Origin of the sequence: Streptomyces sp. NPDC048291 (assembly GCF_043201715.1) — a bacterium.
Lineage (GTDB): Bacteria > Actinomycetota > Actinomycetes > Streptomycetales > Streptomycetaceae > Streptomyces.
Map to the genome: position 1 here is coordinate 230,687 of NZ_JBICZC010000008.1, position 57,259 is coordinate 287,945.

General features: G+C 71.5%; 47 protein-coding genes and 2 pseudogenes (2 of these 49 cut by a window edge). 34 read left to right on the top strand and 15 right to left on the bottom strand.

From position 1 onward, the window contains the following. Window positions 1-168, top strand: partial view of an ArsR/SmtB family transcription factor gene (locus ACGF5O_RS22975; protein ID WP_393811730.1) — the final stretch only. Its footprint begins 243 nt before the window's first position; the window shows 168 of its 411 coding nt (coding positions 244-411); its start codon lies off the left edge, out of view; its stop codon occupies window positions 166-168. Between the two features lie 3 nt (window positions 169-171). Here the strand turns inward: ACGF5O_RS22975 and ACGF5O_RS22980 are convergent, their stop codons facing one another. Both ACGF5O_RS22980 and ACGF5O_RS22985 read right to left on the bottom strand, forming a co-directional pair. After that, window positions 172-1,545 carry a nitrate/sulfonate/bicarbonate ABC transporter ATP-binding protein gene (locus ACGF5O_RS22980; protein WP_393811731.1) on the bottom strand — a complete coding sequence of 458 codons (1,374 nt, stop codon included), beginning with the start codon at window positions 1,543-1,545 and terminating at the stop codon, window positions 172-174. Window positions 1,546-1,581: 36 nt separating this feature from the next. After that, window positions 1,582-3,264 (bottom strand): ABC transporter permease, encoded by a 1,683-nt coding sequence (locus ACGF5O_RS22985; protein WP_393811732.1) that lies wholly within the window; start codon window positions 3,262-3,264, stop codon window positions 1,582-1,584. A 115-nt stretch (window positions 3,265-3,379) separates the two neighbouring features. Here ACGF5O_RS22985 and ACGF5O_RS22990 point away from each other — a divergent pair. Together ACGF5O_RS22990 and ACGF5O_RS22995 are read left to right on the top strand one after the other, a co-directional pair. Further along, window positions 3,380-3,877, top strand: a pseudogene (locus ACGF5O_RS22990) (STAS domain-containing protein); the annotation flags it as partial. Window positions 3,878-4,227: 350 nt separating this feature from the next. Next, complete coding sequence (locus tag ACGF5O_RS22995; protein WP_393811733.1) at window positions 4,228-4,599, top strand: hypothetical protein; 372 nt, start codon at window positions 4,228-4,230, stop codon at window positions 4,597-4,599. Between the two features lie 78 nt (window positions 4,600-4,677). On the opposite strand, the gene ACGF5O_RS23000 is transcribed toward ACGF5O_RS22995, so the two are convergent. Both ACGF5O_RS23000 and ACGF5O_RS23005 read right to left on the bottom strand, forming a co-directional pair. After that, entirely contained in the window at window positions 4,678-6,141 is a 1,464-nt protein-coding gene (locus ACGF5O_RS23000) for a sensor histidine kinase (RefSeq protein WP_393811734.1), read from the bottom strand. Next, window positions 6,138-6,899: a response regulator transcription factor gene (locus ACGF5O_RS23005; protein WP_393811735.1), complete on the bottom strand. Its 762-nt coding sequence runs from the start codon at window positions 6,897-6,899 to the stop codon at window positions 6,138-6,140. The genes ACGF5O_RS23000 and ACGF5O_RS23005 overlap by 4 nt, the downstream gene beginning before the upstream one ends. A 399-nt stretch (window positions 6,900-7,298) precedes the next feature. On the opposite strand from ACGF5O_RS23005, the gene ACGF5O_RS23010 reads away from it, so the two are divergent. The 10 genes from ACGF5O_RS23010 (at window position 7,299) to ACGF5O_RS23055 (ending at window position 20,315) form a co-directional block, all read left to right on the top strand. Beyond that, complete coding sequence (locus ACGF5O_RS23010; protein WP_393811736.1) at window positions 7,299-8,873, top strand: IucA/IucC family protein; 1,575 nt, start codon at window positions 7,299-7,301, stop codon at window positions 8,871-8,873. 37 nt (window positions 8,874-8,910) lie between these two features. Further along, window positions 8,911-10,620, top strand: a complete 1,710-nt coding sequence (locus ACGF5O_RS23015) for an IucA/IucC family protein (protein WP_393811737.1) — start codon at window positions 8,911-8,913, stop codon at window positions 10,618-10,620. Window positions 10,621-10,628: 8 nt separating this feature from the next. Continuing rightward, window positions 10,629-11,894 carry a type III PLP-dependent enzyme gene (locus tag ACGF5O_RS23020; protein WP_393811932.1) on the top strand — a complete coding sequence of 422 codons (1,266 nt, stop codon included), beginning with the start codon at window positions 10,629-10,631 and terminating at the stop codon, window positions 11,892-11,894. After that, the gene (locus ACGF5O_RS23025) at window positions 11,891-13,216 is read left to right on the top strand and encodes an MFS transporter (protein WP_393811738.1); all 1,326 of its coding nucleotides are present in this window, start codon (window positions 11,891-11,893) and stop codon (window positions 13,214-13,216) included. The genes ACGF5O_RS23020 and ACGF5O_RS23025 overlap by 4 nt, the downstream gene beginning before the upstream one ends. Window positions 13,217-13,390: 174 nt before the next feature. Next, a complete protein-coding gene (locus ACGF5O_RS23030; protein ID WP_393811739.1) occupies window positions 13,391-14,044 on the top strand; it encodes a response regulator transcription factor in 654 nt (217 codons plus the stop codon). Then, on the top strand, window positions 14,035-15,312 hold the full coding sequence (locus tag ACGF5O_RS23035; RefSeq protein WP_393811740.1) for a sensor histidine kinase: 1,278 nt from the start codon (window positions 14,035-14,037) through the stop codon (window positions 15,310-15,312). The genes ACGF5O_RS23030 and ACGF5O_RS23035 overlap by 10 nt, the downstream gene beginning before the upstream one ends. Window positions 15,313-15,350: 38 nt before the next feature. Beyond that, on the top strand, window positions 15,351-16,625 hold the full coding sequence (locus ACGF5O_RS23040; protein ID WP_393811741.1) for a hypothetical protein: 1,275 nt from the start codon (window positions 15,351-15,353) through the stop codon (window positions 16,623-16,625). 144 nt (window positions 16,626-16,769) lie between these two features. Then, window positions 16,770-17,588 (top strand): hypothetical protein, encoded by an 819-nt coding sequence (locus tag ACGF5O_RS23045; RefSeq protein ID WP_393811742.1) that lies wholly within the window; start codon window positions 16,770-16,772, stop codon window positions 17,586-17,588. 286 nt (window positions 17,589-17,874) lie between these two features. Next, window positions 17,875-19,371, top strand: coding sequence for a hypothetical protein (locus ACGF5O_RS23050; RefSeq protein WP_393811743.1), 1,497 nt, complete (start codon window positions 17,875-17,877; stop codon window positions 19,369-19,371). Between the two features lie 5 nt (window positions 19,372-19,376). Then, window positions 19,377-20,315, top strand: coding sequence for a lysylphosphatidylglycerol synthase domain-containing protein (locus ACGF5O_RS23055; RefSeq protein ID WP_393811744.1), 939 nt, complete (start codon window positions 19,377-19,379; stop codon window positions 20,313-20,315). A 64-nt stretch (window positions 20,316-20,379) separates the two neighbouring features. On the opposite strand, the gene ACGF5O_RS23060 is transcribed toward ACGF5O_RS23055, so the two are convergent. The 5 genes from ACGF5O_RS23060 to ACGF5O_RS23080 all read right to left on the bottom strand — a co-directional run bounded on the left by ACGF5O_RS23060 (window position 20,380) and on the right by ACGF5O_RS23080 (window position 25,985). Further along, on the bottom strand, window positions 20,380-21,126 hold the full coding sequence (locus ACGF5O_RS23060; protein ID WP_393811745.1) for a response regulator transcription factor: 747 nt from the start codon (window positions 21,124-21,126) through the stop codon (window positions 20,380-20,382). A gap of 69 nt (window positions 21,127-21,195) precedes the next feature. Then, window positions 21,196-23,847 carry an FtsX-like permease family protein gene (locus ACGF5O_RS23065; RefSeq protein WP_393811746.1) on the bottom strand — a complete coding sequence of 884 codons (2,652 nt, stop codon included), beginning with the start codon at window positions 23,845-23,847 and terminating at the stop codon, window positions 21,196-21,198. Continuing rightward, the gene (locus ACGF5O_RS23070) at window positions 23,844-24,491 is read right to left on the bottom strand and encodes an ABC transporter ATP-binding protein (RefSeq protein ID WP_393811747.1); all 648 of its coding nucleotides are present in this window, start codon (window positions 24,489-24,491) and stop codon (window positions 23,844-23,846) included. The genes ACGF5O_RS23065 and ACGF5O_RS23070 overlap by 4 nt, the downstream gene beginning before the upstream one ends. 109 nt (window positions 24,492-24,600) lie before the next feature. Beyond that, window positions 24,601-25,326: an ABC transporter ATP-binding protein gene (locus tag ACGF5O_RS23075; protein WP_393811748.1), complete on the bottom strand. Its 726-nt coding sequence runs from the start codon at window positions 25,324-25,326 to the stop codon at window positions 24,601-24,603. 5 nt (window positions 25,327-25,331) lie between these two features. Next, window positions 25,332-25,985 carry a hypothetical protein gene (locus tag ACGF5O_RS23080; RefSeq protein ID WP_393811749.1) on the bottom strand — a complete coding sequence of 218 codons (654 nt, stop codon included), beginning with the start codon at window positions 25,983-25,985 and terminating at the stop codon, window positions 25,332-25,334. A 154-nt stretch (window positions 25,986-26,139) separates the two neighbouring features. On the opposite strand from ACGF5O_RS23080, the gene ACGF5O_RS23085 reads away from it, so the two are divergent. The 11 genes and pseudogenes from ACGF5O_RS23085 (at window position 26,140) to ACGF5O_RS23135 (ending at window position 36,740) form a co-directional block, all read left to right on the top strand. Further along, window positions 26,140-27,462 carry a histidine kinase dimerization/phospho-acceptor domain-containing protein gene (locus tag ACGF5O_RS23085; protein WP_393811750.1) on the top strand — a complete coding sequence of 441 codons (1,323 nt, stop codon included), beginning with the start codon at window positions 26,140-26,142 and terminating at the stop codon, window positions 27,460-27,462. Window positions 27,463-27,864: 402 nt separating this feature from the next. Next, window positions 27,865-29,508, top strand: coding sequence for a hypothetical protein (locus tag ACGF5O_RS23090; protein ID WP_393811751.1), 1,644 nt, complete (start codon window positions 27,865-27,867; stop codon window positions 29,506-29,508). Window positions 29,509-29,628: 120 nt separating this feature from the next. Next, window positions 29,629-29,802: pseudogene (locus ACGF5O_RS23095) on the top strand (transposase); the annotation flags it as partial. Window positions 29,803-29,934: 132 nt separating this feature from the next. Next, window positions 29,935-31,254 (top strand): 4-carboxymuconolactone decarboxylase, encoded by a 1,320-nt coding sequence (gene pcaC / locus ACGF5O_RS23100; RefSeq protein WP_393811933.1) that lies wholly within the window; start codon window positions 29,935-29,937, stop codon window positions 31,252-31,254. 174 nt (window positions 31,255-31,428) lie between these two features. After that, a complete protein-coding gene (locus ACGF5O_RS23105) occupies window positions 31,429-32,064 on the top strand; it encodes an MBL fold metallo-hydrolase (RefSeq protein WP_393811752.1) in 636 nt (211 codons plus the stop codon). A 123-nt stretch (window positions 32,065-32,187) separates the two neighbouring features. Further along, on the top strand, window positions 32,188-32,967 hold the full coding sequence (locus ACGF5O_RS23110; RefSeq protein ID WP_393811753.1) for an exodeoxyribonuclease III: 780 nt from the start codon (window positions 32,188-32,190) through the stop codon (window positions 32,965-32,967). A gap of 16 nt (window positions 32,968-32,983) precedes the next feature. After that, entirely contained in the window at window positions 32,984-33,391 is a 408-nt protein-coding gene (locus ACGF5O_RS23115; protein ID WP_393811754.1) for a DUF6278 family protein, read from the top strand. A gap of 167 nt (window positions 33,392-33,558) precedes the next feature. Beyond that, entirely contained in the window at window positions 33,559-34,302 is a 744-nt protein-coding gene (locus ACGF5O_RS23120) for an amino acid ABC transporter ATP-binding protein (protein WP_393811755.1), read from the top strand. A 16-nt stretch (window positions 34,303-34,318) separates the two neighbouring features. Next, on the top strand, window positions 34,319-35,239 hold the full coding sequence (locus ACGF5O_RS23125) for a glutamate ABC transporter substrate-binding protein (protein WP_393811756.1): 921 nt from the start codon (window positions 34,319-34,321) through the stop codon (window positions 35,237-35,239). An 11-nt stretch (window positions 35,240-35,250) separates the two neighbouring features. Further along, complete coding sequence (locus ACGF5O_RS23130; RefSeq protein WP_393811757.1) at window positions 35,251-35,895, top strand: amino acid ABC transporter permease; 645 nt, start codon at window positions 35,251-35,253, stop codon at window positions 35,893-35,895. After that, window positions 35,892-36,740 (top strand): amino acid ABC transporter permease, encoded by an 849-nt coding sequence (locus ACGF5O_RS23135; protein WP_393811758.1) that lies wholly within the window; start codon window positions 35,892-35,894, stop codon window positions 36,738-36,740. The genes ACGF5O_RS23130 and ACGF5O_RS23135 overlap by 4 nt, the downstream gene beginning before the upstream one ends. Window positions 36,741-36,785: 45 nt before the next feature. On the opposite strand, the gene ACGF5O_RS23140 is transcribed toward ACGF5O_RS23135, so the two are convergent. Together ACGF5O_RS23140 and ACGF5O_RS23145 are read right to left on the bottom strand one after the other, a co-directional pair. Next, window positions 36,786-38,354: an alpha/beta fold hydrolase gene (locus ACGF5O_RS23140; RefSeq protein WP_393811759.1), complete on the bottom strand. Its 1,569-nt coding sequence runs from the start codon at window positions 38,352-38,354 to the stop codon at window positions 36,786-36,788. 116 nt (window positions 38,355-38,470) lie between these two features. Beyond that, on the bottom strand, window positions 38,471-39,235 hold the full coding sequence (locus tag ACGF5O_RS23145; RefSeq protein ID WP_393811760.1) for a hypothetical protein: 765 nt from the start codon (window positions 39,233-39,235) through the stop codon (window positions 38,471-38,473). 143 nt (window positions 39,236-39,378) lie between these two features. On the opposite strand from ACGF5O_RS23145, the gene ggt reads away from it, so the two are divergent. Then, window positions 39,379-41,172: a gamma-glutamyltransferase gene (ggt, locus tag ACGF5O_RS23150; protein ID WP_393811761.1), complete on the top strand. Its 1,794-nt coding sequence runs from the start codon at window positions 39,379-39,381 to the stop codon at window positions 41,170-41,172. Window positions 41,173-41,246: 74 nt separating this feature from the next. Here ggt and ACGF5O_RS23155 read toward each other — a convergent pair whose 3' ends face one another. Beyond that, on the bottom strand, window positions 41,247-43,796 hold the full coding sequence (locus tag ACGF5O_RS23155; protein ID WP_393811762.1) for an ATP-dependent Clp protease ATP-binding subunit: 2,550 nt from the start codon (window positions 43,794-43,796) through the stop codon (window positions 41,247-41,249). A gap of 568 nt (window positions 43,797-44,364) precedes the next feature. Beyond that, complete coding sequence (gene map, locus ACGF5O_RS23160; RefSeq protein ID WP_393811763.1) at window positions 44,365-45,144, bottom strand: type I methionyl aminopeptidase; 780 nt, start codon at window positions 45,142-45,144, stop codon at window positions 44,365-44,367. Between the two features lie 44 nt (window positions 45,145-45,188). Here map and ACGF5O_RS23165 point away from each other — a divergent pair, with 44 nt between their 5' ends. From ACGF5O_RS23165 to ACGF5O_RS23205, 9 genes are all read left to right on the top strand, one after another. Continuing rightward, the gene (locus ACGF5O_RS23165) at window positions 45,189-45,440 is read left to right on the top strand and encodes a helix-turn-helix domain-containing protein (RefSeq protein ID WP_393811764.1); all 252 of its coding nucleotides are present in this window, start codon (window positions 45,189-45,191) and stop codon (window positions 45,438-45,440) included. Between the two features lie 143 nt (window positions 45,441-45,583). Beyond that, window positions 45,584-46,945 (top strand): hypothetical protein, encoded by a 1,362-nt coding sequence (locus ACGF5O_RS23170; protein ID WP_393811765.1) that lies wholly within the window; start codon window positions 45,584-45,586, stop codon window positions 46,943-46,945. A gap of 230 nt (window positions 46,946-47,175) precedes the next feature. Further along, on the top strand, window positions 47,176-48,018 hold the full coding sequence (locus ACGF5O_RS23175; RefSeq protein WP_393811766.1) for a nitrilase-related carbon-nitrogen hydrolase: 843 nt from the start codon (window positions 47,176-47,178) through the stop codon (window positions 48,016-48,018). After that, window positions 48,015-49,298, top strand: a complete 1,284-nt coding sequence (locus tag ACGF5O_RS23180) for an aspartate aminotransferase family protein (protein ID WP_393811767.1) — start codon at window positions 48,015-48,017, stop codon at window positions 49,296-49,298. Before ACGF5O_RS23175 ends, ACGF5O_RS23180 begins: the two co-directional genes overlap by 4 nt. A 154-nt stretch (window positions 49,299-49,452) precedes the next feature. Next, window positions 49,453-51,033, top strand: a complete 1,581-nt coding sequence (locus ACGF5O_RS23185) for a PucR family transcriptional regulator (RefSeq protein WP_393811768.1) — start codon at window positions 49,453-49,455, stop codon at window positions 51,031-51,033. Window positions 51,034-51,188: 155 nt separating this feature from the next. Continuing rightward, complete coding sequence (locus ACGF5O_RS23190) at window positions 51,189-52,031, top strand: nitrilase-related carbon-nitrogen hydrolase (protein ID WP_393811769.1); 843 nt, start codon at window positions 51,189-51,191, stop codon at window positions 52,029-52,031. Window positions 52,032-52,145: 114 nt separating this feature from the next. Further along, window positions 52,146-53,549 (top strand): dihydropyrimidinase, encoded by a 1,404-nt coding sequence (gene hydA, locus ACGF5O_RS23195; RefSeq protein WP_393811770.1) that lies wholly within the window; start codon window positions 52,146-52,148, stop codon window positions 53,547-53,549. 11 nt (window positions 53,550-53,560) lie between these two features. Further along, window positions 53,561-54,580: a TIGR03842 family LLM class F420-dependent oxidoreductase gene (locus tag ACGF5O_RS23200; RefSeq protein ID WP_393811771.1), complete on the top strand. Its 1,020-nt coding sequence runs from the start codon at window positions 53,561-53,563 to the stop codon at window positions 54,578-54,580. 129 nt (window positions 54,581-54,709) lie between these two features. Beyond that, complete coding sequence (locus tag ACGF5O_RS23205; protein WP_393811772.1) at window positions 54,710-56,239, top strand: NCS1 family nucleobase:cation symporter-1; 1,530 nt, start codon at window positions 54,710-54,712, stop codon at window positions 56,237-56,239. 22 nt (window positions 56,240-56,261) lie between these two features. On the opposite strand, the gene ACGF5O_RS23210 is transcribed toward ACGF5O_RS23205, so the two are convergent. Next, a complete protein-coding gene (locus tag ACGF5O_RS23210; RefSeq protein WP_393811773.1) occupies window positions 56,262-56,945 on the bottom strand; it encodes a hypothetical protein in 684 nt (227 codons plus the stop codon). Between the two features lie 260 nt (window positions 56,946-57,205). Beyond that, window positions 57,206-57,259, bottom strand: the final stretch of a protein-coding gene (locus ACGF5O_RS23215; RefSeq protein WP_393811774.1) for a GlsB/YeaQ/YmgE family stress response membrane protein. It continues 219 nt past the right edge of the window; only the last 54 of its 273 coding nucleotides appear in the window; the start codon falls outside the window, past its right edge; the stop codon is at window positions 57,206-57,208.

Consider the following 57,259-nt stretch of genomic DNA (forward strand, 5'->3'; position numbering starts at 1 on the left):
CGGGGGGCGGCCGTACGGGGTCTGCTGGAGGAGGTCCAGACGGTGGCCGACGCCGACGACGACGCCCCGGGATCCGGCGGCGGAGGCGAGGCGTCCGCCACGGCCGCGCAGGAGCAGCCCGCCGCGGTGCGCGGGGCACTGGGCGCGCGGCCGGCGGCGGCGCAGTGAGGACTACGGCCTGAACGCGGCCGCCGCCTCGTCGCTCTCGTCGAGCCGGTACTCCTGCGGCTCCGCGGCGTAGGAGTACAACTCCGCGTACCGCCCCCAGTCGGTCGCCGTCTCCAGCTGCGCGGCGACCTGTTCGCTGGTGAAGTGGTGGGCGAGGATGTCGCGGAAGAAGCCCGCCCGCAGGGCGCGCCCGGGGTTCTGGCGCAGGCTGCGCGCGATCAGCTGGACCAGAGGGGCGTGGCTGAGGACGGCCGCCGCGAAGATCTTCTTCGACTCCTGCACGTCAGCGCCCGCGAACCGGTCGCCGGTGTCGGTGAGCAGCAGGTCGTCGCCGGTCAGCGTGGTGAAGGCGAGCAGGTCGAGGGCGTCGACCTGAGGGAGGATGTCGTCGATCTCCAGGCCGAGGTCGTCGGCGAGGTCGGCCAGGTCGCACTGCCCGCCGCGGTGCAGCACCATCTCGGCGAGGCCGGACAGCCCGTCCACGCCGGCCCGGGGGAGCGGGGTGTTGGCGGGGGTGCGCTTGTCCAGCTCCACGGCCCCGGCACGACCGGGGGTGCGGCTCTCCTTCTGGCGGCCGGTCATGGTGCGGTAGACGCGGTCGATGAGATCCTCGAAGGCCGCCGCGTCACGGTCGCGGGGACGGTCCAGGTCCACCTCGAAGACCTCGCGGATCGTGCCGTACGGGCGGGCGCCGAGCACGACGATCCGGTCGGCCATCAGCACCGCCTCCTCGATGTTGTGTGTGACGAGGACGATGGCACGGGTGGGGAACTGCCCCGACTCCCACAGTTCCATCAGCTCGCCGCGCAGGTTCTCGGCGGTGAGGACATCGAGGGCGGAGAACGGCTCGTCCATCATCAGGACGTCCGGCTCCACCACCAACGCCCTTGCGAATCCCACGCGTTGGCGCATACCGCCGGACAGCTCCTTCGGGTACGCGGACTCGAAGCCGTCCAGGCCGATCAGGTCGATGGCCTGCCGGGCGGCCTCCGCGCGCTCGGCGGCGCCGACGCCCTTGGCCTCCAGACCGAGTTCGACGTTCTGCTGCACGGTGAGCCAGGGCAGCAGCGCGAAGGTCTGGAAGACCATCGCGGTGCCCGGGTTGGCGCCGGTGAGCGGGGCGTTCCGGTAGGTGACGGTGCCGGAGCTGGCGGGTACGAGTCCGGCCAGGCAGCGCAGCAGCGTGGACTTGCCGGAGCCGGACTTGCCGAGCAGGGCGACGACCTCGCCGGCGCGCACCTGGAGGTCGATGCCGGACAGGACCGGCAGTTCGCCGTCGGCGCCGGCGTAGGACTTGGTCAGGCCGACGGCCTCCAGCAGCGGTTCGCCGTCGGCGGGGCGGGCGTCCTGAGTGGTGGTGAGGGTGTTCGTCGCCATGGCCGGCTCCAAGCGCGTGTCGGCGGAAGGGGAGGTTCAGAGGGAGTAGCGGGTCTCGGCCAGCCGGTACAGGCGGCGCCAGAGGAGGCGGTTGAGGGAGACGACGTACAGGCTCATCACCGCGACGCCGGCGATCAGCCTGGGGAGGTTCCCGGACTCGGTGGCGTGCGCGATGTACGCGCCGAGGCCGGTCGCGGCCAGGGTCGTACCGCCGAAGCCGACGACCTCGGAGACGATCGAGGCGTTCCAGGCACCTCCGGAGGCGGTGATGCCGCCGGTGACGTAGGCCGGGAAGACACCCGGGATGATCAGCCGCCGCCAGCGCTGCCGGCCGGTGACGCCCAGGTCGTCCATGGCCTCGCGCAGGTCGGTGGGGATGGCCATGGCGCCGGCGATGGTGTTGAAGAGGATGTACCACTGGGCGCCGAGGGCCATCAGGAAGATGCCGCCGATGTCGATCGTCAGCCCTGTCCGGATGAAGAACCACACCGCCAGCGGGAAGAGGAAGTTGGCGGGGAAGGACGCCAGGACCTGGACGACGGGCTGGGCGATCCGGGTCAGTCTCGGTGAGAAGCCGATCTTCACTCCGATCGGTACCCACACCAGCGTGGCCACGGCCACCAGGACGACGACCCGGGCGAGGGTGGCCAGGCCCAGCAGCAGCGGTTCGCCGAAGACGCCCAGGCCGGTGCGGTCGTAGAGGTAGTGGCCGAGGTCGACCAGACCCCACAGGATCAGTGCGCCGGCGACCAGTGCGAAGGCGATGTCGCCGGTGCGCCGGCGGGTGCGGTCGACGGTGAGCGGCCGGTCGTCGATGCCGAAGACGCGGCCGGCGCGGCCGAGTGCCTGGCCGGCGGGGCGCAGGGCGCGGGCGAGGAGCCGCGGCCAGTGGGAGCGGCGCAGGAAGTTCAGTACGTAGGACTTCTGGACCTCGCCGGCCTCGGACTGCTCGTTCTTGAAACGCTCGGCCCAGGCGGTGAGCGGGCGCCAGAACAGGAAGTTCACGCCGATCACCATGATTGCCATGGTGAGGATGGCCCAGCCGACCTTGCCGAGGTCGCCGGCGGCGATCGCGGCCCCGGCGTAGGAACCGACGCCGGGCAGGGCGTAGTTCGCGTGGCCGAGGGTGACGGCCTCGGAGGCGACGAGGAAGAACCAGCCGCCGCCGAAGCTCATCATGCCGTTCCACACCAGGCCGATCATCCCGGAGGGCAGTTCCACCTTCCAGAACCGCATCCAGCGGGTGAATCCGAACGACCGTGACAGCTCGTCGAGTTCACGGGGCAGGGAGGTGAGGGAGTAGTAGAAGCTGAACGTCATGTTCCACGCCTGTGAGGTGAAGATCGCGAAGATCGAGGCGCATTCCAGGCCCAGCATCGAGCCGGGGAACAAGGCGACGAACCCGGTCACGGCCACCGTCAGGAAGGCGAGGACGGGGACGGACTGCAGGATGTCGAGTGCCGGGATGAGGATGCGCTCCAGGCGGCGGGACTTGGCGGCCGTACAGGCGTAGACGAAGGTGAAGACGGTGGACAGGGCGAGCGCGACGAACATGCGGAGCAGGGAGCGGGCCGCGTCGTAGGGCAACTCGCCGACGCTGGTGTCCACGTGCACGGACCGGCCGGTGGAGAAGGAGACCGTGGTCCCCTTCCCCACCCTGAGGGTGACGTAGAGCAGTACCAGCACGGCGGCCGCGACCACGATGTCCACCCAGGTCATCCGCGGGAGGCGGCCGGCGAAGCGGGCGGAGACGGACGACCGCGTGGCGGGCGTGGGCGTTGGCGTGGGTACGGGCGTATGTGTCCGGAACGGCATCACAGGGGACCTCCAACCACGCTCTGCCAAGCAGGCCCGCTTCGACCAGGTGCCCCTCGACCGGGGCGACCACAGCGCGGAGGAGCACGCGCTGCTGGCCGAGCACATCGTCGCCTACCGCATCGACGGACCGCTGTTCTTCGCTGCCGCTCACCGCTTTCTGCTGGAGCTGACCGAGGTCGCCGACGTCCGGGTCGTCATCCTGCGCATGTCCCGGGTGTCCACCCTGGACGCCACCGGTGCCCTCGTCCTCAAGGACGCCGTTCGGAAGCTGCACCGGCGCGGCATCGCCGTCATGACGTCCGGGATACGTCCCGGCCAGCGCCGGGTCCTCGACTCGGTGGGCGCGCTCGACCTCCTGCGCCTGGACGGCAGGGAGTACCCCAGCACCCCCGAGGCGATCCGGGCCGCGCGCGAACACCTGGAGCTGGCCGGCGTCCTGCCCGCCGCCCCTGTGCAGAAGACACCGGAGACGAGCCCGAAGACGACCGACGCCAGCGAGGAACCAGTCCGATGAGTGATCGCGCTGGGCCGGCCTCATCCGCACCGCCGAGGACCGCAACGGCTTTCTCCGGCCGGGGCGGTGGCATTCGGCAAACGGCTCTCTCCCGAGCCGAGGAGAATTCCGCGGCATTGCGAGGGTAACCGGCAGGCAATAATTTTGTCCGCATTATGGACTTCGCGGTGCTTCAGCGGCATCCGCAAGGCGTGGTTGATCGGTCTTCATACTCACCTCTTACATTGCGGCTGGACGGGTGGCCTGGCCCTGAGAGCCCGTCCTCGCCCGGGGACTAGTGTGGTTTTTGCATGAAATGCCCCGTGATGTCTTCTCTCTGCGGGGCGTCCTTCTCCTCCAAGGAGGCCGTCATGTACGCGCGTACACGCGCAATCGCGGCATCAGGGCTGGCTGCGGCCCTGCTGTCCGTGGGAGCCGGTGGAGCCATGGCGGCGACAACGGCGCCGCAACCGGCCTCGATCACGGTCAAGGCGAGCCCCACGACCGTGAAGGCCGGCCAAACGGTCCGGTTCGCCGGACACACCTCGGGCATTCGGCCCGGAGCGTCGGTCATGCTCCAGACGGACAAGAGTGGCAAGTGGATACCGGTCCACGTCAACTCCAAGGTGAAAAAGGGCGACACCTACGCCTTCGCCACCCGGGTCCACATGAAAGGCACCCAGGAATTCCGTGTTGCCTCCGGCCAGACCCACTCTCCCACCGTCAACGTGACAGTGCAGTAACTCCGCTCCTCGCCCCGGCACAACGCGTGGCCCGCCTCGGAAGTACGTGGCGGGCCACTCCACCGCGGATCGGCGCGCCTAGCGCGCGGGGGTGGACCGTGCCGCCGCGGCGACGTCCGCGATGGTGACGGGGCGATCCTGCTGCTCGCGGCACTCGACGTGCCACAGGCGGACGACCGCGTCGAGTCCGCCGCCGGGGGCCGCCTCCAGGGTGACCTCGCCTCCTCCTGCGCGGGCGAGATGCCGGACCAGTGGCAGACCCAGGCCGGTGCCGTCGTGGTCGGCGTGGGGGGCTCGCCAGAAGCGGTCGAAGGCCCTGTGCCGCTCGGCCTCGGTCATGCCGGGGCCCTGGTCGCTCACATGCAGCTCGGCCATGGACGGGGTGCGGGTGTCCTGGGCGGGGGTGGTGATGACGGCCAGCGTGACGGAGGTGCCCGGTGCGGACACACGGAGCGCGTTGGAGAGCAGGTTGTCGATGATCTGTTCCAGTGCGCCGGGGACTGCCAGCACCGGAACGGACGTGCCTCCGGACACGATGATGTCGACCTGCTGTTCGGCGGCGAAGGCCGTCCAGATGTCCGCGCGATCGGAGACGACCGCATCGAGATCGGCGGCTTCCGCCCGGATCTCCGTGTTCTCCAGCCGTGCGAGAGTGAGCAGCCCCTGCACCATGCGGCTGAGCCGCTCCAACTCCCCGAGTGCTTTGTCGAGGCTGTCCTGGGCGCAGGGGGCGAGGTGCGGCTCGAAGTTCTCCAGGCGCAGCCGCAGCGAGGTCAGGGGTGTCTTCAGCTGGTGTGACACGTCGGAGGCGAACGCCTGCTGAGCCTGGAGCAGGTGCTGAAGCCGGGTCGCGGTGCGCGTGAACGACGCGGCGAGCCTGCGCAGTTCCGGTGGCCCGTGGTCGGTGGCCGGGGGATCGGTGATCCGCCCTTCGGCGAGTTGCGCGGTGGCGCGTTCCAGGGCCTGCACGGGGCGGGTGATCGAGCGCGCGAGAGCGAACCCGATCAGGGAGGCCGCGGCGAGGACTCCCAGACCGACTGCGGCGAGGACCAGCCACGTGGTGCGCACCCTGGCCTTGAGCGGGCCCAGCGCGTACACCGTTCGCACCACACAGGCGACGGCGGGGTTGGACCCGCCCGGCACGGTGACGAAGAGGAACTCGCCGTCCGCGGGCGGGGCCCTGCGCGTGCCGACGGTGGGGCGGTCGCGCAGCGCTGTGGAGATGTCCTGCTCGGCGGAGAGGTCCTCGCCGACCACGGCGTGGGCGGCGGTGTCGGTGAGGACGACACCCCGTCGGTCGGCGACCAGCACGGTACCGCCGGTCCGCCGCCCGTACGCGAGGGCGAGGTCCGGCAGGTCGGTCGTCAGCCCGTGCTCCATCCTGTCCTCGCAGACCTCGGCGAGCGTCATCGCCCCTTGCTCCGCCGTGCGGGAGAAGCGGGCCACCTCGCTGCGGGCGTAGAAGACGCCGAAGGGCACTTCGAGGGCGAGCAGGACGAGCAGTATCAGGCCCAGGTGGCTGAGCAGGAGGCGACGGGTCACCGGATCTCTCCGCCGCGCGCCCGCACCGCGGCGGACGTGGCGTCGAGATGCGCCGGGGCGACGAGGCGGAAGCCGATGCCGCGGATGTTCTCGATCCAGGACGCGTCGCCGAGTTTGCGGCGCAGCGCGGCGATGTGGACGTCCAGGGTCTTGGTGGGTCCGAAGAAGTTCGGTTCCCACACCGTGTCGAGGATCTGCCGGCGCGAGCAGACGGCGCCGGGGTCCTCGGCGAGGCAGGTGAGCAGGTCGAACTCCTTGGGCGCGAGGGCGACGGACGACTGGTGGAGGCGTACCTGCCGGGTGCGGCGGTCGATGGTCAGCGGGCCGACCCGCTGGATGTCGGACGTCCCGGGATGACCGAGGCCGTCAGAGGGCTTCGAGGACCCACACCGTGGGTCCGCGACCGCCGGGCGGGCGCGGCGGGTGACGGCCCGGATCCGGGCGACGAGTTCCCGTACGCCGAACGGCTTGGAGACGTAGTCGTCCGCGCCCAGTTCGAGCCCCAGCACCCGGTCCACCTCGTCGTCCCTGGCCGTGATCATGATGATCGGTACGGACGAGCGGGACCTCAGCGCCCGGCAGACGTCGATGCCGTCCATGTCGGGCAGCCCCAGATCCAGCAGGACCATCGCCGCCTCCGGTGCGGCGAGGCCCTCGGCCCCCGTTCTGGCGTGTTCCACGGTGAACCCGAAACGGCGCAGTCCCTCCGCCAGCGGCCCGGCCACCCGGTCGTCGTCCTCGATCAGCAAGACACGCATGCCGAAAGGCTCACAGACGCCGGCCACGGCGCGTGGCGCAAACGCCGCAAGCTCCCCCGAGCCAGTGATCTTCCACGGTCGGCTCATCCGCCGTGGCGCGGCTCCTTGACGACGTCAAGGGCCTGGCCAGCGTTGCGTAAGCCGAGAGTTAAGACATCGGACGCCGGCACTCGGTCTCCCAGGTGACGGTCGGGATCTGATCCAAGGTCAGTCCGCGGGCCCCGGAGTCCTCCTCGGCCGGAACCGTGTAGGGCGAAGCGTTTTCCCGGGGTGTCCGCGACCTCTCGTTGTATTTGCTCTGGCAATTCCCTTGATCGCCTTCCCGTAGCGTCGGTCGGGCGGTCGGTGCCACCGGAGCACCACCGGACAACCCGCCACCGCGAGAACCAGGAACACCGCATGCCCATGGACGAACTGCGCCGCATCCGCCCGGACCTGGTGGAGCCCTTCACGACCGCCCTCCCGGGCGCACGTGCCACCGTGCTGTCCCGCCTGTGGGGCGCCTTCGTACGAGAACCCCTGCCCGGCGTGACCACGCGTCGCCGCGAGTCCGAATCCCAGGTTGTCGAACTGCAACGGGGCGGTTCGCTCTCGGCGGCCGAGGCCGGCGCACGGCCGTTCGCCGACGTTCCGCGGGACTTCGCCGTGTCGGGTCCTGAGGGGCCGATCAGCGACCCGGCCCGGCTGCTGGCACAGCTGGGCCTGCGAACCGTTGCGGCGGAGCGGCTGGCGGCCGAACTCGACAACAGCGTCGTCAACCTGGCCCTCGCCAGAGCCGCGAACGCGGGTCGGAAGGTGTCCTGGGCCGACTCGGCGGATGCCGAGCAGGCGGTCGTCGACGGCCACCCGCAGCACCCCTGCTGCCGGACGCGCACCGGCATGTCCGTCGCCGACGTGCTCGCCTACGCGCCCGAGCACCACCCGGTCGTCCGGCTGGCGCTGCTCCGGGTCCCTGCCGACCGCTGGCAGGGCGCCGGCGACTGGCCGCGGACACTGCGCGACGGCGACGCCTACCTGCTGCCGGTGCACCCCTGGCAGCGGGACCACGTGCTCGGCCACCACCGTGACCTGGCCGTCGTGGAGGAGACGATCCCGGCCCGCCCGCTGCTGTCCCTGCGTACCCTCGCACCGCTGGGCGCCCTGCCCGGCTGCCACGTCAAGACCGCGCTCGACGTCCAGGTCACCAACTACCGGCGCACCATCTCCCCGGCCGAGGTCGCCGACGGGCCCCTGCTGTCCGAGCTGGTCGCGGCCGTCCTCGACAAGGCCGGGCACAGCGGCAGCCTGCGCGTCCTGCGGGAGCTGGGCGGCGGCTCGGTACGCGTCGACGGACAGCCTTCGGCGAGCCTGACGGCCATGATCCGGGAATCGACCGAGCGCCACCTCGACGCCGGGGAGATCGCGGTACCGCTCACGGCCGTGCACGCGACCGGAGCCGCCGTGGTGTCGGGGGACCCGGTGCGCTGGCTGGCGGACCTCGCCGGCCTCGTCCTGCCGCCGGCCCTGACGCTGCTGTCCATGGGGGTGGCGCTGGAGGCGCACGGCCAGAACACGCTGGTCGTCCTGCGGAACGGGCGGCCGGTGCGGATGCTGTACCGGGACCTGGACGGCGTACGGGTCAGCCCGCGCCGCCTGGCCCGGTACGGTTTCACGCTTCCGCCGCTGCTCGGCACCCGCGCCGGCGACGACATCGGGGCGTTGCGCACCAAGCTCTTCGGCGGCCTGGTCAGCGGGGTCTTCAGCGAACTGGTCGACGTCCTCGGCCGGACCCGGGCGGCTGAGCCACGGGCGCTGTGGGGCACGGTCGCCGAGGCCGGACGCCGCGCTTTTGCCGCCCTGCCGGATCAGGAGGACGCGGCCGCGTTCTTCGCGGACACGATGCCGCTGAAGGCGACCATCGCCATGCGTCTGTCCGAGAACCCGGGTGCCGCGCAATGGGCGTCCGTCCCCAACCCCCTGGCGCTCTGCCGTTGACCTCCCACACCGACCGCTGTCCCACTGGAGCGACCACATGACCACCGGCACGGCCCCCCACACCGATAGCGCCACCACCGTCCCTTCCCCGACCGCGGAGCCGTCGCGGACGGCCGACCTCGTCACGACCCACACACTGCTCAACTGCCTGATCCGCGAGGTGTCCGCCCCCGAGCACCAGGTGACGGTCGTCGACGAACACCTCCTGCTACGACTGCCCCGCCGGGGCCTTCTGCTCCGCGCCGCACTGCGTCGGACCTCGCTGATCGGAGCGCACCGCTTCCAGGGCTCGGTGCAGCGGCTCGACGGCGATGCCTGGGTGACCGTGGACTGGCGCGAGCTGGCCGGCTGCATCCAGGACGAACTGGAACAGCGCACGGGTCTGGTCAACGAGGAGTTCCTGGGCCAGGTGGCGGACAGCCGGGAGACGATCCGCGTCGTACTGGAGGAGCGAGCGGGCGTCCGGGCGCCCGGGGACCCGTACGTCGCCTCGGAGCAGTCCCTGGTGTTCGGCCACCGCTTCCACCCCACGCCCAAGGCCCGTACCGGCGACCCGGCGGACTGGCTGGCGTACGGCCCGGAGACCGGCACCCGGCTCCGCCTGCGCTACCTGGCCGTGCGCCGCCACCTGGTGCGGGAGGAGGGCGAGCCGCATGTGCTGGACACCCTGCACCCGGTGGCCGACCCGGAGTTCGCCGTACTCCCCGTGCACCCCTGGCAGCACCGGCTGCTGAAGGACCACGACCGGCTGCGCGAGGCGGTCGCCGCCGGGGACGTCGTGGACATCGGCACGGGCGGCCCGGAGCTGGTGCCGACCGCATCCGTGCGGACCCTCTACGCCCCCGAGACCGACGCGTTCCTGAAGTTCAGCCTGAACGTCCGCCTCACCAACTGTGTCCGCAAGCACGCGAGTTACGAGCTGTCCGGGGCCGTCGCACTCAACCGGCTGCTCCAGCCCGTCTTCGCCGGGCTCACCGACCGCTACCCGGGGTGCGCGCTCCTGGCCGAGCCCGGCTACCGTACCCTCGACACGGCAGGCGACACCGCCCTCCTGGAGGGCTTCGGCGTCATCGTCCGCTCCGGCCTGCGCCACCATCTGCGTCCCGGGGTCACACCCCTGCTCGCCGCCGCGGTGGCGGACGAGTACCCGACCGGCGCGGCCCATGTCTCCCACCTGCTCGCCCGCGGCGACGGTGACATCCTCGCCTGGTGGGACGCCTACCTCGGGCTGCTGCTGCCGCCGGTACTGGCCGCCTACTTCGAACACGGCGTCGTGCTCGAACCCCACCTGCAGAACGTCGTCGTCGGCGTCGGGGCCGACGGCACGCCCGCGCAGATGTTCTTCCGCGACCTGGAGGGCACCAAGCTCCTCCCCGGCCGCCACCGGCAGGCCCTCGACGAGCTCCCTGACGACGTGCGCGAACCCCTCACCTACGACCCCGAACACGGCTGGAACCGGGTCGCGTACTGCCTCCTGGTCAACCACACCGCCGAAGTGCTCAGCGCACTGGCCGACCTCGACCCGGCGCTGGAACCCGCCCTGTGGGGCCTGGTCCGCGACCACCTCGCCGGCTACGCCCGCGCCGCCGCCGAACCGCCGCGCCTGCGCGCCCTGCTGTCCGGTGTGCCGCTGCCGGCCAAGGCCAACCTCCTGCTGCGCTGGTCCCGCAAGGCCGACCGGCACGCGACCTACGTGCCCCTGCCCAGCCCGCTCGGCTCGGACTTCCCCCGGGAGGTGGTCCGGTGAGGCCCGGGATGTACGGCCTCGTCGCCGCACTGCCGGACGACGAGCTGCCCGCCTACGTCTACGACCTGCCCGGCCTGCGCCAACACGTGCGCAGGATCCGGGCCGCACTGCCGGACCGGGTCGAGCTGCTGTACGCGGCCAAGGCCAACTCCGACCCCCGGATCCTGCGTGCCCTCGCCGACCACGTCCACGGCTTCGAGGTGGCCTCCGGCGGCGAACTGGACCACGTCCGCGCCGTCGTCCCGGGCGTACCGATCGCCTTCGGCGGCCCGGGGAAGACCCAGCAGGAGCTGACTCGTGCGCTCGACACGGGAGTCGAGCGCCTGCACATCGAGAGCGAGCACGAACTCCGCCTGCTCGCCTCTCTGCTGGGCGACCGGACCGTGGACGTCCTGCTGCGCGTCAACCTGCCCGTCGACGTGGGCCGCGTCGCCCTGGCCATGGGCGGCGGGCCGTTCGGCATGGACCCCGTACAACTGGACCGCTGCATGAAGGTGTTGGAGACAGTCCCGGGCGTCCGACTGCGCGGCCTCCACTTCCACCTCGCCAGCGGCCTCCAGGCCCAGCCCCAACTCCTGCTCGTCGACAAGGTCCTCTCCTGGGCCGAGAGCTGGGCCCGCGCTCGCGGAGTGGACCTGCGCGAAGTCAACGTCGGCGGCGGCATGGGCGTCGACTACACGCACCCGCCCAGAGTGTTCGACTGGCCCGCCCTCGGCGCCGGGCTGCACCGGATCCTCGCCCGCCACCCCCGCCTCACCCTCCGGATCGAGCCCGGCCGCTCGGTCACGGCGTACTGCGGCTGGTATGTCACCCAGGTCCTGGACATCAAGTTCAGCCGAGGACACGCGTTCGCCGTGCTCCGCGGAGGCACCCACCACCTGCGCACCCCGGCCGCGAAACAGCACGACCAGCCCTTCGAGGTGATCCCCGACGACACCTGGCCGCGGCCCTGGAACCGTCCGGAGGTGCGGGACGAGCCGGTGACGCTGGTCGGACAGCTGTGCACGCCCAAGGACGTACTGGCGAGCCGGATCATGGTCGAACGGCTGCGCGTCGGCGACCGCGTCGCCTTCGCCATGGCCGGCGCCTACGCGTGGAACATCTCCCACCACGCGTTCCTCATGCACCCCCACCCGACCTTCCATCACCTCGTCGTCGACGTCGACGACGAAGAAGAAGTAAAAGAAGCAAAAGAAGCAAAAGAAGTAGAAGAAGACGCCGCCGCCGTCGGCGCGCCCGTCGCAGGCGACACGTATGCCCGTCGGACGCCATGAGTACCGTCGTCCGCCTGCCCGTGACGCACGCGCTCGCCGTCCGGAACTTCCGGCGCTACCTGCTCGGACAGCTGGTCTCGAACATCGGCACGTGGATGCAGCGCGCCGCCCAGGACCTGCTCGTCCTCCACACCACCGGCAACAGCGGCAGCGCGGTCGGCGTCGTGACCGCGCTGCAGTTCCTGCCGCAGACCCTGCTCGGCCTGACCGGAGGCGTGCTGGCCGACCGGTATCCCAAGCGACGGACGCTGTTCCTGACCCAGACGGCGATGGCCGCCCAGTCGCTCCTGCTGGGACTGCTCACGGTCACCGGAGCGGTGAACCTGACGTCCCTCTACGCGCTGGCCTTCGCCCTCGGCACCGCCACCGCCGTGGACGGTCCCGCCCGCAACGCCTACATCTGCGAACTCGTCTCCCACGAGCGCACGGCCAGCGCGGTCAGCCTGAACGCCGCCCAGTTCAACGTGGCCCGCGCCATCGGCCCGGCCCTCGCCGGACTGACCGTCGCGGCCTTCGGCACCGGTCCGGTGTTCCTCCTGAACACCGTCTCGTACCTGGCCGTCCTCTACGGCCTGACCACCATCCGCGCCGACGTGCCAGACGGGCCGGACGCGCCGGTCCGCGCGCGACCGGGCCCCACCCGAGCGCGCGAGGCACTCCGCCATATCGCCGCCACCCCGGAACTGCTCCTGCCGATCAGCCTCATCGCCTTCGTCGGCACCTTCGGTCTCAACTTCCAGGTCACCGTCTCGCTCGTCGCCGTCACGGTGTTCCACACGGGCGCCGCCACCTTCGGCTACCTCTCCGCCGCCTACGCTCTTGGCGGCCTCCTCGGCGCGATCTACTGGGCCCACCACGGGAGGCCCCCCACCGCACGCCGGCTGATCTCCACCACGATCGGGTTCGGCGCACTGGAAGCCGCGCAGGGCCTCATGCCGGGCTACGGCTCGTTCCTGGTCCTGCTGTTCGTCACCGGGTGTGCCGCGGTGACCGTGACCACCACCGCCAACGCGCTGGTCCAGCTCCATGCCGACCCTCCGCTGCGGGGCCGTGTCCTGTCCGTCTACTACCTCGTCCTCCTCGGCGGCACCCCCATCGGTGCCCCGCTGGTCGGGCTGGTGTCCGACGCTCTCGGAGCCCGCTTCACCCTGGTCCTGGGCGGCGTCATCTCGCTCGTCACCGCGCTCGCACTCTCCGTCGCGTTCGCGCGCCGAACCCGACGGCGGATCCGCGTCACAGAACCGACGCCTGTCACCAGCTCGCCCAGTACAGCCGAGTGTGAGATTCCGGACGATTCGCCGGGCTCCTACTACGTCATGTAGAGGTGGGGCGTAGGGTGGGCGTCCCGCAGGAACCGGCGGGCGTCCCTGTGGGCTGTGGACGTGCTCGACGCCCACGCCCCGTCGGCGGCCTTCGGATGCCTCCCCTCCGGGTGACTGCCAGGGCGTCGGCCAGGGAAAATAGAGAACCGTTGCTGGAGTGCCTAGGGTCGGCCTGTGCCTTTTATTGTGGTGTGTGAGGATGACGCGGCGGTCCGTGACGTCCTCAAGCGTGCTCTTGAGCACGACGGACATACGGTCGCGGTCGCTTCCACCGCGGACAGTCTGCTGCGGCAACTTGAGCCGGTCCCTCATCTGGTCGTCCTGGATCTGGGGCTCCCGGACGCCGACGGCCGCGATGTCTGCCTGGCGCTGCGGGCCCGCGGCGTCGATGCCCCGGTGCTGATGCTCACCGCTCTGGACGGCATGCATCACAAGGTGGGCGGCTTCGAGGCGGGAGCCGACGACTACATGACGAAACCGTTCGACATCCCGGAGCTGCTGGTGAGGGTCCGCGCCCTGCTGCGCAGAACGACCGCGACGACCCCACCGAGGGGCGTCGTTCTCGATCCGGCGAAACACGTCGTGATCCACGGTGCGACGAGCGAGAACCTGACGCCGACCGAGTTCCGGCTGCTGGGCAGGCTCATCTCCTCGCAGGGCGACGCGGTACGCCGCCACGCCCTCGTTGCCGCCGGTTGGCCGCATGGCGCGCAGGTCAGCGACAACACCCTGGACTCCTACGTTCGCCGGCTGCGGACCAAGCTCGGTGCGCTGGGCGTGGCCGATCGCCTGGCGACCGTCCGTGGGGTGGGCTACCGATGGGAGTGACGGGTTTCCGCGGGAGGGTCGTCGCGCTCGCGGTTCTGATCGCGACAGCGGTGGTCGCGGTGCTGGTGGTGGTCTCGCACGTGTTGCTGAGCCAGGTGACCGACGCCGACGCGAACGCCCTGGCGCATACCCGTGCGGAGGCGGTGGCGGCGAACGTGGCCGTACGCGGTGGTCACGTCGTGCTGATCGAGGGCGGCAACGAAGCGCTGGACACGGTCTCGTGGGTGTACGCCGACGGGCACCTCATCGACGGGATCGTGCCGGGCAGCGTCCTTGATCGTGTCGATGACCTCGTCGGCTCCGGGAAGTCCCAGACCACCACGGTCGGCAGCCACCTTCTGTATGCCCAGCCGATCCGGCTGGAAGGCCACCACGTCATGGTGGTCGTGAGGGTGGACCTGACGCCGTACGAGACGTCGGAGCAGCACAGCCTGACGATGTCGCTCATGCTGGGCGGCATCGCGATCCTGCTCGCCGGCGTCGTCGCGCACCTCGTGGTGGGCCGTGCGCTGCGGGTGGTCCACGAAATGGCCGCTCTCGCCGACGACTGGGGCGATCACGAACCCGGCCGCCGGTTCGACCTCGGCGTTCCGCGGGACGAATTCGGCGAGCTCGGGCGAACCCTCGACCGCCTGCTCGACCGCGTGGACAACGCGCTCGCCGACGAGCGCCGGCTCACCGACGAGATCGCCCACGAGCTGCGGACCCCCCTGACAGCCCTGCGGGGCGAGGCACAGCTGGCGCAGCTCTCCGGTCACCCGGTGGCACCGGAGGCGGTGCTGACCGAGGTCGACCGCCTGAACACGGCGATCACCACGATTCTCGGTGCCGCCCGGACACGGATCGACGGCGGTACCCGCTGCGATCTCCGGGCGGCGGCGCGGCAGGCGATCGCCGGTCGCTCCATCGAACTCGCCGTCCCGACCGACGTCGACGTGGCCGTGGCGACCGAACTCGTCGTGGCGGTGTTGTCACCCCTGCTGGAGAACGGCCTGCGGCATGCGAGCTCGCGCGTCTGGGTCACGGCGCGCGTCCAGCCCCAGGGGGTCGTGATCGACGTCCTCGACGACGGTCCGGGGTTCGACCCGGCGGAGGTCGACCGGGTCTTCGAAGCGGGCGTGACCAGCGGCGACGGGCACGGTCTCGGGCTGGCCGTGGTGAAGCGCCTCGCCGCGTCCGCGGGCGTGGCGGTCCGTGCGGTCGCGGACGGTCACGGGCGCGTCGAGGTGACCTTCCCCACGGCCTCTACGGCAGAGGCGATCGCGTAGTCAGGTTGTGTGCAGGTTGGCCGGGCCAGCCTCGGCGCATGACAACGACGAGCGAAGCCCGCACGCGCCGCAGCGGGCGGCTGATGCTGAACAAGGTTCCCGAGGTCACCGTCTGGTTCTGGGTGATCAAGATCCTGTGCACGACCGTCGGCGAGAGCTTCGCCGACTGGATCAACATGAAGCTGGGCGTCGGCCTGGTGAACACGGCCTGGATCTTCACCGCGGTGTTCGTCGTGGTCCTGGGCGCCCAGCTGCGGCTGAAGCGGTACGTCCCGTTCCCGTACTGGCTGACCGTGGTCGTCGTCAGCGTCACGGGCACGCTGTACACCGACATCCTGACCGACCAGCTCAACGTACCGCTGTGGATCAGCACCACGGTGTTCTCGGTCCTGCTCGCCGTGGTCTTCGGCGCGTGGTGGCTGCGCGAGCGGACCCTCTCGATCCACTCGGTCAACACGCTGCCGCGTGAGTCGTTCTACTGGCTCACCGTGCTCGTCACCTTCGCGCTCGGCACCGCGACCGGCGACTGGACCCTCGAGCTCACCGGCTGGAGCCCGGGCGTCTCGGTCCTGCTGCCGCTCGGCCTCATCGCGGCGGTCACGCTGCTGTGGAGGTTCGGCGCGAACCCGGTGCTGTCCTTCTGGATCGCCTACATCCTGACCCGCCCGCTGGGCGCCAACATCGGCGACTGGCTCGCCTCCCCGAAGGTCGCCCAGCCGGGCGAGCCGACCGGCCTCGCGCTGGGCACCTTCACCACCAGCCTGGTCTTCCTCGGCCTGATCCTGGCGACCGTCGTCTACCTGACGGTGACCCGCTCCGACGTGACCGAGACCTACGACGCCACGCACACCCCGCAGACCACCGCCGACCCGCGAAGGGAGCGCGTCGCGCTGGCGGGCTTCGGCCTCCTCGCCGTCGCCACCGCGGGCCTGCTGGTCTGGGCGCACGGCCGGCCGCACGTCGGCCCGGCGCCGGAGGAGGACGCCACCTCCACCGTCCAGCTCGCCCCCGGCCAGGCCGTGAAGAAGTTCCCGGCCACGAAGGTCGACGCGCTGAGGGCTCTCGCATCGACCTCACTCAAGGACGCACAGTCCGGGAACGCGGCCGGAGCCCACGCGGCCGCCCAGTCGCTGCGCGACCTCTGGGACGCCGACCAGGCAACGTTGCAGCCGCTGGACAACACCGGCTGGACGTTCCTCGACGCCCAGATGGACCAGGTCCTGAAGACCTTCGGCATCGACCACCCCAACGCGCCGATGCCTGCGGCGCAGCAGGAGGCCGAACTCAACACCCTCCTCACGGACATGCGCTGACGGACCTGATCGGCGGCGACACGGCCGGGGTCGCCGCCGATCCCGCTCCACCGCGCGACCGCCACGGTGGTCTGGGCGGCGGGGCGGCGGATGGCGCACGGCAGTCAGGATGCGTTCAGGTAGTGCGTGGCACGGTCGGGCCTCATGGCACACGAGACATCGGAAACCACGGCGGCCTCACCGGTCGATGCCGCGGCGTCCTCGGGCCGCCGGCTGCGCCGCAACAAGGTGCCCGAGGTCACCGTCCACTTCTGGATCACCAAGGTGCTGTGCACGACGGTCGGGGAGACCGCCGCCGACCTGCTCGACGAGAAGGCCGGGCTCGGACTGCCCGGCGTGTCGCTGCTGACGAGCGCCCTGCTGGTGATCGTCCTGGTCGTGCAGTTCCGTACCGGTGCCTACCGTGCCGGCGTGTACTGGACGGCTGTCGCGCTGATCAGCGTCGTCGGCACGCTGGTCGGCGACGATCTCTCCGACACCACGGGCGTGCCGCCGGAGACCGGCACCGCCGTCTTCGCGATCGTCCTCGCGGTGGTCTTCGTGGTCTGGTACCGGCGTGAGCGGACGCTGTCCGTCCACAGCGTCGACACCCCCGGCCGCGAGTCCTTCTACTGGCTCGCCGTCCTGCTGACCTTCGCCCTCGGCACCGCCGCCGGCGACCTGGTCTCCGAACGGATGGACTTCGGCTACTGGCTGTCCGCGGTCCTGTTCGCCCTGGTCATCGCCGCGGTCGCCCTCGCACACTTCGCGCTTGACCTGGACGCGGTGTGGAGCTTCTGGATCGCCTACGTCCTCACCCGCCCGCTCGGTGCCACCGCGGGCGACTTCCTGACCAAGCCGGTGGCCAAGGGCGGTCTCGATCTCGGTACCCCCGGTTCTTCCGCGGTCCTGCCGGCCGTCCTGCTCGGTCTCATGGCCTACGCCCGCGTCCGGGGAGGAAGGACCCGCGGCGAGCGGGCGTAGCCACCCGGCCCAGGGGCGGTCGGCCGGGAAACGCACCACTGCGTCCGGGACCGTGGGACGCCGCGCCGTCATGCCCGTCCTCGTGATCGGCGCCCGGGACCGCGGCCGGGCCGTGACCTTCGCCTCCGGCCGGGGAATCGCCCTCCCCGGTGCCGGCCGAAGGGAACGGACCTCTTCTCACTCCCCTCTAACCCTACAAGCCGTAGGGTGGGATGTCCTCCTGCGAGCTGTAGGAGGATCCGGCTCCCCGGCCGGTTCCTTGGCGCGTGACCAGGAGAGGTGCGAGATGGCCGACGGCTCGAACGCCACGACGACCGGTGCCGCTCGCACCGGCCTCCCGGCGAAGTCCGTCCGGCTGCGCCGGTCACGGGTCGAGCCCCGGCTCGGAGCGGTCGCGGCCGCCTTCACGCTCGCCCAGCTCGTCCTCGTACGACCGGATCTCGGCCTAGGCTGGGACGAGTCCGTCTACGTCAGCCAGGTCAGCGGTCACGTTCCCGCCGCCTACTTCAGCGCGCCCCGCTCCCGCGGCATCTCGCTCCTCGCCGCCCCGGTCGCGTCCTGGTCCGACTCCACCGTCCTGCTCCGGATCTACCTCGCCGTCCTCTCCGGCCTCGCCCTCTACCTCGCCCTGCGCGTCTGGCGGGGCCACCTCGGTCCCGGCGTCCTGGCCCTGTCCGGCGCGCTGTTCGCCTCGCTGTGGGTGACGCTGTTCTACGGCTCCGAGGCCATGCCCAACTACTGGGTCGCCATCGGCGCCCTGGCCTGCGTCGGCTGCTTCCTGCGCGCCCGCGCGAACACCCGGGACCGGGCGGCCTGGTGGGGCGTGTTCGCGGGCGCGGCGCTGATGGCGTGGATGCGCCCGATGGACGCGGTCTACGTCGTGCTGCCGCTGCTCGCTCTCGCCCTGTGCCGCCCGCGCCGCCCACGTCTGCTCGCCGTGCTGGCCGCGGGGCTGGTGGCGGGTGCCGGCGAGTGGGTGATCGAGGCGTACACGAGCTACGGCGGCCTCGCGCGGCGCCTGTCCGCCGCCTCCGCCATCCAGGGCGGCCTCGGCTGGCACCTCGCCGTCGCCGACCAACTGCGCAGCCTCGGCGGGCGTACCCTGTGCCGCCCCTGCACCGGAGCGGCCCCGAGCCCCGTGGTGACCCTGTGGTGGTTCGCGCTGCCGCTCCTCGCCGTCCTCGGCACGGTGGCCGCCGTCCGCGCCCGCCGCGCGCTGCCCGTCCTGCTGCCCGGGGCCTGCGCCGTCACGGCCGCGATCCCCTACCTGTTCCTCATCGGCTACGCGGCCCCCCGCTTCCTGCTGCCCGCCTACGCCCTGCTGGCCCTCCCCGTCGCCCTGGGCCTCGTCCACCTGGTCACCGCCCCGGCCCACCGGGCCGGGCGCGCCCTGGCCGTCGGCCTGGTCGCGATCGGCCTCGCAGGCCATCTGGCCGTGCAGTACGTCGTCCTGGAGCACACCGTGCACAGCTCCGCCGCCTCCCGCGCCGACTGGGCCCGCACCGCCGCCGCCCTCCACACCCGCGGCGTACGGCAGCCCTGTCTGCTCAGCGGCTACGACGCCGTGCCCATCGCCTTCTACGCCGGCTGCGGCTCCGCCCAGACGGCGGGACACGACGCCAGCACCACCGTGGCCGAGCTGAGACGCGCCGCCCACGGCACGGCCTTCGCCGTCCTCGCCCGGCCGGGAAGCCGTCCACCCGGGTACGCCCGCACCTGGCCCGCGGAAAAGGTCGGCGGCCTTCGGGCGTACACGGCTCCCGTCGTACGGCAGGGGAGGTGACCGCCGTGACCGCGACCGAGAGCCTGCCGATCACCCCGGGCAGGCGCCTGTACGTCCAACTGGGCGTCACCCTGGCGGTGTTGGTCGCCGCGGGCGGGATGCTCGTCGCGCACCGGGGCACGCTGGACAGCGGCACCGACCGGCTGGCCGCCGCCGACCGGGAGTGGCTGGTGCTCGCCTGCCTCGCCGCGGTGGGAACCTGGGTGTGCGCGGCCGTGGCGCAGCAGGGGGCGGTGGTCGAACGGCTGCCCAGGGGGCGGCTGGTGGCGGCGCAGTTCGCGGCCGGCGCCGCCAACCACCTCCTTCCGGCGGGGGCCGGGGCGACGGTGGTCAACCTGCGGTTCCTGACCCGGTGCGGGCTGTCCATGAGGCGCTCGGCGACCGCGCTGGCGGTGAAGGCGGCCGTCGGCGGGATCGTCCGGTGCGCGCTGGGCGTGGTCCTGCTCCTCGCCTCGCCCGGCACGGTCCGTCTCTCCGCGCGGGCCCCGCAGCTGCTGGTCCTGCTGCCGGTGGCGGCCGGAGCCGTCGTCCTGGTGGTCGCGGTCAGCGGTCGCCTCAGACGACTGGTGGCCCGGGCCTTCGCCGACGTGCGGGCCGTGCACCGGTACCGGGCGCGGGCCTGTGCGCTGTGGGGCGGGTCGGTCGCGTTCGCGCTGCTGCACGCCGGTGTGGTCGTCGCTGTGGTCCATGCGATCGGCCTCGGCCTTCCCGCGAGCCGTGTGGTCATGGCCTACCTGGTCGCCAGCGGCGCGGCGGCGCTGCTGCCCACGCCGGGCGGACTGGGCTCGCTGGACGCCGCGCTCGCACTCGCGCTCACGGCGGCCGGCGCGCCGGGCCCTGCGGCGGTGTCGGCGGTCCTCGGCTACCGCCTGCTGACCGGATGGCTGCCGCTGGCCCCGGGTCTGCTGGTCCTGGCGCTGCTCGCCCGGCGCTCGGCACTGTGAACCACCAAGGCCTGCTCGCCGTACCGCGAGCTGCTCCCCGTACCGGGGCGCCGTGCGCGCGTTCTCAATCCGGCGGATCGGGTTGCCGTTCCAGCCGGTACCCGTGGCCCCGCAACGTGGTGATCCGGGGCAGCCGCGACTGCCTCCCCTCCGCCCGCGCCGCCTCGGTGAGTCTGCGGCGCAGGCCCGCAAGCGTCACGTCGAGGGTCTTGGTGGAGCCGAACCAGTTCTCGTCCCACACCTCGGCCATCAGCGTCTCGCGTGAGACCGCCTCGCCGGCCCGCTCGGCCAGCACCGCGAGCAGGTCGAACTCCTTGGCCCGCAGCGGGACGTCGATGCCGAGCAGCGCGCAGCGACGGGCCGTCACATCGACGACCAGATCACCCAGCCGCACCGGCTCCCGGGCCGGCACGGCCGCCACGTGCCGCCTGAGGTGGGCCCGCAGCCGGGCGAGCAGCACGGTCAGGCTGAACGGCTTGACCAGGTAGTCGTCGGCGCCGGCGTCCAGCCCGGCGATGATGTCGATGTCGTCGGTCCGTGCCGTCAGTACGACGATCAGCAGGTCGGGGAGTCGGGCGCGCAGCTGCCGGGCGACGTCCAGACCGTCCATGTCCGGCAGCCCCAGATCCAGCAGCAGTACCTCGTACGGTGCCCGCCCGGCCTCCGCCAGTGCGCCCGCCCCGGTCCGGCACCACGTCGGGGCGTAGTCGTGGCCGCGCAGGCCGGTCTCCAGGTGGCGGCCGATGGTGTCGTCGTCCTCGACGACGAGGACGCGCAGTCGGCTGCGGTCCGGTGCGGCGGGCGTGCGCATGGTCGACAGCCTAGAAGTCACCGGGCCGGGGGGCCCGTCGAGGGTGCCCGCCGCTGGTGCACGCCGGGTTCACAGGTCGCGAAGCTCCTCCACGGCCGGGCGGCGGCTGCCGCGGATGCCGTTGAGGGCCGCCGCCAGGATGGCGGCGACGGCGGCCGCCCCGGTGAGTGCCAGGTAGGCGCCGGGGACCGACAGGGCCGCGGGCGGCGGATCGAAGACGCCGGTCAGGACCTTGACCAGCATCTCCGACAGGGCCCAGCCGATGAGGGCGCCTCCGGCCAGGCCGCCGACGGCCAGCAACAGGGCCTCGGAGAGGACCATGCCCCGCAGGTGGCGCGGCCGGGCGCCGAGGACGGTGGCGATGGCGAAGGTCCGGCGGCGCTCGGCGAGTCCGAGGGCGAGGACCAGGCCGCCGGCCCCGGCGGCGAGCAGGACGGCGAAGGCGAGCTCGATCCGGGTGAGACCGGCCAGGTCGACCGAGGTCAGGCTGGTGCCGACGGTGCCGCGGGTCTGGGTGAGGTCGGTGACGGTGGCCCGCGTACCGAGCTGCCCCCGCAGGTGGGCGGCGATCCGCTGCTGGTTCGTGCCGCCGGTGTCGAGAAGGAAGGCACCCACCGAGTCGTCGCCGGTGGCCTTGGCGATGTAGGAGGCGTTGGCGACGAAGAAGCTGTCCTTGGGCGCGGTGGGGAACTCCTTGGCGATGCCGGCGTAGTGGAAGGGGACCGTGCGCAGGGACTTGGTGCGCGCGTCCTGGATGCGCAGGTTGACGGTGTCGCCCGGGGCGAGCTGGAAGTCGTTGACGGTCTCGACGCTGACGAGGAGGTTGTCGGGGCGCTGCGCGAGGCGGCGCATCAGCTGGTCGGCGGTGCCACCGGCGAAGTAGGCGTCCTGGAGCGAGGTGGCCCCGGCGACGCTGTCCGGCCGGATGCCGTAGAGGTCCTGGAGGTCGGAGCCGACGTAGGCGAAACGGTGCTGGAGGGGTTCGACGTGCCGTACGCCGGAGATCTTCAGCGCCGCTCCGGCCGCGGGCGGGACGTGGGCACCCGGGGGTTCGGTGACGGTGACGTCGGCGCCGTTGGTCAGCCGGGCGTCGACCTCGGCCTGCTGGTGGTAGGTGGCGTTGAAGACGGCGGTGGAGATCGCGAAGGAGACGGCGAGAGCGAGCAGGACCACCGACCGCGCGAACGGGCGGCGGCGCCGGGCCAGAACGGCGGCGGTGGTACCGGCCAGGGTCGCGGTCAGCGGCCGGACCAGCCGGGCCAGGGCGGGACGGCCGTGGGCGAGGGCGAGCAGGGTGAGGCGCCACAGGAGCAGGGCCGCGCCGATCCACAGCAGGGCGGGGCCGAGGAAGGCCCAGTACGACACGGAGATGCTGGGGACGCCCTCCGGGGCGAGGACGAGTGCGTACTGGTTGCCGGAGGAGGCACGGAAGACGAGCCACGAGCCGATCAGGAGGGCGAAGTCCAGGCCGTAGCGCATCCACCAGGGCGATCGGGAACGTCGTACGTCCGCCTGCTTGCGGGTGTCGGCGACGGTCACCGTGCGCAGGTCCCGCAGGGCGGGGACGAGGACCGCACCCGCGGCCACCGCGACCCCGAGCACGAAGGCGACGGCGTACCAGAGGGCCCAGGTCCCCGCGCTCGCCCCGAAGGAGGCCGTGCCGAAGGCGAGACGGCCGGTGAGGGCGGCGACGCCCAGCCCGGCCAGACCTCCGGCGAGGCCGATCAGGGCGGCCTCCAGACCGGCGAGTGCGGTGATCTGGCGAGGCCGCAGACCGCGCAGCCGCAGCAACCCCTGTTCCTGCCGGCGCCGTTCGCCGCCGGCCGAGGCGACGGCCGCCGTCAGCGTGGCGGCCAGCACCGCGCCCGGCACACCGAGGAAGAGGAAGAGGATCTGCGCGTACAGGGCGTCCTGACGGGCCGAGTCGAGCGCCGCGCCGACGTTGTTGCCGACCAGGGCCGTGCCGGCCGAGCGGGCTTCGAGGTGGTGGGCGGCGCCGGTGACGGCGGAGTACGCGGAGGCCGGGTCGGAGGGCAGCCGGGTGGTGTCGCGAGCGGCGTGGATCTGGGTGGTGACACCGGTGGCGCCGCGGGTGAGGTCGGCGAACTGGGTGGCGGGGAGGAGGACGACGTTGTCCGGGGGCGCCGTCGGCTGGGACTGGCTGGGAGCGCCGACGGTCTGGAAGAGGGAGTCGGCCTGCGGCAGGTCGACCACACCGTCCACCTTCACCTGACGCAGACCGGCACCGGGAAACTGGATGCCGATGGTGTCGCCGGGGGCCGCGTGCAGGTTGGAGGCGGTCTGCTGGGCCAGCAGGACGCCGGTGGACGAGCCGGAGAGCGTGCGGACGGCGTCGGGGAACCGGGCGCGGTAGCCGTCGGGCAGGCCGAGGGCCATGCCGGGGCCGGTGGCCTGGGTGCTTCCCTGCACGCGCGCGGTGAAGCCGCTGGTGTGCGCGAAGCCGACGGGCAGGGCGGTGCGGGTGCCCGGGGCCCCGGCCACCAGGGACAGGACCGCACGCGGGTCGGCGCCGGGCTGCACCTGGACCTGCCAGTCCACGGAGACCGAGCGCACGGCCCGCTGGGTCATGGTCGCTTTCGACGCGGTGAGGAAGGAGCCGAGCGCGGCGACCAGGGCGACCGCGAGCGCGATGCCGGTCAGGGCGGCCAGCAGCCGTCCGGTGCGGTGGCGGGCCAGTCCGCCCGCCCAGGTGGTGATCACGACACTTCCTCGGGGGTGAGCAGCCGTCCGTCGCGCATGCCGCGGCGGACGGTGAGCCGGGCGGCGACGGCGGGGTCGTGGGTGGTGACGACGAGGGCCGCGCCGGTGCGGTCGGCGGCCGTCAGCAGGGCGTCCAGGACGTGGGCGCCGGTGGCGTGGTCGAGTCGCCCGGTGGGTTCGTCGGCGAGGATCAGACGTGGCGCCCGGGCCAGGACCCGGGCGGCGGCCACCCGCTGCGCCTGGCCACCGGAGATCTCCTCGGGGAGCCGGTCGGCCAGGTCGGCGGCGTCCACCAGGGCGAGTGCCGCGAGCGCGCACCGTCGCGCCTCGCCCTCCGGACGATCGGTGAGGACCAGGGGGAGAGCGGTGTTCTCCACCACGTTCAGGGCCGGTATCAGGCTGTCGCCCTGGAAGACCAGACCGATGTCGTACGGCCCGAGCGCGGCCGCCCGTGTGACGGTGCCGCTCGTGGGCTGCTCCAGCCCGGCGAGCAGGTGCAGCAGCGAGCTCTTGCCCGACCCCGAGGGGCCGACGACCGCGAGCCGGTCCCCGGCCCGGATCTCCAGGTCGGCCCCGTGCACGGCCACGACCGCCTGAGGCCCACGACCGAAGGTCAGGGCCGCGCCCGCGCAACTGACAAGCACCTCGTCCGACGTATCGTGCGACGTCTTATCCGTCTCGCGCGACGTCCCATCCGTCTCGTGCGACGTCCCATCCGTCTCGTACGGCATCTCATCCGTCTCGTAGGGCATTTCATCCGACGGCATCGCGTGCCTCCTCGTGGTCCTGCCGCCGGGCATCGGTGGCCTTCCCGTCCGTCAGGGTGATCACCCGGTCCGCGATACGGACTGCTTCCCGGCTGTGCGTGACGATCAGCACCGCGCACCCCTCCGCGGCCCGCTCCCGCAGCATCGTCAGCACCAACCGCTCCGTCTCGCCGTCGAGTTCACCGGTCGGTTCGTCGGCGAGCAGGACGGCCGGGGAGTTGGCCAGCGCGACGGCGAGCCCGGCCCGCGCCAGCTCTCCGCCGGACAACTGGCGCGGCAGGGCGTGCGCCCGGTCGGCGAGCCCTACCCGAGCCAGTAGTTCGCCGGCCGGGACGAGGGCCCTGCGGCCCTGCGCCCGCTGCGGCAGGCGGACGTTGTCGCGCACGCTGAGGTGCGGCAGCAGGTTGCGGGTCTGGAGCAGGACGCCGATGTGCCGGGCCCGCAGCCGGGCGCGCTCGGTCTCGGGCCGATGGCTGATCCGTACGCCGTCGACGTGGACCTCGCCGCCGGAGGGCTCGTCGAGTCCGGCGAGGCACGCCAGCAGGGTCGACTTGCCGGCCCCGGACGGGCCCACGACCGCGACCGTCTCGCCACGACGCACCCTCAGCGACACCCCGCGCAGCGCGAGCGTCTCCTCCTCGCCGGCCCGGTAGAAGCGGTACAGCTCGCGGGCCGTGAGGACATCGCCGGCAGTCTGTGTGCCGAAGGACATGGTGCTCACCGCCAGGTGAACGAGTCGCTGACGATGCGCCACGGATCGACGTTGTCGGCCTTGACCGGTCCGGACAGGGTCAGGTCCACCTCGTGCCCCGCGCGGTAGAACGCGTACCGCTCGAACGCGTCCCGCACCACCTTGCCGGTGACCGGGTCCCTCGCCGAGTCGCCCTGATAGGTCAGCAGGACCACCCGGCCGGCGTGCCGGGTCACCTCACTCACCTTGGGTGCGGAGAACTTCGGTACCTGGGAACGGAGTTGAGGTACAACCGTGTTGGTGACCGAGCCGGTCGTGGGCGCGCCGGAGGCGGAGACCGGGGTGATCCGCACGGTGTTGAGCTTGTCGGTGAACGCGGTGGTGCCGCCCTGGTTCGTGCGGGCCCAGCCCTCGGGCACCTTCACGGTGAAGCCGGTGGAGGAACCGCCGGTCGGCCGGTAGACGACGTACACCTGGTTGTCGGGGATGTCACCGGGCGGATTGGACTCGGTGGGTGCCGGCTGGTTCTGTCCGCTGACAGTGGCCGAACCGGATGCGGGGCTGCCGGAGCCGCCGTGCGACCCGGAGCCGCCGTGCGACCCGGAACCGGAACAGCCGGCGGTCACCGCCGCCGCGAGGGTGAGCCCGACGACCGCGTACGTCCTTGTGCGTGCTGCCATGGCCACTGCCCTCCAGGGGAGTCCTCGGACCGGACGGTCATGGCACCGACGCTAGGAGGAGGCCGGTTAAGGCCCCGCTCACCGAGGGTTAGACGACGGCAAAACCGGGTGGCGCAGCGCATCCGCCCAGGTGAACGGCGCGCATGATGAGGGCATGAGACAGCGCGTGGTGCGAGTCGCCCTGACCGCCGCTCTGGTCGCCGTCCTCCTCCTGGCCGTCCCGCTGGCCCTGGCGATCAGGTCGTCCCTGTACGCGGACCAGCGCGACACCCTGGAGCGGTCGGCCCTGGCCGCGGCCGTACACGTGAGCCCGGACTTCGTGACCGGCGACCCGGTGGAACTGCCCGCGCCGCCGTCCGGCGGGCGTCTCGGCCTGTACGACCCTCAGTCGCGGCTGCGCGCGGGCAGCGGCCCCCGGTCCGCCGACGCCCCGGTCCGGCAGAGCCTCGGCGGTGAGGTGGCACGGAGCCGGGCGGGCCGGGACCTGGTGGTGGCCGTGCCCGTCTCCCACGCCGAGAAGGTGATCGGCGTCGTACGGGCCTCGTCTCCCGCCGATGCCGTACGGAACCGGGTCGCTGTCGCCTGGCTCCTGCTGCTCGGCGTCGCCGTCCTCGCGCTGACCGTCGCCGTCCTCGTCGCCCGCCGTCAGGCCCGGGTGCTGGCCGCGCCACTGGAGGACCTCTCCCGCCAGTGCAGGGCGGTGACCGAAGGCGACCTGAACGTACGGGCCGCCCCGAGCGGCGTCGCCGAGATCGACCAGGTCGCCCGCACCCACAACGAGATGCTGCACACCCTTTCGGAACTCCTGCGCCGCGAACGCGACTTCACCGCCAACGCCTCCCACCAGCTGCGCACTCCGCTCACCGGCCTGCAACTCGCCCTGGAGGCGGGCCTCGCCCAGGACGACGACGCCCGGCTGCGGCCCGTACTGGCCGAGGCGCTGGCGACCACCCAACGCCTGCACCACACGGTGGAGGAGGTGCTGCGCCTGTCCCGCTCCGGAGAAACGGCTCGCCCCACCGCCGGGACGATCGCTGTACGGCAGCTGCTGCGGGAGACGGAGGACCGGTGGCACGGCCTCTTCGCCCAGGACGGCAGACGCCTGGAGTGTGCCACCCAGGAGGCACCGGCCGACCTCCGGGTTCCGGGCGCGTCCGTCTCGGAGGTGCTCGGGATCCTGCTGGACAACGCCCGGGTGCACGGGCACGGCACGGTACGCGTGGCGGTGCGGGACCTGGAGGACGCCCTCGCCTTCGACGTGAGCGACGAGGGCGCCGTGACCGGCGAGCCGTCACGGCTCTTCGCCCGCGGGCGCACCGGCGACGGTGCGGGAACCGGCATCGGCCTGGCCCTCGCCCGTGAACTGGCCGTCTCGCTCGGAGGCAGGCTCTCCCTGACCAACCGGCACCCGGCCACGTTCACCTTGCTCCTTCCCGTCGACCAGGACGAGACACAGGGGGCGGGGACACCGAGGTGAGACGGGCCGCTGCGCCTCCGCGAGGCGGGGGTAAGAGGCGGGCGCCTTCTGCCGGGTGATTTCACGCAAACCGCTTACCGCCTACAGCCTTGTAGACGCTAGATGAACTGAAGATGATCGAGACGGGGCGTCCACTCGTCCCTGCCCTGAACGGTGAGAGCGTGAGCTCCGCCCCGGGGCGGTCGGACGAGCCTCCGGCGCGGCGGCACCGGCCGGTCCAGCACCTGCGATCGCCGCCCGGCGGGGGCGAGGCAGAGGAGGCAGTCCTTGGCAGGCACCCGTCCTGGCGGAGTGGGCGTCGAGATCCGTCGCCGTGCCGCGCCGCATCCGGCGGTACCGCCCCCGACCCGCACCCTGGTCCGGGATGTCCCGGACGCCGGACCCCAACAGTGGCATCGGGGCATGACCCTGATGGCCACGATCAGCCTCTTCATCGGCACGCGCGCCGCCTGGACGACCGCGATGGCCTCGCGTCCGCCGGTCGCCGCCGTCATCTCCGTCTGCTACGCCGCGATCCTCGTCTGCGCCGTCCTCGCCCTCCTCGTACGGAGCCGCCGGGCCCTGATCGGGGTCGACGCGGCGGTACTGGTCACCGCCGTCGCGCTGGTGAGCTGCGGCTACCTGCTCGACCACACGGGTGCGGACGAAGCCGCGCTGACCGCCCAGGCCGCGAACCAGATCCTGCACGGCCGTCCGGTCTACGGTCAGCCGTGGCCCTGGCTGTTCGGTACGCACGGCGTCGGGATCACCAAGACCATGTCCGGCGGCGCCGACTACACGTACGGCTATCCGCCGCTGACCGCCCTGCTGGCCGCGCCGGTGCACGCCGTCCTCCACTCGACGGCGGCCGCCACTCTGGTCCCCACCGTCGCCCTGCTGGCCTCCTCGGTCCTGCTGTGGTTCCTGCTGCCGGCGCCCTGGCGGTCGGCGGGCACGGCCGTCTGTCTCGGCTTCGGCCTCCTTCCCCACTACGCCTACGCCGGCTACCCGGCCGTCACTGCCCTCGCCCTGCTCGTCCCCGTCGTGGTCCGCTGGCCCGACACGGGCAAGGGCGGCCATCTGGAGGGCAGGGGTGTACTGCGGGCGGCCTGTCTGGGCGCCGCCTGCGCTGCCCAGCAACTCGCCTGGTTCCTCGCCCCGTTCCTCCTGATCGGCCTGTATGCCGTCCGGCGCGGTGAACTCGGCCCCCGGCGCGCCCTCGCGGTCACCGCTCGCTACACGGCCACCGCCGCTCTCACCTGGTCCGCGGTCAACGCCTACTTCGCCGTCCAGGACTTCCCGGCCTGGCTGCACGGGATCCTGCTGCCGATGGAGCAGAAGGCGATCCTGCACGGCCAGGGCGTGATGGGCATCTCCTACTACTTCACCGACGGCAGCAGCCGCCTCGACTACTACTCGTACGGCAGCCAGCTGCTCCTGCTCGGCCTGCTCACGGCCACGCTGCTGTTCGTCCGGCGACTGGGCCCGGCTCTCACGATCCTTCCCTGGACGGCGTTCTATCTGGCCACGCGTTCCCAGGACGGCTACTTCCTGATGATGACCCCGCTGTGGCTGGCGGCCGCCGCAACCGTGCCGGCCGCCGCGTTCGCCACCGCCTGGCAGCCGCGCCTGCCGCGCTTCGCCGACCGCCGAGCCAAGGCCGTCGTCGCGGCAGGGCTGCTCGCCCCCGCCCTCGCCTGCGTCGTGATCGCCGCCGCGAGCCCACCACCGCTGCACATGAGCCTCACGCCGCACTTCGCCAAGCGCGGGTCCCGTGTCGGTGTCACCGCCATCGACGTCCGCGCCGTCAACACCACAGGCACGGCCCTCGAGCCCCACTTCGCGAGCCGAACCGGCCAGGGCGCCTCCAACTGGTGGACGATCGCCTCGGGTCCGACCGTCCTGGCCCCGCACGCCTCCGCCGACTACCGAGTGGAACCCGAGGGAGGTTTCCGCCCGATACCCGGCGGCCACGGCCCCGGAACCCGTCTCATCGCCGTCACCGGCACACCGATGACGATCACCTCCGCCTACATCCCGGCCGCCACTTCCGGCGCCGGGGCATGATCCGGGCCGTAGCTCCGGTCACCGCGGTGTGTGCCTGGAGGTGTTCCGTCGAGGTGGTATTCCGGCGGCGACGGCGCAGGATCCTCGCCTTGGCGGCCGGAGCCGTCGTTGCTGATCACCGTGGGGGACAACCCGGAACGGCCGGTCAGTGAGGCGTCGTTCGCCGCGCTGTGCGGTGTGAGGCCGGTCGGGCGTTCCGGGAGGCGTTGGCGGTTCCGTCGCCTCGTCCGTGGTGGTGACCGGCAGGCAGATGCAGTGCTCCACCGTATTGTGTTCGCCCGTGTGCGGGTCGCCCCGTGCATCCAGAGCTCCGGTGTCCCGAACGCTCCGTCGCCCGAGAGGTCGAGCGGTCGTTCACCTGATCCGGCCCGTCTCTTCACAGCCCCCGTCATAGGGGCCGTAGGGAGATGTGGGAGCGTGAGTCGGGTGAGTGAGAGTACGTCCTACCCCCTGCAATACCGATTTGACGGGCCGGAAGAGGCTCCGGTGCTGGTCCTGGGCCCGTCGCTGGGTACCACCTGGCACATGTGGGACCGCCAGATCCCGGAGCTGGTCCAGCAGTGGCGGGTCTTCCGCTACGACCTGCCCGGGCACGGCGGCGCGCCGGCGCACCCGGCCGGTTCCGTGGCCGAACTGACCGCACGGCTGCTGGCCACGCTGGACTCCTTCGGCGTGCAGCGCTTCGGCTACGCGGGCTGCGCGCTCGGCGGAGCCGTCGGCATCGAGCTGGCGCTGCGGCACCCGGAGCGGATCGCCTCGCTGGCGCTGGTCGCCACCTCGCCCCGGTTCGGGTCGCCGGACGAGTTCCGGCAGCGCGGTGTGATCGTACGGACGAACGGCCTGGACCCGATCGCCCGGACCTCGCCCGAGCGCTGGTTCACCGGCGGGTTCGCCGCCGCCCAGCCCGCGATCACCGAGTGGGCCGTCCAGATGGTCCGCACCACCGACCCCGGCTGCTACATCGCCTCCTGCGAGGCGCTGGCCGGCTTCGACGTACGGCACGAAATCGGCCGGATCGGCGTCCCCACCCTCGTCCTGGTCGGTTCCGACGACCAGGTCACCGGCCCCGCCGAGGCCCGCACCCTGGTCGCCGGGATCCCGGACGCCCGGCTCGCGGTCGTACCCGGCGCCTCCCACCTGGTCCCGGTCGAGCAGCCCGCCGCCGTCACCGATCTGCTGGTCCGGCACTTCTCCACCGCCTGGCAGCCCGCGTACGACTCGACCACCGGCCAGATCGCCATCCCGGCGGCCCCGGTGAAGCCGGTACTGCCCGCCGCGCCCCAGGCCGTGCCGCAGGTCGCGCCCCAGTTCACGCCGATCGCCGAGATCGCCCCGCCCATCGCCGCGCCGCAGCCGCTGGGGCGGCCCGACCCCTACGACGCCGGGCTGAAGGTCCGCCGGGAGGTGCTCGGGGACGCGCACGTGGACCGGGCGCTGGCGCAGGCCGACGAGTTCTCCGGGGACTTCCAGGAGTTCGTCACCCGCTACGCGTGGGGCGAGATCTGGGACCGGCCGGGCCTCGACCGGCGTTCGCGCAGCTGTGTCACGCTCACCGCGCTCGTCGCGGGCGGCCATCTGGAGGAGCTGGGCTTCCACGTCCGCGCCGCGCTGCGCAACGGCCTCACCCCGGTCGAGATCAAGGAAGTGCTGCTCCAGGCGGCGGTGTACTGCGGGGTACCGGCCGCGAACAGCGCGTTCCGGGTGGCCCAGCAGGTGATCCGGGAGGAGACCACTCCCGAGGGGTGAGGGATCCCGTGGACCGGGGAGTTCCAGCGGGTTCAGGGATCCCTGCCGGCCGGGGAGCCCCGGGGGCTGGGACACCCCGGGGGCTGAGGCGTCCCCGAGGACTACAGGACCCGAGGACTACAGGACGAGGCGTCCCCGAAGACTGCGGGACGGCCCGGGGGCAGGATGGTGACCATGAAGCTCACCAAGAAGTCCCACGCGTGCGTGCGCCTGGAGAAGGACGGGCGCACGCTCGTCCTCGACCCCGGAGGGTTCAGCGAGGAGGACGCGGCCGTCGGCGCGGACGCGATCCTGATCACCCACGAGCACGCCGACCACTTCGACGAGGGCCGGCTGCGGGCCGCGCTGGACGCCGATCCGGCTGCCGAGATCTGGACCCTGAAGTCCGTCGCCGACCAGTTGACGGCGGCCTTCCCGGGCCGGGTGCACACCGTCGGCCACGGCGACACCTTCACCGCCGCCGGCTTCGACGTCCAGGTGCACGGCGAGCTGCACGCGGTGATCCACCCGGACATCCCGCGCATCACCAACGTCGGGTACCTGATCGACGGAGGCAGGGTCTTCCACCCCGGCGACGCCCTCACCGTCCCCGACCACCCCGTCGAGACGCTGATGCTCCCTGTGATGGCGCCCTGGAACAAGATCTCCGAGGTCATCGACTACGTCCGCGAGGTGAAGCCGCAGCGCGCCTACGACATCCACGACGCCCTGCTCACCGACCTCGCCCGGCCCATCTACGACCGCCAGATCGGCGCCCTGGGCGGCGCGGAGCATCTGCGGCTGGCCGCGGGGGCCTCGGCGGACGTCTGAGGCCGCAAGTCCGAGGCCGGATGTCCGAGGCCGGATGTCCGAGGGCGGGCGGGCGTGCGAGGGCGGGCGTGCGGGGCCGGGCGTCCGAGGCCGTTGTCAGAGGGGCCCGGTAGGTTGTGGAGCATGCGCATCGCGACCTGGAACGTGAACTCGATCACCGCCCGCCTGCCGAGGCTCCTCGCCTGGCTGGAGAGCAGCAACACGGACGTGCTCTGCCTCCAGGAGGCCAAGCTCGCCGAGGAGCAGTTCCCGTTCGAGCCGCTGCGCGAGCTGGGCTACGAGGCCGCGGTGAACGCCACCGGGCGGTGGAACGGCGTGGCGGTGCTCTCCAGAGTCGGCCTGGAGGACGTCGTCAAGGGCCTGCCCGGCGACCCGGGCTACGAGGGCAGCGTGGAGCCCCGCGCGGTCTCGGCGACCTGCGGGGCGGTCCGGGTCTGGTCGGTGTACGTGCCCAACGGCCGCGAGGTGGACCACCCGCACTACGCCTACAAGCTCCAGTGGTTCGAGGCGCTGAAGGCCGCCGTCGCCGGGGACGCGGGCGGCAGCCGCCCCTTCGCGGTCCTCGGTGACTACAACGTGGCTCCGACGGACGACGACGTCTTCGACGTGGCCGCCTTCGAGGGCCTCACCCATGTCACCCCGGCCGAGCGCGCGGCCCTCGCCTCTCTGCGCGAGGCCGGCCTCTCCGACGTCGTGCCGCGCCCGCTGAAGTACGACCACCCGTTCACCTACTGGGATTACCGCCAGCTCGGCTTCCCCAAGAACCGCGGCATGCGCATCGATCTGGTGTACGGCAACGAAGCATTCGGCAAAGCCGTGAAGGACGCCTACGTCGACCGCGAGGAGCGCAAGGGAAAGGGCGCTTCCGATCATGCCCCGGTGGTGGTGGACCTGGAGGTGTGAGTGTCAACCTGGGACCATGAACATCCCCTTCCTGGGCAACAGCCACGGCAAGACCGGTGACGTCCCCCACCGAGCCGACCCCGATCTGCTCGCCGAGTGCGAGCTCCTGCGCGCCCAGGCGGCCGAGGACGGTGTCGCGCTCGACGACACCCCGGCCTCGCTGGAGGCCCTCGACCAGCTGCTCCCGCGCTGGCGGGATGACGAGGAGACCCTGACCTGGCTCGGCACCGACGCCGGTCTGTATCTGGGTACCGTCCTGACCCGGACCGTGCCCGGCGCCGAGTGGGAGATCCGGGCGGACGGGGAGCCGGTCGTACGGCTCGCGTCCGGACGGGAGTTCGAGGTCGTCGAGTCGGGGCACGACTGGGCCGCCAGCGGGGTCCCCGAGCTCTCCCAGCTCTACGCGGAGGTCGCCGAGGCCTGAACGGCTGCCGCCCGCGCTGCGATCGGGGGGTGAGGGGGAGCGAGGGGAGTGATAAAGACGGCTTAAATACGGCTTATGCCCGATAGGTGCGTGTCGTGCCTCAAGGTCACCCGCGGCTGGATAGTTTGCGGCAACCACGACACAGCTGAGAGCGGGTAGGGCTGCGGATGGCCGTCGATCCTCTGATCGAACTGCGGGACGTCAACAAGTACTACGGCGAGCTCCATGTCCTCCAGGGCATCGATCTCACCGTCGGCAAGGGCGAGGTGGTCGTCGTCATCGGCCCCTCGGGGTCGGGAAAGTCGACGCTGTGCCGGACGATCAACCGCCTGGAGACCGTCGAGTCCGGGACGATCACGCTCGACGGCCGGCCGCTGCCCCAGGAGGGCAAGGCCCTCGCGAAGCTCCGCGCCGAGGTCGGCATGGTCTTCCAGTCCTTCAACCTGTTCGCCCACAAGACGGTCCTGCAGAACGTCTCCCTCGCCCAGATCAAGGTCCGCGGGCGCACGAGGGACCAGGCGGACCGGCGCTCGCGTGAACTCCTCGACCGCGTCGGCCTGTCGGCGCACACCGGGAAGTACCCCGCACAGCTCTCCGGGGGCCAGCAGCAGCGCGTCGCCATCGCCCGCGCCCTCGCCATGGAACCCAAGGCCCTCCTCTTCGACGAACCCACCTCCGCCCTCGACCCCGAGATGATCAACGAGGTCCTTGAGGTCATGCGGCAGCTCGCCCGGGACGGCATGACCATGGTCGTCGTCACCCACGAGATGGGCTTCGCCCGCTCCGCCGCCCACCGGGTCGTCTTCATGGCCGACGGCCGCATCGTCGAGGACCGCACCCCGGAGGAGTTCTTCACCGCCCCGCGCAGCGAGCGCGCCAGGGATTTCCTGTCCAAGATCCTCAAGCACTGAGCGGGGAGTGCCAGCCATGGTCCGTACCACCCGTGTGCCCGCCGCCCTGGCCCTGTGCACCGCGCTGCTCGGCGGAGCCGTCGCCGGCTGCGGCAAGGAGGGCAGCCCGCCGCGCAAGGGCCCCGCGGCCGACAAGCTCCCCGAATACGAGGTCGCGCAGGACTTCCGGCTGCCGGACTCGCCGACCTGGACCCGGGCGAAGAAGCGCGGCTACTTCGTCGTCGGCGTCAAGGAGGACCAGCCCTACCTCGGCGAGCGGGACCCGGCCACCGGCGTCTACTCGGGCTTCGACATCGAGATCGCCAGGATGATGTCCGCCTCCCTCGGCCTCGCCCCGAAGACGATCCGCTTCCGCACCATCGCCTCCGCCAACCGCGAGACCGCCCTGCAGAACGGCCAGATCGACTACTACGTCGGCACCTACACCATCAACGACAACCGCAAGAAGCTGGTCGGCTTCGCGGGTCCCTACTACATGGCCGGCCAGTCCCTGCTGGTGCGCCACGACGAGAACGACATCCACGGCCCCCAGGACCTGGCCGGCAAACGCGTCTGCTCGGCGGCCGGTTCGACGCCGTACCAGCGGATCAGGACCGACTACCCGAAGGCGGTCCTGGTCGCCTACGACACGTACTCCGTCTGTGTCGACAACCTGCTCACCTACCAGGTCGACGCCGTCACCACCGACGACGCCATCCTCATCGGCTACGCGGCGAAGGCCCCCGGCGAACTCAAGGTCGTCGGCAGGCCCTTCTCGAAGGAGCCGTACGGCATCGGCGTCCCCCGCGGCGACACCGCCCTGCGCTTCGCGATGGACGACGCATTGGAGGCACGTGAGAAGAACGGCGACTGGAAGAAGGCGTACGAGGCGACGCTCGGCCTGTCCGGCGTACCCGCCCCGGCACCGCCCCCGATCGACCGCTATCCGGCGAGCTGAGCGAGGACGGCATGAACGTACTGACCGACAACTTCCACACGTACGCCGAGGGGTTCCTCGGCACGGTCGAACTGACCGTCTACTCCTCGGTGCTGGCCCTGCTCCTGGGCTTCGTGATGGCGTCCTTCCGGGTCGCGCCCGTCGGCTCCCTGCGGGCCTTCGGCACGGCCTGGGTCACCGTGCTCCGCAACACCCCGCTCACGCTCCTGTTCTTCGCGGTGCTGCTCGGCCTGCCCCGCTTCGGACTGGTCCTGCCCTTCCAGGTGTTCGCGGTCCTCGCCCTCGGCTGCTACACCTCCGCATTCGTCTGCGAGGCGCTGCGCTCCGGCATCAACACCGTGCCCAGGGGCCAGGGCGAGGCGGCCCGCAGCCTGGGCATGACCTTCGGGCAGACACTCCGACTGGTGATCCTGCCCCAGGCGTTCCGGTCGGTGATCCCGCCGGTCGGCTCCACCCTCATCGCGCTCGCCAAGAACTCCGCGATCGCCGGCGCCTTCAGCGTCACCGAACTCCTCGGCACCTACAAGACGCTGAGCGAGCTCGGCTACAACATCGTCTGGACCTTCGTGTGGATCGCCGTCGGCTACCTCGTCATCACCCTCGCCATCAGCGCCGTGTTCAACGTGCTGGAGCGCACCTGGGGAGTCGCCCGATGAGCGAGGCCACCGCGCTCTACGACATCCCGGGACCCGTCACCAGAAGGCGGCACGCGGCATACGGCTTCCTCGGGACCGTCGTCATCCTGGCGTTGCTCGCCTGGATCCTCCACCTGCTCTTCGCCACGGGCCAGTTCACCTACACGAAGTGGATGCCCTTCGCCTACCAGGGCATCCAGGAACTCCTCCTGCGCGGCCTCGGCAACACGCTCAAGGCCTTCGCGGCGGCGGCCGCCCTCTCCCTGGCGCTGGGCGGGCTGCTGGCCGTGGGACGGCTCTCCGAGCACCGGCCGGTGCGCCTGCTCGCCACCGTCGTCGTGGAGTTCTTCCGCGCCATGCCCGTCCTGGTGATGATCTTCTTCGTCTTCGTGGCGCTGAAGGTCCAGCCCCTGCCCGCCCTGGTCGCCGGACTCGCCCTCTACAACGGCTCGGTGCTGGCCGAGGTGCTCCGCTCCGGGGTGAACAGCGTCGAACGCGGGCAGCGGGAGGCCGCGTTCGCACTCGGCATGCGCAAGACCCAGGTCATGTCGTACGTCCTGGTGCCCCAGGCCGTCCGGGCCATGCTGCCCGCCGTCATCAGCCAGCTCGTGGTGGCCCTGAAGGACACCTCGCTGGGCTATCTCATCACCTACGAGGAGTTCCTCCATGCCGGGAAACTGATCGCATCCAACCTCGACTACGATTTGCCCTTCATCCCCGTGGTGATGGTGATCTCGCCGATCTACATCGGGATGTGCATGCTGCTCTCGTGGTTCGCCGGCTGGGTGGCCAGGCGGGAGCGGCACAGTCCCAAGACCGGGGCCGCCGAGGTGGCCCCGGCCGAACCAGGGACGCTGCTGCCGTAGGGGGCAGCAGCCAAAGGGCCAGGCCCGGCCGGCGGCAGCCGGAGATCACTGCTCGCGCAGCGGAACGGACACGTACGACGGGTCGTCCACCGGCGAGGAGAAGGTCAGCTGCGCGCCGGACGGGTTGTGCTCGATGTAGAGCGGGTCCACCGTGTCGACCACCAGCGCGAGCCGGTGCCCGGCGGGCACGTCGTAGGCCGTGGAGAACAGGTTCAGGTCCACGTCGAACGCCTTGCCGGGCGTCCGGCCGTGCCAGGTGTACGGCGCGTTGGTGACCAGCTTGCCGAGGCCGAGCGGCCCCACGTCGTAGAGGTAGGCGACGAGGGTGCCGCTCTCCGCGGTCGGGGTGAGGGTGGTGTGCAACCGGGCGGTGCCGCGCACCTGTTGCGCGCCGGCGTACCGCGCGGACTGCCAGACGGCGGCCCAGCGCCGGGGGAGCAGCGGGATCGAGGCGACCGGTGGCAGCCGGGCGACCTGGTCGAGGATGCTGGACAGGAAGACGATCCCGCCGTCCGCGCCCGAGTCGACGTTCGCGTGCACGGTGGCCGTGCCGGCGAGGTCGATCTTCCGCCGGTCGGCGCCGACCGACTTCCAGTCCGGATAGCCCTCGTAGCCGCCCGCGGTACGGGACTTGAGCTCCACGGGCTGCTCGCGGTCGATCCCGTTGTCGGCGCCCTTGAGGTAGTGGTCGAACCAGCGCTCGGTGTCCGTCCACACGTCGTTGGGCAGCCCGAACAGGCCGGTCAGCTCGGCGGTCGCGTGGTCGCCGGGGCGCAGTTCGAGCCGTTTGGGGCCGGTCAGCCTTCCGTAGAAGTCGGCGATCTGGTTGGGCGGGAAGATCGTGTCGCCCCAGGCGTTGGCGAGCATGATCGCCGCGCCGTTCTTGTTGATCTGGTCGACGTAGGTGGCAGCGGAACGTTTCTTTCCCCAGTCGATCAGTTCCTGCTCCTTGGACAGGTCGCCGGCGAAGAAGTCCTTGAGGACCTGGCCGGTCTCCGCGCTCGGGCGGCCGGTGACCTGGCCGACGCCGTCGAGGAGGGCGGTCGCTTCGGAGTGTTCGGTGCGGCCCGAGTAGATCGAGTCGATCAGGTCGGCCCAGCCGCTGAGCGAGGCGACCGCCTTGATCCGCTTGTCGTGCGCGGCCGCGAGGAGGCTGATGCCGGCGCCGTACGACACGCCCGCCATGCCGATGTGCCCGGCGTCGGACGGGGTGTTGGCGAGCGCCCAGTCGATCACCTTGGACGCGTCGGCCACGTCGGGCGGACCCGCCACCTCGATGCCGCCGCCGGACTGCCAGAAGCCCCGGACGTTGTAGGCCACCACGACATAGCCGGAGTCGGCGAGTTTCCGGGCCTGGGCGAGGTACTGGACCTGGGGGAAGCCCCAGCTCGTGGGCATGACGAGCAGCGGGTAGCGGTGCGCGCCGTCGGCGCCCGCGGGCGTGACGACGTTCGCCTTGAGCGTCGTGCCGCCGTCGCCGGTGATGTCGACGAACCGGACGCCGTCCGTGGCGGCCTGGGCGGCGGGGGTGAACCCGAGGACGCCGCCGGCGATCAGGGTCGCGGAGACGGCTCCCACGGCGGTCGTACGCAGGGCCTTGCGATGGGTTCCCACGGGTCACTCCCCCTGTGTGGCAATGCAAAGTGACCCGACGGTAACCGCGACCCCTTACCGTAAGTAACCCGTCGGTAAGTTACGTGCGAGTAACGATTGTTGAAGGGTGCAGGGAGTCAGGAGGTGCGCTGCGGGGAGCGGGGTGTCTCGGTCGCGGCGGGCGGCAGCGGTGCCTGGGCGGCACGGGTGACGTCCTCGACGAGTTCGACCACGTCGGGGCCGTACGCCTGCGAGTTGACGACCTTCAGGAGCAGCACGAACGAGTTCTTGCCGTGTTTGCGGGCGAGCCGTTCGTGGTTGCGGGCCAGGTAACGGGTGGCCGCCTGGTTGGTGATCGCGCGCTGCCCGCAGAAGAGGAACACCGGGCGGGCGTCGGGGCGCTGGCCGGCGGTGAGGCGGGCCAGCAGGACGTACTCCGTGATGCCCGGATCCAGCCGGTAGCGCTCGGTGCCGATCTGGAAGGCGCCGCGGTCCGGGCCCGGCTCCGGGTCGATGTTGACGCGGACGCCGGGCAGCATCGCGGACATGTGGGCGAGCATGCGGCGGTTCGACCCGGGACCCCCGACGCAGAACTCGGTCCGCTCGCCGAAGCCCTGCTGGACGTTGTCCTGGGTCACCATCTGGAGGTTCGCGCCGCAGTCCTTGATGAGCGCGGCCAGCTCCAGGAGCGCGAACACGTCGAAACGGTGGACCGCGGGCTCGGAGGTGGCCGGATCGCGGTTGACGACCAGCAGCGACTCCGAGTTCTCCGGCAGCCCGAAGAAGGCCTGCTTGCGGCGCAGGCTCCGGCGCCACAGCGAGTTACGGGCCAGCCAGCCGAGCGCCGCGCTGATGCCGGCCGCCACGACGCCGAGGATAATGTTGCGCAGGTCGTCATTCATGGGCGCGCATGCTAGCGGTCACAGGTGGCCGGAACGTACCGGTGTTCGAAGTGTGGCGGTCATATGACAGTGCCCTGAATGTGGCTGTCGGGGCCGCGGCCCCGTCGATACGCTGCGCGGACGTTCCGGAACTGGAGGTGCGGATGCGTCGCCCTGTCGCGCGGAAACTGACGGTCCTGGCGGTCTCGGCCGCCGTGGTGTCGGTGGGGGCGGCAGCGCCTCCCGCCCCCGGCGCCGCAACCACCGCGAAAACCCCGGTGGCCGTCGGCTACGGCGGTGCGGTCTCCAGCGTCGACGCGGACGCCACCGCCGCCGGTATCGAGGTGCTCCGCAAGGGCGGCAACGCGGTCGACGCGGCCGTCGCCACCGCCGCCGCGCTCGGCGTCACCGAGCCCTACTCCTCCGGCATCGGAGGGGGCGGCTACTTCGTCTACTACGACGCCAAGTCCCGCACGGTGCACACCATCGACGGCCGCGAGACCGCGCCGCTGACCGCCGACTCCAACCTGTTCGTGGAGAACGGCCAGCCGCTCGCCTTCGCCGACGCCGTCAGCAGCGGACTGAGCGTCGGCACCCCGGGGACCCCGGCCACCTGGCAGACGGCGCTCAGCCAGTGGGGGACGGAGCGGCTCGGCTCGGTGCTGAAACCGGCCGAACGGATCGCCCGCAACGGGTTCGTCGTCGACGACACCTTCCGGTCGCAGACCGCCGCGAACGAGACCCGGTTCAGGTACTTCCCCGACACGGCGAAGCTGTTCCTGCCGGGCGGGAAGCTGCCGGTGGTGGGCTCCACCTTCAAGAACCCCGAACTCGCCAAGACCTACAAGGAGTTGGGGAAGAAGGGGATCGCCGACATCTACCAGGGCGACCTCGGCAAGGACATCGTTTCGACGGTGAACAACCCGCCGGTTGACCCCGCTTCGGGGTGGAAGGCGCGGGCGGGCAAGCTGTCCGCGAAGGATCTGGCCGCCTACCGGGCGAAGTTGCAGGCGCCGACCGAGACCGGGTACCGCGGGCTGAAGGTGTACTCGATCGCCCCGTCCTCGTCGGGTGGCACGACCGTCGGGGAGGCCCTCAACATCCTTGAGAACACCGACCTCTCCAAGGCCAGTGAGGTGCAGTACCTGCACCACTTCATCGAGGCGAGCCGGATCTCCTTCGCCGACCGGGGGCGCTGGGTCGGCGACCCCGCGTTCGAGGACGTGCCGACGAAGGGGCTGCTCTCGCAGCGGTACGCCGACGAGCGGGCGAAGCTGATCAGCGACGACGCGGTGCTGACGAGCCCGGTCGCGCCGGGCGACCCGAACAACCCCGGTTCGACGGGCACGGCGGCGCCGACCACGTACGAGGGCGAGAACACGACGCACCTCACGGTCGCCGACAAGTGGGGCAACGTCGTCTCCTACACGCTGACCATCGAGCAGACCGGCGGCAGCGCGATCACCGTGCCCGGTCGCGGGTTCCTGCTCAACAACGAGCTGACCGACTTCTCGTTCGCGCCGGCGAACCCCGCGGTGCACGACCCGAACCTGCCGGGGCCCGGGAAGCGGCCGCGGTCCTCCATCTCGCCGACCATCGTCCTGGACAAGGCGAACCGTCCGGTGGTGGCGGTGGGGTCGCCCGGTGGGGCGACCATCATCACGACCGTGCTCCAGGTGCTGACCGAGTTCCTCGACCGGCATCTGCCGTTGGTGGACGCGATCGCCGCGCCTCGGGCGTCGCAGCGGAACGCGGCGAAGACCGAGTTGGAGCCGGCGCTGTACAACGACCCCGAGCTGAGGGGGAAGTTGGAGGCGATCGGGCATTCGTTCTCGTTGAATCCCGAGATCGGTGCGGCCACCGGCGTGCAGCGGTTGCCGGGTGGGAAGTGGTTGGCGGCGGCGGAGACGGTGCGGCGGGGTGGGGGGTCCGCCCAGGTGGTGGATCCTGCGCCGTAGTTGCCGGGTGCGGGTGCGTGGGGGCTGGTCGCGCCCACGCGGCGGCAGCCGCACATTGATACAGCCCCGCGCCCCTAGAGGGCCGCTTTCACTGGGCGGAACTCCAAGTGGGCGTCCTGCACATCCACCGTCACGGTGCTGCCTTCTGTGATCGTGCCGTCCAGGAGTAGTCGTGACAGCTGGTTGTCGACCTCGCGTTGGATGGTGCGGCGCAGTGGGCGGGCGCCGTACTCCGGCTGGTGCCCGTGTTCGGCCAGCCAGTCGACGGCGGCGTCCGTGAAGTGGGCCGTGATGCCCTGGGCGTGGAGCATGCGGCGGGTGTGCTCCAGGAGGAGTTCGGTGATCTGGTGCAGCTGGTCGCCGGTGAGCCGGCGGAAGACGACGATCTCGTCGATGCGGTTGAGGAACTCCGGGCGGAAGTGTTCCCGGAGCGGGCGCAGGACCCGCTCGCGGCGGGCCTCCTCCGTCGCCTCCTCGCCGCCCGGACCGAAGCCGATGCCGGCGCCCTGCCTGGTGATCACGTCCGAGCCGAGGTTGCTCGTCATCACGATGACGGTGTTGGTGAAGTCCACCGTGCGGCCCTGGGAGTCGGTCAGGCGGCCGTCGTCCAGGACCTGGAGCAGGATGTTGAAGACGTCGGGGTGGGCCTTCTCCACCTCGTCGAGGAGGAGCAGCGAGTAGGGGTGGCGGCGGACGACCTCGGTGAGCTGGCCCGCCTCCTCGTGGCCGACGTAGCCGGGCGGGGCGCCCACCAGGCGGGAGACGGTGTGGCGCTCCTGGTACTCGCTCATGTCGAGGCGGACCATCCGGTCCTCGCTGCCGAACAGCACCTCGGCGAGCGCACGGGCCAGTTCGGTCTTGCCGACGCCGGTCGGGCCGAGGAAGAGGAAGCTGCCGATCGGGCGGTTCGGGCTCGCCAGTCCGGCGCGGGAGCGCATCACCGCCTCGGAGACGGCCGCGACCGCCTCGTCCTGGCCGATGACCCGCTGGTGCAGATGGGCCTCCAGGCCGAGCAGCCGCTCCTTCTCCTCCTGGGTGAGGCTGCTGACCGGGATGCCCGTCTGGCGTGACACCACCTCGGCGATCGCCTCGGCCGTCACCTCCAGGTGCTGGCCCTCGTCGGCCTCGTCCTCGCCGGAGAGTTCGGTGATGCGGGTCTTCAACTCGCCGACGCGGTCCCGGAGCTGGGTGGCACGCTCGTACTGCTCGTCGGCGACCGCCTGGTCCTTGTCCCGGGTGAGCTGCTCGATCTCGCGCTCCATGGCGCGTACGTCGGTGCCCTTGGTGCGGGCGCCGAGGCGGACCCGGGCGCCGGCCTGGTCGATCAGGTCGATCGCCTTGTCCGGCAGCCTGCGGTCGGTGAGGTAGCGGTCGGACAGCTCGACGGCGGCGACCAGGGCCTCGTCGGTGTAGCGGACCTGGTGGTGGGCCTCGTAACGGTCGCGCAGGCCGCGCAGGATCTCGATGGTGTCGGGGACCGTCGGCTCGGGGACCAGGATCGGCTGGAACCGGCGGGCCAGCGCCGCGTCCTTCTCGATCTTGCGGAACTCCTCAAGGGTGGTCGCGCCCACGATGTGCAGCTCGCCGCGGGCCAGCGCGGGCTTGAGGATGTTGGCCGCGTCCATCGCGCCGCCCTCGCCGCCGCCCCCGGCGCCGACCACGGTGTGCAGCTCGTCGATGAAGACGACCAGTTGGTCGGAGTGGGCGCGGATCTCGCCCACGATGTTGGTGAGCCGCTCCTCGAAGTCGCCCCGGAAGCGCGTGCCCGCCACCACTCCGGACAGGTCGAGGGCGACCACCCGGCGGCACGACAGCACGTCCGGCACGTCCCCGTCGACGATCCGCTGGGACAGGCCCTCGACGATCGCCGTCTTGCCGACACCGGCGTCGCCGATCAGTACCGGGTTGTTCTTGCCGCGCCGGGAGAGCACCTCGATGGTCTGCTCGATCTCGTCGTCGCGCCCGATGACCGGGTCGATCCGGCCCTGACCGGCCAGCTCGGTCAGGTCCCGGCCGTACTTGTCGAGGTTCGGCGTGCTGCTCGTACGGCGCCGGGTGTCCGGGCCGGGCAGCGAGCGGTCGGTCTCCGTGGTGTCCGGGGGCAGGCCGCCGGCGGCGAACCGGGCGGCGTTCAGGATGTGCCCGGCGGCCGAGTCCGGGTTGGCGGCCAGCGCGCCCAGCACGTGCTCGGGGCCGATGTACCCGGCTCCGCCTGCCCGGGCCAGGTCGTGCGCGTCCAGCAGGGCCCGTTTCACGGCCGGGGTGAGGGACAGGGACGTCGGCGGGGGCGCCTCGCCGGGCGGGTGCTGGACGGGGCCCGCGCGGCCGTCGATCTCCGTGGCCAGCGAGTCGGGATCGGCGCCTGACCTGCTCAGCAGGGAACGGGTGGGCTCCGCCGTGAGGGCAGCGCGCAGCAGATGCTCGGTGTCGAGGTCCCGGCTGCCGTGCTCGGCGGCGTACTGGGCTGCGCCCTTGACCAGTTCCCTGGCCGGCTGGCTCAGCAGCCTGCCGATGTCTATCTGCCGGGGGCCCGGGTGGGCTCCGCCGCCGCCGAAGAAGCGGGCGAGGAACTCTCCGAAGGGATCCTGTCCGAAGTTGTCCGGTCCGGGGTAGCCGCTGGTCATGAGCGATCGTTCCGTTCCGGCGTCCCGGCGCCTGGCGGGACGCGCTCGCTGGTCGACGTGCCGGTCCACGCGGGTGCCCCTGCAGGGCCCGGTCACACCACCTTCGCACGCCCGCCGGAGGGGGGCACGTCCAGCAGTTCGGGGGACGGGCCGAGCCGACGGGAAATCGGCAGAGCAATTCGGCTGTGCAATGGCGCGGTACGTCTCATCGTGACAATCAGCGCTTTTCCCGAGGCGCGCTTTCGCACCGGCCGGACCCGGAATCCGGCCGGTGCTTACGGCGCGCGTTATGTCACGTGATCAGCGGCCGTTGGTATTCGGCCGGGGCCGCCGCCGGTCCTGGGGCGGAGGCGGCGGAGCCACCGGCCTGCGCCGCGCGGGCAGGGGGAGCGGGATGCGCATGCGCACGTTTTCCATGAGAACTCCTTCGCTGATTGGGCGGTTGATTGTCCGCCCGTCACGGATAGAAGTACGGGGGGACCGTGGCCGTTGTTCAGCGCTCCGGAGAATTCATTTGTGCGATGCCGACCCGCATATCGAGATAAGAAAAGCACAGGAAAAACCTGTGTCAGTTCTCTGAATTCCTGGCCGTGAGAATCCGCGGCCCCGCCGCCGTGATCGCCACGGTGTGCTCCGCGTGCGCCGCCCGGGAGCCGTCGTTCGTCCGCAGGGTCCAGCCGTCGTGGGCCGCGTGGTAGCCGTCCCGTCCGCCGCCGATCAGCATGGGTTCGATCGCGAGCACCATCCCGTGCCGGAGCGGGAGGCCGCGGCCGGGGCGGCCCTCGTTCGGTACCCCGGGGTCCTCGTGCATGCGGCGGCCGATGCCGTGGCCGCCGAAGTCCTGCGGGATGCCGTAGCCGGCGTCCCGGCACACCCGGCCGACCGCGTGCGCGATGTCGCCGATGCGGTTGCCGACGACCGCCGCGGCGATGCCCGCCGCGAGCGCCCGCTCGGCCGTCTCGACGAGGCGTACGTCCGCCGGGCGCGGCCTGCCGACCGTGAAGCTGATCGCCGAGTCGCCTGCCCAGCCGTCCAGTACCGCGCCGCAGTCGATGGAGACCAGGTCGCCGTCGCGCAGCCGGTAGCCGGTCGGGATGCCGTGCACGATCGCGTCGTTCACGGACGCGCAGATGACGGCGGGGAACGGAGTGGGTGCGAAGGAGGGCCGGTACCCGAGGAAGGGGGAGGAGGCCCCCGCCTCGCGCAGCACCTCCCGCGCCACCTCGTCCAGTTCGAGCAGGGAGACGCCGATGCCGGCGGCCTCTCGTACGGCCGTCAGGGCCCGCCCGACGACCTGGCCGGACGCGTACATGGCGTCGATCGATGTGTCTGTCTTCAGTTCCACCATGCCAATTAATATACCGGTTTTCTCGACCGGGTTAGAATGGTGGCATGGTGCGCACCCCTCTCACCCCGGAAGAACGCGAACGCGGCGAGCGGCTCGGGCGGTTGCTGCGCGAGGCGCGCGGCGGCCGGAGCATGACGGAGGTGGCCGCCGAGGCGGGCATCTCGGCCGAGACCCTCCGCAAGATCGAGACCGGGCGGGCGCCGACCCCCGCCTTCTTCACCGTCGCCGCGCTGGCCCGCGCGCTCGGCCTGTCGATGGACGACCTGGTGGAGCGCTGCGCCCTGGTCGTCGTGTGACACGCCTCGGCGCGTGACGCGCATCGGTCAAGATCGGGCAATGAGGGCTTCGCGCGCCCGCCGAAAACTCCCCGTAGCAACCCCGTAACACAACTGGTGTTGCCTACGGAGCCGGAGTGTTCCGGTCTGGCGGGAGTCGAGCGATGACTGTGGATCAACTCCCGGGCCGGGTGCGGGAGTTCGCGAACTACCTGAACGGCCTGCTGGCGCGTCTGGATCAGGGCGGCGGCTGGTGCGCGGTCTTCTGGCAGCGCGACCCCGACGGTATGCAGGCCTGCCTCGCCGGGCGTGAAGTACCGCCCTGGGACGTGGTGGTCGCGCTGCTCCAGGACCTTGCGACCGGCTACGGCACCGAGGCCGCCGCGCGCGAGGCCGAGCAGGCCCGCCGACTGCACACGGAGGCGCTCGTCGCGTACGACACCCGGCCGGGTGCCCGCGAGGACCTGGGCGACCGCCTCGACATCACCCTCCGCGAACAGCGCTACGCCGCGGAACGGCTGGCCCAGCTCGCCCGTGCCCTCGACTCCGCGCACTCCCGCGAGGCGGCGGAGGCCCTGAACATCGACCTCGCCTGGGCCCGCGACGACCACGAGCGGGCGGTGGCCCGGTGCGCCGAGCTCCAGGCGCGGATCGGAAGACTGGAGCACCGGACCGAGCCCGCCGGGCGCCCGCGGGGCGAGACCTTCGCCGTGACTCCCGAGCCGGTCCCCGTCCCCGCCCCGAACCCGGCTCCGGATCCCGCCCCGGCTTCGCCCCCGGCTCCCGCTCCGGCCAAGCAGCGCAAGCGGCGGCGGGGCAGCGCCCGGTTCGCCGGCATGGCGGAGGACGAGTCCGCGCCCACCGTCGTACCGCAGACACCGGAGGCGCCCGCGCCCGCCACCGCCTCCGGCCGCGCCGGTACCCCGCGCGGCGCCCGCTTCGCCGGGGCCGTCGAGGCGCCGGCGCGGCCGGAGCCGGTGCCGGCGGAGTCCGGCGAGGAGTCGGGGCAGGCCGTGGCGGCGGCCGTGGAGCGGCTCCAACGGCTCCGGGCGGAGGGCCGCACCGGGGAGGCGCACGCGCTTCTGGCCGAGATCGCGCACTGGCCCGCGGTCCGGTTCCCGCTGGTCGCGGACGCCCTCCAGCGGACCGGGCTCGGTGCCGACTGGGCCACGCTGCTCTGGGAGACGGCCTCGCTCCCGCCCGCCCGGCTCGTCGCGGCCGCCGACGCCCTGACCGCCGCGGGCCGGACCGACGACGGCCGGCAGATCCTGCGCCAGGGCGTCGCCCGCCCCGCCACGGAGATCGGCGAGGCCGTCCTCGCCCTGGACGCGGAGGGCCGCCACCGCGAGGCCCGGGCCCTGCTGGACACGTACGTCCAGGTCCGCCCTCCGGAAGAGGCGGCCCACAGCGCGGAACCGGACCCGCAGCGCCTCGTCCCCCTCCTCCTCCGCTCGGCCCAGCACATCTCGGACCAACGCCACTGGGACCTGCTCCACGCACTACGGGTGGCGGGCCTCGCGGCTTGACCGACTCGGGCTGACGCGCCCCTCCAGGGGCGCGGGGAACTGCGCGAGCAACCCCTCACGCACCCGCGGCCCGAAGCGCTCCCGAGCCCCAACGGCGCTGACGAACCGGCCCCCGCATCCGCCAGCCAGGTACGAAACGCGATGGACTCGGCGGCTTAACGACGATGGTCTTGGCAAGGACTCCGAGGACGCCTACTTTCGACCCTCTACGGGCGTAGAAGGAGCAGCTCATGGCCAACGTCGTACGCGCCGCTCTGGTCCAGGCCACCTGGACCGGCGACACCGAGTCCATGGTGGCGAAACACGAGGAGCACGCCCGTGAGGCGGCCCGCCGAGGCGCGAAGATCATCGGATTTCAGGAAGTCTTCAACGCCCCCTACTTCTGCCAGGTCCAGGAACCCGAGCACTACCGCTGGGCCGAGCCGGTCCCGGACGGACCCACCACCCGTCGTATGCAGGAACTCGCGCGCGAGACGGGCATGGTGATCGTCGTCCCGGTCTTCGAGGTCGAGCAGTCCGGCTTCTACTACAACACCGCCGCCGTGATCGACGCGGACGGCACCTTCCTCGGCAAGTACCGCAAGCACCACATCCCGCAGGTCAAGGGCTTCTGGGAGAAGTACTACTTCAAGCCCGGGAATGCCGGCTGGCCGGTCTTCGACACCGCCGTCGGCAAGGTCGGCGTGTACATCTGCTACGACCGCCACTTCCCCGAGGGCTGGCGGCAACTCGGCCTCAACGGCGCCCAGCTGGTCTACAACCCGTCGGCCACCTCGCGCGGCCTGTCGGCCTACCTCTGGCAGCTGGAGCAGCCGGCCGCCGCCGTCGCCAACGAGTACTTCGTCGCCGCCATCAACCGGGTGGGCCAGGAGGAGTACGGGGACAACGATTTCTACGGGACGAGCTATTTCGTCGATCCGCGTGGGCAGTTCGTGGGGGAGGTGGCGAGCGACAAGGGTGAGGAACTCGTCGTCCGCGACCTCGACTTCGACCTGATCGACGAGGTGCGGCAGCAGTGGGCCTTCTACCGCGACCGCCGTCCCGACGCCTACGAAGGGCTGGTACAGCCGTGAACGACCTCTTCGCCCGCCACCGCCAGGTGCTGCCCGACTGGCTGGCTCTCTACTACGACGAGCCCCTGGAGATCACCCACGGCGAGGGCCGGCACGTCTGGGACGCCGACGGCAACCGCTACCTCGACTTCTTCGGCGGCATCCTCACCACGATGACCGCGCACGCGCTCCCCGAGGTGACGAAGGCGGTGAGCGAGCAGGCAGGGCGGATCATCCACTCCTCCACCCTCTACCTCAACCGCCCGATGGTCGAACTCGCCGAGCGCATCGCCCAGTTGAGCGGCATCCCGGACGCCCGGGTCTTCTTCACCACCTCCGGCACCGAGGCCAACGACACGGCCCTGCTGCTCGCGACGACGTACCGGCGCACCAACACCATCCTCGCGATGCGCAACAGCTACCACGGCCGCTCCTTCAGCGCGGTCGGCATCACCGGCAACAAGGGCTGGTCCCCGACCTCCCTCTCCCCGCTGCAGACGCTGTACGTCCACGGCGGCGTCCGCACCCGGGGCCCGTTCGCCGAGCTGAACGACCGTGACTTCATCGCGGCCTGCGTCGACGACCTGCGCGACCTCCTCGGCCACACCCGCCCGCCGGCCGCGCTGATCGCCGAGCCCATCCAGGGCGTCGGCGGCTTCACCTCCCCGCCCGACGGGCTCTACGCGGCCTTCCGCAAGGTCCTCCAGGAGCAGGGCATCCTCTGGATCGCCGACGAGGTGCAGACCGGCTGGGGCCGAACCGGCGAGCACTTCTGGGGCTGGCAGGCACACGGCCAGAGCGGTCCGCCGGACATCCTCACCTTCGCCAAGGGCATCGGCAACGGCAGCTCCATCGGAGGAGTGGTGGCCCGCTCCGAGATCATGAACTGCCTGGACTCCAACAGCATCTCGACGTTCGGCGGCACCCAGATCACCATGGCGGCCGGCCTCGCCAACCTGTCGTACCTCCTGGAACACGACCTCCAGGGCAACGCCCGCCGCGTCGGCGGCCTCCTCATCGAACGCCTCCGCGCGGTCGCCGCCCAGCTGCCCGGCGTGCGCGAGGTCCGGGGCCGCGGCCTGATGATCGGCATCGAACTGGTCAAGCCCGGCACGGACGAGGCCGACCCCAAGTCCGCGTCCGCCATCCTGGAAGCGGCCCGCGAGGGCGGCCTCCTGATCGGCAAGGGCGGCGGCCACAACACGAGCGCGCTGCGCATCGCCCCGCCCCTCTCCCTGACGGTGGCCGAGGCGGAGGAGGGCGCGGCCATCCTCGAACAGGCGCTGAGGAGCGCCTACTAGGCGCCAGGCCGGTGGGGGCTGGTCGCGCAGTTCCCCGCGCCCCTTGACAGGGGTCTCAGGCAGCGCCCCTTCAGGGGCGCGGGGAACTGCGCGACCAGCCACGACGGCGCCGCAGTCGGCATACGCACCGAACCCGACCAAGGGACCACGCAAGATGACCGCCACTTGGGATCCCCCGCACACCACAGACCCCATACTGTCGGTCCGTCAGATCCTCGCCCTGGAACGGGTCCTGGCCGGCGACCCCGAGGTGGTGGCCGGCTCCGCCCATCTCGACCGCCCCGTCCGCTGGGTGCACGTCGCCGAGGCCCCCGACGTCGGTGTCATGCTCACCGGCGGCGAGATGGTCCTCACCACCGGCGTCCTGCTCGCCGGCGACGCGCACAAGCAGGCCGAGTACATCCAGTCCCTGCACCGGGCCGAGGCCGCCGCGGTCGTCCTCGGCCTCGGCCGTGCCTTCCCCGCCCCGCCCGACGCCATGCGCCGCGCAGCGGACCGCTGCGGCCTCCCCCTGGTGGTCCTGCACCGCCCCTTCCCCTTCGCCGAACTGACCGAGGAGGTCCAGTCCCGCCTGGTGCGGCGGAAGTTCGCCGCGGTCAGCCTCTCCGAGTCCGTCCGCACCGCCCTCACCGGACTGATCACGGCCGGCGCCCCCCTGCAACGACTCCTCGACGAGGTCGCCGTGCACAGCGCCTGCCCGGTGGTCGTCACCAACCTCGCGCACCGGGTCCTCGCCACCGCGGGGGAGCGGTCGGCGGTCGACGACGTGCTCCGCGACTGGGAGCGCATCGCGCGCCAGGCCGGCGGCGGCACCGGCGACGGCTGGATCCGTGCCGAACTGGGCGGCCGGGGCGAGCGCTGGGGCCAGATCATGCTCTGCGGCTACCGCGGCGACACCGCCACCGGCCGTCTCCTGGCCGACCGGGGCGCCGAGGCCCTCGTCCTGCACCGCATGCTCGGCGGCGGCTCCGCCCACACCTGGGAGGAGCAGTCCGCGCAGAGCCTGCTGACCGACCTGGTCTCCGGGGTCGTACCGGCCCGCCAGCTGCTGCCCAGGGCCCGCGCGGCCGGTCTGCCCGTCAACCGGCGGACCTTCGTCCCGCTCGTCGTACGGGACGCCGAACCGGCCCAACTGGAGCGGATCCTGCGCCTGCTGGGCCTGCCCGGACTCGTCGCCGAACTCACCGAGCGCATCACCGCCGTACTCCTCAGCCTCGCCCGCGACCAGGACGCCGACGCCCTCGCCGCGCACTTCGCCGCCCGGCTGCACGGCGAGTCGGCGGGGCCGCAGGCGGTGGTCGCCGCGGCGGGCGCCCGTACCGTCTGGGACGACGTGCCCACCGGCCTGCGCGAGGCCCAGCACGTCGCCGACGCGGTCGCCGACACCGCCGCCGCCCTCGACCTCCCGGCCGTCGTCCGTCTCAAGGACGTCCACCTGCGCGGCCTGATCCGGCTGCTGCGCGACGACCCGCACGTCCAGTCCTTCGCCGAGCGCGAGCTGGACGGGCTGCTCTGCGGGAACGGCACCGACCAGGACCTGCTCGGCGTCCTGCGCACCTACCTCGCCACCGGCCGCAACAAGTCCCGTACCGCCCAGCTCCACCACGTCTCCCGCCCCGCGCTGTACCGCCGCCTGGAGGCGATACAGACCCGGCTCGGCGTCGACCTCGACGACTTCGAGCAGGCGGCCTCCGTGCACATCGCACTCCTCGCGCACGACGCGCAACAGCAGTGAAACATGCGACGAACTGGGAAAACGGCGGTGAAACATGGGCCATCGGCAGCGTGACACGGTGGCACGCCGGGCACCCGCAGACGTGACACGATGCAACTCAAACAGGACTTCCGGGCTTTCTAGCCTTCTCGCACACCGAGCGACCGGAGGTCCCGATGAGCCGAGTGATTCGTGCCGCCCTCTTCCAGACCGCCTGGACCGGCGACAAGGAGTCGATGATCCAGGTCCACGAGCAGGCCGCCCGCGACGCGGCCGCGCAGGGCGCGCAGGTCCTGTGCTTCCAGGAGCTGTTCTACGGACCCTACTTCTGCCAGGTCCAGGACAAGGCCTTCTACGAGTACGCCGAGCAGGTCCCGGACGGCCCGATCGTCCAGCGCTTCCAGGCGCTCGCCCGCGAACTGGGCCTCGTCCTGATCCTGCCGGTGTACGAGGAGGAGCAGCCCGGCGTCCTCTACAACACCGCCGCCGTGATCGACGCCGACGGCTCGTACCTCGGCAAGTACCGCAAGCACCACATCCCCCAGGTCCCCGGATTCTGGGAGAAGTTCTACTTCCGCCCGGGGAACGCGGGCTGGCCCGTCTTCGAGACGGCCGTCGGGAAGATCGGCGTGTACATCTGCTACGACCGCCACTTCCCGGAGGGCTGGCGGGCGTTGGGCCTCGGCGGTGCCGAGATCGTCTTCAACCCGTCGGCCACCTCGCGCGGACTCTCGCGCTACCTCTGGCAGTTGGAGCAGCCGGCGGCGGCCGTCGCCAACGAGTACTTCGTCGGCGCGATCAACCGGGTCGGCGTGGAGGAGCTGGGCGACAACGACTTCTACGGCACCTCCTACTTCGTGGACCCGGAGGGCCAGTTCGCCGGAGAGGTCGCCTCCGACAAGGAGACCGAACTCGTCGTCCGCGACCTGGATCTGGCCAAGCTCCGCGAGGTCCGCGACCGCTGGCAGTTCTTCCGCGACCGCCGCCCGGACGCGTACGGCCCGCTGACGGCGCCGTAACAGCGCCCCTCGTGAAAGCGCCCCTTCAGGGGCGCGGGGAACTGCGCGACAAGCCACGTCGGACCCGCACCTGACCACGTCGGACCCGCACCTGACCACGAAGGAGAGGACCCCATGACCGGCCGGACAGTAATCCGTGGCGGACTCGTCATCACCGCGTCCGACGAGATCCACGCCGACGTCCTGATCGAGGACGGCCGCATCGCCGCCCTCGCGGCGACCGGCACCCCCGCCGCCGAGGCCTTCACCGCCGAACGCACCATCGACGCCACCGGCAAGTACGTCATCCCGGGCGGCGTCGACGCCCACACCCACATGGAGCTGCCGTTCGGCGGTACTTTCGCCTCCGACACCTTCGAGACCGGCACCCGGGCCGCCGCCTGGGGCGGTACGACCACCATCGTCGACTTCGCCGTGCAGAGCGTCGGCCACAGCCTGCGCGAGGGCCTGGACACCTGGCACGCCAAGGCCGAGGGCAACTGCGCCATCGACTACGGCTTCCACATGATCGTCTCCGACGTGAACCAGGAGACGCTCAAGGAGATGGACCTCCTGGTCGAGGAGGGCGTGACCTCCTTCAAGCAGTTCATGGCCTACCCGGGCGTCTTCTACTCCGACGACGGCCAGATCCTGCGCGCCATGCAGCGCTCCGCCGAGAACGGCGGCCTGATCATGATGCACGCCGAGAACGGCATCGCCATCGACGTGCTGGTGGAACAGGCGCTGGCGCGCGGCGAGACCGACCCCCGCTACCACGGGGAGGTCCGCAAGGCCCTCCTCGAAGCCGAGGCCACCCACCGGGCCATCAAGCTCGCCCAGGTCGCGGGCGCGCCCCTCTACGTCGTGCACGTCTCCGCGATGGAGGCGGTCGCCGAACTGGCCCGCGCCCGCGACGAGGGGCTCCCCGTCTTCGGCGAGACCTGCCCGCAGTACCTCTTCCTCTCCACCGACAACCTCGCCGAGCCCGACTTCGAGGGCTCGAAGTACGTGTGCTCGACGCCGCTGCGCCCCAAGGAGCACCAGGCCAAGCTCTGGCAGGGCCTCAGGACCAACGACCTCCAGGTCGTCTCCACCGACCACTGCCCCTTCTGCTTCGCCGGCCAGAAGGAGCTCGGCCGCGGCGACTTCTCGAAGATCCCCAACGGCCTGCCCGGCGTCGAGAACCGGATGGACCTGCTGCACCAGGCCGTCGTCGACGGGCACATCTCGCGCCGCCGCTGGATCGAGATCGCCTGCGCCACCCCGGCCCGGATGTTCGGCATGTACCCGAAGAAGGGCACCATCACCCCGGGCGCCGACGCCGACGTCGTCATCTACGACCCGGCGGCCGAGCAGATCGTCTCCGCCGAGACCCACCACATGAACGTCGACTACTCGGCGTACGAGGGCAAGCGGCTCACCGGCCGGGTCGAGACGGTCCTGTCGCGCGGCGTACCCGTCATCACCGAGCGGGAGTACACCGGCCACGCCGGGCACGGCGTCTACACCCCGCGCTCCACCTGTCAGTACCTCAACTAGGAGACGCGCCCATGGACTTCGGACTCGTCCTGCAGACCGACCCGCCGGCCTCCCGGGTCATCAGCCTGATGAAACGGGCCGAACGCAACGGCTTCCGCTACGGCTGGACCTTCGACTCCGCCGTGCTCTGGCAGGAACCGTTCGTGATCTACAGTCAGATCCTGGCCAACACCACGAAGTTGACGGTCGGGCCGATGGTCACCAACCCGGGCACCCGCACCTGGGAGGTCACCGCCTCCACCTTCGCCACCCTCAACGACATGTTCGGCAACCGCACCGTCTGCGGCATCGGCCGCGGCGACTCCGCGATGCGGGTGGCCGGCCGCAAGCCCAACACCCTCGCCCGGATCAGCGAGGCCATGAAGGTCATCCGGGCCCTCGGCAGCGGCGGCGAGGCCGACCTCGGCGGGACCGTCGTCAAGTTCCCGTGGGTCAGGCCGGGCGCCGAACTCCCCGTCTGGATGGCCGCGTACGGCCCGAAGGCCCTGAAGATGACCGGTGAGGAGGCCGACGGGTTCATCCTCCAGCTCTCCGACCTCTACCTCACCGAGTACATGGTCAAGGCGGTGAAGGAGGCGGCCGTCGCCGCCGGACGCGACCCCTCCGAGGTCAGGATCTGCGTCGCCGCCCCCGCCTACGTCACCGAGGACGACTCGCCCGAGGCCCTCGCCCACGCCCGCGACCAGTGCCGCTGGTTCGGCGGCATGGTCGGCAACCACGTCGCCGACCTGGTCGCCAAGTACGGCGAGCACTCCGCCGCCGTACCCGACGAACTCACCGACTACATCAAGGCCCGCCAGGGCTACGACTACTCGCACCACGGACGCAGCGGCAACCCCGACACCGAGTTCGTGCCCGACGAGATCGTCGACCGCTTCTGCGTCATCGGCCCGGCCGAGAAGCACATCGAGAAGCTGAACGCCCTGCGCGAGCTGGGCGTCGACCAGTTCGCCGTCTACGACATGCACGACGCCCAGGAGGCCACCATCGACGCGTACGGGACGAAGGTCATCCCGGCCGTCAACGGCTAGCCCACTCCTGGCAGTTGGTCTCCCCCTTCCCGCCGTCCCGGGAAGGGGGTCAGGGCGCACCCCACACGCGTACCCCCCCGCCCCGCCCGCACGGCCTTTCCCGTCCCGCCTCACCTGATTGGCCTGCCCATGACCGACACCGCTCCCACGGCCATACCACCGTCCGGTCAAGTCACCGTCTCCGACGGGCGCGTCGAGCTCTCCCCGGGCTCGCCGCCGCCGAGCGGTCCGTACGCCAACGAGGACCTCCTGCCGGTCCCCGTCGCCAAGCGCACCTGGACCACGTACAACTTCTCCGCGCTCTGGGTCGGCATGGCCCACAACACGGCCTCCTGGACCCTGGCCTCCGGGCTCATCGCGGTCGGCATGGACTGGAAACAGGCCGTGTTCACCATCGCCCTGGCCAACCTGATCGTCCTGGTGCCGATGCTGCTCACCGGGCACGCCGGACCCAAGTACGGCATCCCCTTCCCGGTCTTCGCCCGCGCCTCCTTCGGCGTGCGCGGCGCCAACCTCCCCGCCGTCGTCAGGGCGTTGGTGGCCTGCGGCTGGTTCGGCATCCAGACCTGGATCGGCGGCGAGGCCATCTACTTCCTGGCCGGCAAGCTGATCGGCGACAGCTGGGCGAACGCCTCGCACATCGGCGGCTACGCCTGGACCATGTGGCTGTCGTTCGCGCTCTTCTGGGTGCTCCAGGTCGCGATCATCTACCGGGGCATGGACACGATCCGCCGCTTCGAGAACTGGGCCGCCCCCTTCGTGCTGGTCGGCGCGATCGTGATGCTGGTCTGGATGAGCAACAAGGCCGGCGGTCTCGGCCCGCTCTTCGACCAGCCCTCCAAGCTCGGCTGGGGCGGCGGCTTCTGGAAGATCTTCTGGCCGTCCCTGATGGGCATGATCGGCTTCTGGTCGACGCTGTCGCTGAACATCCCCGACTTCACCCGGTACGGGAAGAGCCAGAAGGCGCAGACCTGGGGCCAGGCGCTCGGCCTGCCCACCACCATGACCCTCTTCGCCTTCCTGTCGGTACTGGTGACCTCCGGCTCGCAGGCCGTCTACGGGCAGCCGATCTGGGACCCGGTCCAGCTGGCCGCGAAGACGGACAACGTGGTCGGCCTGCTCTACGCGCTGGTCACCGTCCTCGTCGCGACGCTCTCCGTGAACATCGCGGCCAACCTGGTCTCGCCCGCGTTCGACTTCTCCAACATCGCGCCCCGGAAGATCAGTTTCCGCACCGGCGCGCTGATCACCTCGGTCCTCGCGGTGCTGATCTTCCCGTGGAAGCTGTACTCCGACCCGCAGGGCTACATCTTCACCTGGCTCGGCCTGGTCGGCGGTCTGCTCGGCACGGTCGCCGGCATCCTCATCGCCGACTACTGGATCCTGCGCCGCACCCGCCTCGACCTGACCGACCTGTACCGCACGGGCGGCCGCTACTGGTACGACGGCGGCTGGAACTGGCGGGCGGTCGTCGCCTTCCTGGTCGGCGGCATCCTCGCGGTCGGCGGCGCCAGCTTCAAACCGCTGATCGACGGCCGTCCCATCCCGGCCCTGTCCTCGCTCGCCGACTACGGCTGGGCGGTCGGCCTCGGCACGTCCCTGGTGCTGTACCTGGGGCTGACCCTGCTGGTGCGGCCCGCGAAGGCACTCCAGCCGTGAGCACGGAGGGCAGCCGGTCCGGCTACTGGCTGCCCTTCAGCGCGGTCACCGCGGCCTTCGCCGCCTGGATGGCGCCCTTGTTGATCACGTCCGTGCTGGGCGCCTTCTTGTTCTCGAAGTCGCTGCCGTTGTAGGTGACGACCACCAGCGCGTTGGAGACCTGGGCCATCACCACGCCCTCGCGGGTCTGCTGCTTGTCCTCGGTGGTGAGGTTCACGACCGAGTAGCCGTTGTCGCCGAGGCCCGGCACGGCCCCGCCGCCGCTCTTCTCGGTGACCCGCTCCTTGTACTCCTTCGCCGCGGCCGCGTCCGTGTCCATGATCTCGAAGGAGACGTCGAGCCAGCGGTAGTCGTACCCCTTGAGCGCGTTCCACGAGCAGGTGCGGCGCAGCTTGGTGTCGGTGGAGGGGATCTCCTTGCCGGCCGTCTTCGCACCGGGCACCAGGGACTTGATGGTGGCCACCGGGATGCTGCCGCAGGGGGCGGGCGCGGCCGAGTACGCCTTGGTGGCCGTCGTGGAGGCGGAGGACGTCGACGGGGAGTCGCCCGCCGACTGGCCGGCCGTCTGCTGGGTCGAGGCGTCGGCCGAGTTGCTGGTCGACGTCGTCTTGTCCGGGCCCGACGCCATCACCCAGCCCGCACAGGCGAGCACGGCGACCGGCGTCAGGCGCGCGGTGAGGGCGAGCGGCAGGGGAAGAGAACGCAAGTCGCACTTCTCGCTGGGGGACGGTGTGCGGAGTGGCCCGCACTGCGGACGGGACGCCAGTTTCACACGAGTCCCTGTGGGGCGGAAGTGGAATCCGTGCCTTGCCTGTGGGGCGTCCCCGGCGCGCTGTTGACAGCGTGCCGCGGGCCGTCCCCCTACATCCGGAATGTCGTGCGTCCACGGTCCCTGTACATCCGGAATGTCGTGACTGGATCCGGTCCCCGAGGGTGACCGGGGTCACCGTAGGGCCCGTCCGGTACTCAGTCGCGCGAGCGCGAGTTGCCGAACAGCAGCCGGTAGCCGACGAGGAGGAC

Excerpts from the sequence above, each read along its gene's own strand:
- ACGF5O_RS22980 (WP_393811731.1), bottom strand. The coding sequence starts at position 1,545 with ATGGCGACGAACACCCTCACCACCACTCAGGACGCCCGCCCCGCCGAC.
- ACGF5O_RS22985 (WP_393811732.1), bottom strand. The coding sequence starts at position 3,264 with ATGACCTGGGTGGACATCGTGGTCGCGGCCGCCGTGCTGGTACTGCTC.
- ACGF5O_RS22995 (WP_393811733.1), top strand. The coding sequence starts at position 4,228 with ATGTACGCGCGTACACGCGCAATCGCGGCATCAGGGCTGGCTGCGGCC.
- ACGF5O_RS23005 (WP_393811735.1), bottom strand. The coding sequence starts at position 6,899 with ATGCGTGTCTTGCTGATCGAGGACGACGACCGGGTGGCCGGGCCGCTG.
- ACGF5O_RS23010 (WP_393811736.1), top strand. The coding sequence starts at position 7,299 with ATGCCCATGGACGAACTGCGCCGCATCCGCCCGGACCTGGTGGAGCCC.
- ACGF5O_RS23015 (WP_393811737.1), top strand. The coding sequence starts at position 8,911 with ATGACCACCGGCACGGCCCCCCACACCGATAGCGCCACCACCGTCCCT.
- ACGF5O_RS23020 (WP_393811932.1), top strand. The coding sequence starts at position 10,629 with ATGTACGGCCTCGTCGCCGCACTGCCGGACGACGAGCTGCCCGCCTAC.
- ACGF5O_RS23025 (WP_393811738.1), top strand. The coding sequence starts at position 11,891 with ATGAGTACCGTCGTCCGCCTGCCCGTGACGCACGCGCTCGCCGTCCGG.
- ACGF5O_RS23035 (WP_393811740.1), top strand. The coding sequence starts at position 14,035 with ATGGGAGTGACGGGTTTCCGCGGGAGGGTCGTCGCGCTCGCGGTTCTG.
- ACGF5O_RS23040 (WP_393811741.1), top strand. The coding sequence starts at position 15,351 with ATGACAACGACGAGCGAAGCCCGCACGCGCCGCAGCGGGCGGCTGATG.
- ACGF5O_RS23045 (WP_393811742.1), top strand. The coding sequence starts at position 16,770 with ATGGCACACGAGACATCGGAAACCACGGCGGCCTCACCGGTCGATGCC.
- ACGF5O_RS23050 (WP_393811743.1), top strand. The coding sequence starts at position 17,875 with ATGGCCGACGGCTCGAACGCCACGACGACCGGTGCCGCTCGCACCGGC.
- ACGF5O_RS23060 (WP_393811745.1), bottom strand. The coding sequence starts at position 21,126 with ATGCGCACGCCCGCCGCACCGGACCGCAGCCGACTGCGCGTCCTCGTC.
- ACGF5O_RS23075 (WP_393811748.1), bottom strand. The coding sequence starts at position 25,326 with ATGTCCTTCGGCACACAGACTGCCGGCGATGTCCTCACGGCCCGCGAG.
- ACGF5O_RS23080 (WP_393811749.1), bottom strand. The coding sequence starts at position 25,985 with ATGGCAGCACGCACAAGGACGTACGCGGTCGTCGGGCTCACCCTCGCG.
- ACGF5O_RS23085 (WP_393811750.1), top strand. The coding sequence starts at position 26,140 with ATGAGACAGCGCGTGGTGCGAGTCGCCCTGACCGCCGCTCTGGTCGCC.
- ACGF5O_RS23090 (WP_393811751.1), top strand. The coding sequence starts at position 27,865 with ATGACCCTGATGGCCACGATCAGCCTCTTCATCGGCACGCGCGCCGCC.
- ACGF5O_RS23105 (WP_393811752.1), top strand. The coding sequence starts at position 31,429 with ATGAAGCTCACCAAGAAGTCCCACGCGTGCGTGCGCCTGGAGAAGGAC.
- ACGF5O_RS23110 (WP_393811753.1), top strand. The coding sequence starts at position 32,188 with ATGCGCATCGCGACCTGGAACGTGAACTCGATCACCGCCCGCCTGCCG.
- ACGF5O_RS23115 (WP_393811754.1), top strand. The coding sequence starts at position 32,984 with ATGAACATCCCCTTCCTGGGCAACAGCCACGGCAAGACCGGTGACGTC.
- ACGF5O_RS23120 (WP_393811755.1), top strand. The coding sequence starts at position 33,559 with ATGGCCGTCGATCCTCTGATCGAACTGCGGGACGTCAACAAGTACTAC.
- ACGF5O_RS23125 (WP_393811756.1), top strand. The coding sequence starts at position 34,319 with ATGGTCCGTACCACCCGTGTGCCCGCCGCCCTGGCCCTGTGCACCGCG.
- ACGF5O_RS23130 (WP_393811757.1), top strand. The coding sequence starts at position 35,251 with ATGAACGTACTGACCGACAACTTCCACACGTACGCCGAGGGGTTCCTC.
- ACGF5O_RS23135 (WP_393811758.1), top strand. The coding sequence starts at position 35,892 with ATGAGCGAGGCCACCGCGCTCTACGACATCCCGGGACCCGTCACCAGA.
- ACGF5O_RS23145 (WP_393811760.1), bottom strand. The coding sequence starts at position 39,235 with ATGAATGACGACCTGCGCAACATTATCCTCGGCGTCGTGGCGGCCGGC.
- ggt (WP_393811761.1), top strand. The coding sequence starts at position 39,379 with ATGCGTCGCCCTGTCGCGCGGAAACTGACGGTCCTGGCGGTCTCGGCC.
- ACGF5O_RS23155 (WP_393811762.1), bottom strand. The coding sequence starts at position 43,796 with ATGACCAGCGGCTACCCCGGACCGGACAACTTCGGACAGGATCCCTTC.
- map (WP_393811763.1), bottom strand. The coding sequence starts at position 45,144 with ATGGTGGAACTGAAGACAGACACATCGATCGACGCCATGTACGCGTCC.
- ACGF5O_RS23165 (WP_393811764.1), top strand. The coding sequence starts at position 45,189 with ATGGTGCGCACCCCTCTCACCCCGGAAGAACGCGAACGCGGCGAGCGG.
- ACGF5O_RS23170 (WP_393811765.1), top strand. The coding sequence starts at position 45,584 with ATGACTGTGGATCAACTCCCGGGCCGGGTGCGGGAGTTCGCGAACTAC.
- ACGF5O_RS23175 (WP_393811766.1), top strand. The coding sequence starts at position 47,176 with ATGGCCAACGTCGTACGCGCCGCTCTGGTCCAGGCCACCTGGACCGGC.
- ACGF5O_RS23185 (WP_393811768.1), top strand. The coding sequence starts at position 49,453 with ATGACCGCCACTTGGGATCCCCCGCACACCACAGACCCCATACTGTCG.
- ACGF5O_RS23190 (WP_393811769.1), top strand. The coding sequence starts at position 51,189 with ATGAGCCGAGTGATTCGTGCCGCCCTCTTCCAGACCGCCTGGACCGGC.
- hydA (WP_393811770.1), top strand. The coding sequence starts at position 52,146 with ATGACCGGCCGGACAGTAATCCGTGGCGGACTCGTCATCACCGCGTCC.
- ACGF5O_RS23200 (WP_393811771.1), top strand. The coding sequence starts at position 53,561 with ATGGACTTCGGACTCGTCCTGCAGACCGACCCGCCGGCCTCCCGGGTC.
- ACGF5O_RS23205 (WP_393811772.1), top strand. The coding sequence starts at position 54,710 with ATGACCGACACCGCTCCCACGGCCATACCACCGTCCGGTCAAGTCACC.